The sequence below is a fragment of the Tardiphaga sp. 768_D3_N2_1 genome (assembly GCF_052076105.1).
In the GTDB taxonomy this organism is placed as follows: domain Bacteria; phylum Pseudomonadota; class Alphaproteobacteria; order Rhizobiales; family Xanthobacteraceae; genus Tardiphaga.
This window is the reverse complement of sequence record NZ_CP197245.1, coordinates 3,850,327-3,907,997: the sequence shown is the minus strand read 5'-3', so window position 1 is coordinate 3,907,997 and position 57,671 is coordinate 3,850,327. Positions and strand designations below refer to the sequence as shown.

Annotated in this window: 50 protein-coding genes (2 of these 50 only partly in view); 22 read left to right on the top strand and 28 right to left on the bottom strand. The window is 61.1% G+C overall.

Annotated features, from left to right (window positions below; translation table 11 throughout):
* The 3 genes from AB8A27_RS18380 to AB8A27_RS18370 all read right to left on the bottom strand — a co-directional run.
* Positions 1–268: the 5' portion of a hypothetical protein gene (locus AB8A27_RS18380; protein ID WP_441243141.1), read on the bottom strand. 212 nt of this gene lie to the left of the window's left edge; 268 of the gene's 480 nt are visible here — the first part of the coding sequence; its start codon is at positions 266–268; its stop codon lies beyond the left edge, outside the window.
* A gap of 93 nt (positions 269–361) precedes the next feature.
* Positions 362–733: a DUF883 family protein gene (locus tag AB8A27_RS18375; RefSeq protein ID WP_092144952.1), complete on the bottom strand. Its 372-nt coding sequence runs from the start codon at positions 731–733 to the stop codon at positions 362–364.
* Between the two features lie 75 nt (positions 734–808).
* Positions 809–1,918: an AI-2E family transporter gene (locus AB8A27_RS18370; protein ID WP_441243140.1), complete on the bottom strand. Its 1,110-nt coding sequence runs from the start codon at positions 1,916–1,918 to the stop codon at positions 809–811.
* 237 nt (positions 1,919–2,155) lie between these two features.
* Between AB8A27_RS18370 and AB8A27_RS18365 the strand changes: the two genes are divergently transcribed.
* Both AB8A27_RS18365 and AB8A27_RS18360 read left to right on the top strand, forming a co-directional pair.
* Complete coding sequence (locus AB8A27_RS18365; RefSeq protein WP_441243139.1) at positions 2,156–2,947, top strand: L,D-transpeptidase; 792 nt, start codon at positions 2,156–2,158, stop codon at positions 2,945–2,947.
* A 39-nt stretch (positions 2,948–2,986) separates the two neighbouring features.
* A complete protein-coding gene (locus AB8A27_RS18360) occupies positions 2,987–3,619 on the top strand; it encodes a DUF2865 domain-containing protein (RefSeq protein ID WP_441243138.1) in 633 nt (210 codons plus the stop codon).
* Positions 3,620–3,643: 24 nt separating this feature from the next.
* Here AB8A27_RS18360 and AB8A27_RS18355 read toward each other — a convergent pair whose 3' ends face one another.
* Together AB8A27_RS18355 and AB8A27_RS18350 are read right to left on the bottom strand one after the other, a co-directional pair.
* Positions 3,644–5,737, bottom strand: coding sequence for a methyl-accepting chemotaxis protein (locus AB8A27_RS18355; RefSeq protein WP_441243137.1), 2,094 nt, complete (start codon positions 5,735–5,737; stop codon positions 3,644–3,646).
* 207 nt (positions 5,738–5,944) lie between these two features.
* A complete protein-coding gene (locus tag AB8A27_RS18350; protein WP_441244945.1) occupies positions 5,945–8,038 on the bottom strand; it encodes a methyl-accepting chemotaxis protein in 2,094 nt (697 codons plus the stop codon).
* Between the two features lie 332 nt (positions 8,039–8,370).
* Between AB8A27_RS18350 and AB8A27_RS18345 the strand changes: the two genes are divergently transcribed.
* On the top strand, positions 8,371–8,526 hold the full coding sequence (locus tag AB8A27_RS18345) for a Thivi_2564 family membrane protein (protein WP_441243136.1): 156 nt from the start codon (positions 8,371–8,373) through the stop codon (positions 8,524–8,526).
* A 126-nt stretch (positions 8,527–8,652) separates the two neighbouring features.
* Here AB8A27_RS18345 and AB8A27_RS18340 read toward each other — a convergent pair whose 3' ends face one another.
* From AB8A27_RS18340 to cysP, 4 genes are all read right to left on the bottom strand, one after another.
* On the bottom strand, positions 8,653–10,812 hold the full coding sequence (locus AB8A27_RS18340; protein ID WP_441243135.1) for a malate synthase G: 2,160 nt from the start codon (positions 10,810–10,812) through the stop codon (positions 8,653–8,655).
* A 130-nt stretch (positions 10,813–10,942) separates the two neighbouring features.
* The gene (cysW, locus tag AB8A27_RS18335; protein WP_441243134.1) at positions 10,943–11,830 is read right to left on the bottom strand and encodes a sulfate ABC transporter permease subunit CysW; all 888 of its coding nucleotides are present in this window, start codon (positions 11,828–11,830) and stop codon (positions 10,943–10,945) included.
* Positions 11,830–12,657, bottom strand: coding sequence for a sulfate ABC transporter permease subunit CysT (cysT, locus tag AB8A27_RS18330; protein ID WP_441243133.1), 828 nt, complete (start codon positions 12,655–12,657; stop codon positions 11,830–11,832). Before cysT (AB8A27_RS18330) ends, cysW (AB8A27_RS18335) begins: the two co-directional genes overlap by 1 nt.
* 142 nt (positions 12,658–12,799) lie before the next feature.
* Entirely contained in the window at positions 12,800–13,801 is a 1,002-nt protein-coding gene (gene cysP, locus AB8A27_RS18325) for a thiosulfate ABC transporter substrate-binding protein CysP (protein WP_441243132.1), read from the bottom strand.
* A gap of 302 nt (positions 13,802–14,103) precedes the next feature.
* Between cysP and cysG the strand changes: the two genes are divergently transcribed.
* From cysG to AB8A27_RS18270, 11 genes are all read left to right on the top strand, one after another.
* Positions 14,104–15,540 carry a siroheme synthase CysG gene (gene cysG, locus AB8A27_RS18320; RefSeq protein WP_441243131.1) on the top strand — a complete coding sequence of 479 codons (1,437 nt, stop codon included), beginning with the start codon at positions 14,104–14,106 and terminating at the stop codon, positions 15,538–15,540.
* Positions 15,537–15,851, top strand: a complete 315-nt coding sequence (locus tag AB8A27_RS18315; protein ID WP_068735099.1) for a DUF2849 domain-containing protein — start codon at positions 15,537–15,539, stop codon at positions 15,849–15,851. Before cysG ends, AB8A27_RS18315 begins: the two co-directional genes overlap by 4 nt.
* Before the next feature lie 12 nt (positions 15,852–15,863).
* Positions 15,864–17,519, top strand: a complete 1,656-nt coding sequence (locus tag AB8A27_RS18310; RefSeq protein ID WP_441243130.1) for a nitrite/sulfite reductase — start codon at positions 15,864–15,866, stop codon at positions 17,517–17,519.
* A complete protein-coding gene (locus AB8A27_RS18305) occupies positions 17,506–18,018 on the top strand; it encodes a DUF934 domain-containing protein (protein ID WP_441243129.1) in 513 nt (170 codons plus the stop codon). Before AB8A27_RS18310 ends, AB8A27_RS18305 begins: the two co-directional genes overlap by 14 nt.
* A gap of 208 nt (positions 18,019–18,226) precedes the next feature.
* The gene (locus AB8A27_RS18300; protein ID WP_441243128.1) at positions 18,227–19,216 is read left to right on the top strand and encodes a sulfate ABC transporter substrate-binding protein; all 990 of its coding nucleotides are present in this window, start codon (positions 18,227–18,229) and stop codon (positions 19,214–19,216) included.
* A gap of 66 nt (positions 19,217–19,282) precedes the next feature.
* Positions 19,283–20,119 carry a sulfate ABC transporter permease subunit CysT gene (gene cysT, locus AB8A27_RS18295; RefSeq protein WP_441243127.1) on the top strand — a complete coding sequence of 279 codons (837 nt, stop codon included), beginning with the start codon at positions 19,283–19,285 and terminating at the stop codon, positions 20,117–20,119.
* Positions 20,120–20,125: 6 nt separating this feature from the next.
* Positions 20,126–21,019, top strand: coding sequence for a sulfate ABC transporter permease subunit CysW (gene cysW / locus AB8A27_RS18290; protein ID WP_441243126.1), 894 nt, complete (start codon positions 20,126–20,128; stop codon positions 21,017–21,019).
* Positions 21,009–22,049, top strand: coding sequence for a sulfate ABC transporter ATP-binding protein (locus AB8A27_RS18285; RefSeq protein WP_115030187.1), 1,041 nt, complete (start codon positions 21,009–21,011; stop codon positions 22,047–22,049). The genes cysW (AB8A27_RS18290) and AB8A27_RS18285 overlap by 11 nt, the downstream gene beginning before the upstream one ends.
* An 84-nt stretch (positions 22,050–22,133) precedes the next feature.
* Positions 22,134–22,643, top strand: a complete 510-nt coding sequence (locus AB8A27_RS18280; RefSeq protein ID WP_115030185.1) for a CAP domain-containing protein — start codon at positions 22,134–22,136, stop codon at positions 22,641–22,643.
* Between the two features lie 110 nt (positions 22,644–22,753).
* Entirely contained in the window at positions 22,754–23,950 is a 1,197-nt protein-coding gene (locus AB8A27_RS18275) for a DUF3734 domain-containing protein (RefSeq protein ID WP_441243125.1), read from the top strand.
* Positions 23,950–24,738: a 3-hydroxybutyrate dehydrogenase gene (locus tag AB8A27_RS18270; RefSeq protein WP_441243124.1), complete on the top strand. Its 789-nt coding sequence runs from the start codon at positions 23,950–23,952 to the stop codon at positions 24,736–24,738. The genes AB8A27_RS18275 and AB8A27_RS18270 overlap by 1 nt, the downstream gene beginning before the upstream one ends.
* A 41-nt stretch (positions 24,739–24,779) precedes the next feature.
* Here the strand turns inward: AB8A27_RS18270 and AB8A27_RS18265 are convergent, their stop codons facing one another.
* The gene (locus tag AB8A27_RS18265; RefSeq protein WP_441243123.1) at positions 24,780–26,156 is read right to left on the bottom strand and encodes a flippase; all 1,377 of its coding nucleotides are present in this window, start codon (positions 26,154–26,156) and stop codon (positions 24,780–24,782) included.
* A gap of 114 nt (positions 26,157–26,270) precedes the next feature.
* Positions 26,271–27,098, bottom strand: coding sequence for a protein-disulfide reductase DsbD domain-containing protein (locus AB8A27_RS18260; protein ID WP_441243122.1), 828 nt, complete (start codon positions 27,096–27,098; stop codon positions 26,271–26,273).
* Positions 27,099–27,252: 154 nt separating this feature from the next.
* Here AB8A27_RS18260 and AB8A27_RS18255 point away from each other — a divergent pair, with 154 nt between their 5' ends.
* Entirely contained in the window at positions 27,253–27,891 is a 639-nt protein-coding gene (locus AB8A27_RS18255) for a YqgE/AlgH family protein (protein WP_441243121.1), read from the top strand.
* A gap of 2 nt (positions 27,892–27,893) precedes the next feature.
* Here AB8A27_RS18255 and AB8A27_RS18250 read toward each other — a convergent pair whose 3' ends face one another.
* The 3 genes from AB8A27_RS18250 to AB8A27_RS18240 all read right to left on the bottom strand — a co-directional run bounded on the left by AB8A27_RS18250 (position 27,894) and on the right by AB8A27_RS18240 (position 33,649).
* A complete protein-coding gene (locus tag AB8A27_RS18250) occupies positions 27,894–29,504 on the bottom strand; it encodes a hypothetical protein (protein ID WP_441243120.1) in 1,611 nt (536 codons plus the stop codon).
* Positions 29,505–29,653: 149 nt separating this feature from the next.
* The gene (locus tag AB8A27_RS18245) at positions 29,654–32,530 is read right to left on the bottom strand and encodes an EAL domain-containing protein (protein WP_309948672.1); all 2,877 of its coding nucleotides are present in this window, start codon (positions 32,528–32,530) and stop codon (positions 29,654–29,656) included.
* A 123-nt stretch (positions 32,531–32,653) separates the two neighbouring features.
* A complete protein-coding gene (locus tag AB8A27_RS18240) occupies positions 32,654–33,649 on the bottom strand; it encodes an NAD(P)H-quinone oxidoreductase (protein WP_441243119.1) in 996 nt (331 codons plus the stop codon).
* 108 nt (positions 33,650–33,757) lie between these two features.
* On the opposite strand from AB8A27_RS18240, the gene AB8A27_RS18235 reads away from it, so the two are divergent.
* From AB8A27_RS18235 to AB8A27_RS18220, 4 genes are all read left to right on the top strand, one after another.
* On the top strand, positions 33,758–33,949 hold the full coding sequence (locus AB8A27_RS18235; RefSeq protein ID WP_441243118.1) for a DUF1192 domain-containing protein: 192 nt from the start codon (positions 33,758–33,760) through the stop codon (positions 33,947–33,949).
* Between the two features lie 477 nt (positions 33,950–34,426).
* Positions 34,427–34,939 carry a protease adaptor protein RcdA gene (gene rcdA, locus AB8A27_RS18230; RefSeq protein WP_115030175.1) on the top strand — a complete coding sequence of 171 codons (513 nt, stop codon included), beginning with the start codon at positions 34,427–34,429 and terminating at the stop codon, positions 34,937–34,939.
* Between the two features lie 86 nt (positions 34,940–35,025).
* Positions 35,026–36,111, top strand: a complete 1,086-nt coding sequence (locus AB8A27_RS18225) for an acyltransferase family protein (protein WP_441243117.1) — start codon at positions 35,026–35,028, stop codon at positions 36,109–36,111.
* A gap of 324 nt (positions 36,112–36,435) precedes the next feature.
* Positions 36,436–37,269 (top strand): MipA/OmpV family protein, encoded by an 834-nt coding sequence (locus AB8A27_RS18220; protein WP_441243116.1) that lies wholly within the window; start codon positions 36,436–36,438, stop codon positions 37,267–37,269.
* Between the two features lie 50 nt (positions 37,270–37,319).
* Here the strand turns inward: AB8A27_RS18220 and AB8A27_RS18215 are convergent, their stop codons facing one another.
* Together AB8A27_RS18215 and rpmE are read right to left on the bottom strand one after the other, a co-directional pair.
* Positions 37,320–37,955, bottom strand: a complete 636-nt coding sequence (locus AB8A27_RS18215) for a TetR/AcrR family transcriptional regulator (RefSeq protein ID WP_441243115.1) — start codon at positions 37,953–37,955, stop codon at positions 37,320–37,322.
* A 177-nt stretch (positions 37,956–38,132) separates the two neighbouring features.
* Complete coding sequence (gene rpmE / locus AB8A27_RS18210) at positions 38,133–38,363, bottom strand: 50S ribosomal protein L31 (protein ID WP_115030167.1); 231 nt, start codon at positions 38,361–38,363, stop codon at positions 38,133–38,135.
* A 225-nt stretch (positions 38,364–38,588) separates the two neighbouring features.
* Between rpmE and AB8A27_RS18205 the strand changes: the two genes are divergently transcribed.
* Entirely contained in the window at positions 38,589–40,451 is a 1,863-nt protein-coding gene (locus tag AB8A27_RS18205) for an ABC transporter ATP-binding protein/permease (RefSeq protein ID WP_441243114.1), read from the top strand.
* Between the two features lie 20 nt (positions 40,452–40,471).
* Here AB8A27_RS18205 and AB8A27_RS18200 read toward each other — a convergent pair whose 3' ends face one another.
* The 3 genes from AB8A27_RS18200 to AB8A27_RS18190 are packed head-to-tail and all read right to left on the bottom strand — an operon-like array spanning position 40,472 to position 42,968.
* Positions 40,472–40,918: a GNAT family N-acetyltransferase gene (locus tag AB8A27_RS18200; RefSeq protein WP_441243113.1), complete on the bottom strand. Its 447-nt coding sequence runs from the start codon at positions 40,916–40,918 to the stop codon at positions 40,472–40,474.
* Positions 40,919–40,922: 4 nt separating this feature from the next.
* A complete protein-coding gene (locus tag AB8A27_RS18195; protein WP_092144895.1) occupies positions 40,923–41,954 on the bottom strand; it encodes a peptidoglycan -binding protein in 1,032 nt (343 codons plus the stop codon).
* 3 nt (positions 41,955–41,957) lie between these two features.
* Complete coding sequence (locus tag AB8A27_RS18190; protein ID WP_092144893.1) at positions 41,958–42,968, bottom strand: flagellar motor protein MotA; 1,011 nt, start codon at positions 42,966–42,968, stop codon at positions 41,958–41,960.
* A 659-nt stretch (positions 42,969–43,627) separates the two neighbouring features.
* Here AB8A27_RS18190 and AB8A27_RS18185 point away from each other — a divergent pair.
* Both AB8A27_RS18185 and AB8A27_RS18180 read left to right on the top strand, forming a co-directional pair.
* Positions 43,628–44,842 (top strand): efflux RND transporter periplasmic adaptor subunit, encoded by a 1,215-nt coding sequence (locus tag AB8A27_RS18185; RefSeq protein WP_441243112.1) that lies wholly within the window; start codon positions 43,628–43,630, stop codon positions 44,840–44,842.
* A gap of 10 nt (positions 44,843–44,852) precedes the next feature.
* Complete coding sequence (locus AB8A27_RS18180; RefSeq protein ID WP_441243111.1) at positions 44,853–48,011, top strand: multidrug efflux RND transporter permease subunit; 3,159 nt, start codon at positions 44,853–44,855, stop codon at positions 48,009–48,011.
* Between the two features lie 66 nt (positions 48,012–48,077).
* Here the strand turns inward: AB8A27_RS18180 and AB8A27_RS18175 are convergent, their stop codons facing one another.
* The 9 genes from AB8A27_RS18175 to tkt all read right to left on the bottom strand — a co-directional run.
* Positions 48,078–48,869: an inositol monophosphatase family protein gene (locus AB8A27_RS18175; protein WP_441243110.1), complete on the bottom strand. Its 792-nt coding sequence runs from the start codon at positions 48,867–48,869 to the stop codon at positions 48,078–48,080.
* Between the two features lie 102 nt (positions 48,870–48,971).
* Positions 48,972–50,042: a tetratricopeptide repeat protein gene (locus AB8A27_RS18170; RefSeq protein ID WP_441243109.1), complete on the bottom strand. Its 1,071-nt coding sequence runs from the start codon at positions 50,040–50,042 to the stop codon at positions 48,972–48,974.
* Between the two features lie 7 nt (positions 50,043–50,049).
* Positions 50,050–50,733 carry a thiamine phosphate synthase gene (locus AB8A27_RS18165; RefSeq protein ID WP_441243108.1) on the bottom strand — a complete coding sequence of 228 codons (684 nt, stop codon included), beginning with the start codon at positions 50,731–50,733 and terminating at the stop codon, positions 50,050–50,052.
* 2 nt (positions 50,734–50,735) lie between these two features.
* Positions 50,736–51,761 (bottom strand): class I fructose-bisphosphate aldolase, encoded by a 1,026-nt coding sequence (locus AB8A27_RS18160; protein WP_441243107.1) that lies wholly within the window; start codon positions 51,759–51,761, stop codon positions 50,736–50,738.
* Positions 51,762–51,927: 166 nt separating this feature from the next.
* A complete protein-coding gene (gene fba, locus AB8A27_RS18155) occupies positions 51,928–52,995 on the bottom strand; it encodes a class II fructose-bisphosphate aldolase (RefSeq protein ID WP_441243106.1) in 1,068 nt (355 codons plus the stop codon).
* A 180-nt stretch (positions 52,996–53,175) separates the two neighbouring features.
* Positions 53,176–53,433, bottom strand: a complete 258-nt coding sequence (locus AB8A27_RS18150) for a hypothetical protein (RefSeq protein WP_441243105.1) — start codon at positions 53,431–53,433, stop codon at positions 53,176–53,178.
* A 62-nt stretch (positions 53,434–53,495) separates the two neighbouring features.
* A complete protein-coding gene (locus AB8A27_RS18145; protein WP_441243104.1) occupies positions 53,496–54,689 on the bottom strand; it encodes a phosphoglycerate kinase in 1,194 nt (397 codons plus the stop codon).
* Positions 54,690–54,806: 117 nt separating this feature from the next.
* Positions 54,807–55,817 carry a type I glyceraldehyde-3-phosphate dehydrogenase gene (gene gap, locus AB8A27_RS18140; RefSeq protein ID WP_115030152.1) on the bottom strand — a complete coding sequence of 337 codons (1,011 nt, stop codon included), beginning with the start codon at positions 55,815–55,817 and terminating at the stop codon, positions 54,807–54,809.
* Positions 55,818–55,945: 128 nt separating this feature from the next.
* Positions 55,946–57,671 carry the 3' portion of a transketolase gene (tkt, locus tag AB8A27_RS18135; protein ID WP_441243103.1) on the bottom strand. The gene runs 260 nt beyond the window's last position, so the window shows 1,726 of its 1,986 coding nt (coding positions 261–1,986); the start codon falls outside the window, past its right edge — the gene reads right to left on this strand; the stop codon is at positions 55,946–55,948.

The following is a 57,671-nucleotide window of genomic DNA, read 5'->3' as shown; positions in this document are numbered from 1 at the left end:
CACGTGCCGCAGCTGCTGCGCGCTCGCGGGCCTGCTTCTGCTTGGTCGCATAGACCTGTGCGAAGATCGCCGCGACAACCACAAAGATGCCGGCGATGGTCAGGCAGGCCTCAACGATGCCATAGCGCTGCATCACCGCGATGAAAGCCGCCGCACATAGGAAGCACAGCGCTACAAAGCCGGCAAAACCCGCCAGTGCCATGAGTGAAGTCATGCGCAGGCTGTTGCCTGTGCTATTCTTGAGATCGTCGATAATACCCTTCAGCATGGAAGCCCCCGAACCCGAACTCTAAAATACAAAGAAAACTGACGGTACCTTCGGGCACCGCCAGTTCATCACAACTCAATCCTGCGCATATGCTCAGCGGCGCCAAGCCATCCCGATCAGGATTCCGAGGCCGAGCGCCAGTCCGACGGCGGCCAGCGGCCGCTGGGTAATGCTGTCTTCCAGCGTTTCCTCAAGCGAATAGGCGGCGTCATGCGCAGCATCATAGGCAGCGCTGCCGCGCTCCCGCATATCGGACATCATGTCTTCGGCATCGGCGCGGGCTTGCCTGACGCCGCGGCGGGCCTGTTTGGTGGCCTGGCCGGTAAAGGCATTGAGGGCGTCTGTGATCTGTTCGGTCAGGGCTGCAACATCGTTTTTCACGGCGGCGAGATCCTTCTGAAGGCGGCTGTAGGTTGCTTTGTCGGTCAGTTTCTTGAGTTCATCCAGGCCATCGATATCCGCCATGCGAAGCTCCCCTGATACTGAAAATCCAATGCAGAAACGCCCGGTTAGACCGTAGGTTCCATCAGTAGAGCCGGATTACTCCGGCGGCAACTGCGGCGAATTGATCGGCATCAAGTGCTCTTTCAGGATCAGGCCGACAATCAGGATCGGTGCGGCAAGAAAGCCGCCCATCGGACCCCACAACCAGGTCCAGAAGGCCAGTCCGATGAACACGGCCAGCGCGTTGAGCTGCAATTTTCGTCCGATAATCGCGGGCGTAATGAAATGGCCTTCGAGGAACGTAAGGCCGACGAAGAGCAGCGGCGCGATCATGCCGGCGGCGATCGTCTCCGACGAAATGATGCCGACCGCGACCAGAATGACGAACATGGCGACAGGGCCGATGATCGGGAAGAAGTTGAGCGTGGCTGCTAGCGCACCGAGGCCCGCCGGGTTGGGCATGCCTGTGGCCGCGCAGATTGCGCCGGTGGCAATGCCGACCCCGAAATTGATCATGGTGACCATCAGCAGATATTCGCCAAGGCTGGTCTCTATGGCATTGAGAATGCGCAGCGTCCGCAACCGCCATTCGTGATCGGCGAAGTTCATCACCAGCGCGCGGCGCAGATCTGTCCAGCTTGCGATGAACAGTACCAGCGTGGCGAAGAACAGCAGGAATTCGGTGAAAGTCGGCGACAGGAATTCAACGGTGGGCTGTACCCAGTCGATCTTCGGCAGCTCGAACTTTGTTGTCGCAAGCGTTTCGGTGCTGCCGAACATGCCCTGTATCTGGTGCCAGAGCGCCAGCGGCCGGTCGAAGACATGCAGCTTGTTCTTGAGGAGCGAACCGAGCTCGGGGAGCCGTGTCGTCCATTCCATCAGTGGCGATGAGATGAGACCGACGATAAAGGAAAGGCCCGCGCAGACGGCAGTTACGATCAGAACCGCCGAAACGGATCGTGGAATGCGGTGCTTTTCGAGAAAGCTCGCTGCGGGCGACAGCATGGTGCCAATGATGAAGGCTGTCACGATCGGCAGAAAGAATGCCTTGGCGACATAAAGCACCGCAACCACGGTGATCACCAGCAGCGATACCAGTGTGAAAGCAACCACCTCGGCACGGCGGATCACCGGCGGCTGTTCGATCTTGCTCTCGGGCACCGGCGTGCCTGCAGGCTTTTCGGGGAGAGCGCGGACTTCACTCATGAGCTATCCCGACATGCCGCCATTTATTCGCGCACATCTCGTTCGCGCGTCGGATCGCCAACATGCGATCGGGCTCTACAACACGACCATACCGCAAAAGTTCCGTCGCGATTTCGTGATGGTTCCTTGGTTGACAAATCATTCGGTGGACGATCGCGGGGAGGGAACCGCGAGGCCTCGGCGCAGTTGGTTGCGCGGTCATCACGACGATGACGCGTCGCCAAACGGGGCAGTCACATGTCACAGGCATCATCTGGAAACCGCAAGCTTTCGCTGCGTCTCACAAACGCGTTCTTTGTTGCAGCCGCTCTGATCGCTGCTCCACCGTTCATCTCCAGCGCATCGGCGCAGCTGATGAACTATGCACCGGCTGCGCAAGGTGCATTTCCACCGGGCGACGACGTGATGTCCGCACCGCGGGTGCGGGAGAACATGGATGCCGCTCTCCCCGAGCGCCTGCGTCGCGCCGAGGTCAGCTATATGACCCGCGAAGCGCCGGGCACAGTGATCATCGATACGGGCAATACCCAGCTTTACTATGTGCTCGGCAACAACCGCGCGATTCGCTACGGCGTCGGTGTTGGCCGCGAGGGGTTCACCTGGTCCGGCACGCAGACCGTCTCGCGCAAGGCGGAATGGCCGGATTGGCATCCGCCACAGGAAATGATCGCGCGTCAGCCCTATCTGCCGCGCTTCATGGCTGGCGGTCCCGGCAATCCGCTTGGTGCCCGCGCTATGTATCTCGGCTCCAGCGCCTATCGCATCCACGGCACCAATGATCCGTCAACCATCGGCAAGTTCGTGTCGTCGGGTTGTATCCGCCTGACCAATGAAGATGTGCAGGACCTTTTCAGCCGCGTCAGCGTTGGGACCAAGGTTGTGGTGCTGCCGAAGTCGGTCGCCCCACGCTATGAGGCGCGCACGGCCCCGGTACCGCGCAGCGTCACGTCGATCTCGGTGCGCCCTGCGGGCGCGCAGCCAGCTCCGGGCCGTCAGGCGATGAACCTTTCGGCATCGTCGCTCTACTGAGAGTCGATCATTCCGCCTTGATACCGCGCTGGAGGCTCCATGACCCGATTTTCAGGACAACGGATGGCCCTCGGCGCGGTCACGGCGATTGTTGTGCTCGGTGCTGCCCCGGCGCAGGCACAGGATTTTTTCTCGGCATTGTTCGGCGGGATGGCGCGTGGCCGTGGCCCCGATATCTCGCTGCCTTTTGTCAATGAAGGTCCACCGGTGCAGGAGCAGCGCCCTCGCGCAGCAAGCGGTGGGCGTCAGGCTTTTTGCGTGCGCACGTGCGATGGGCGCTACTTCCCGATATCAGCCACCGACAGTCAGAGCCGCGCAGCGTCGTGCAATAATTTCTGTCCGGCGAGCGATACCAAGGTTGTTTATGGCAGCAGTATCGACACAGCGGTGACAGACGGCGGCAAGCCGTATTCGGAGCTGCCCAATGCATTCAAGTATCGCACCGAGCTCGTGGCCGGTTGCACCTGCAACGGCAAGGACCAGATCGGTCTGGCGCCGGTGAAGCTCGAGAACGACCCGACCTTGCGCAAAGGCGACATTGTCGCTGGTGCCGAGGGATTGATGGTCACGGGCCGCGGCGCTGACAAGCGCGGCGCATTGCTGAACATGTCGCCGGTGTCGCCGTCGCTGCAGGCAAAGTATGAGCGGATGCCGGTGGTGGCGCGGGAATAATCCGCGCCACGTTATCGATCCCGCTCAGGCCGCGCGGATCTTGCCGAGAAAGTCCGTCACCTGAGTTCCGAGCTGGCGCGTCTGCGTCGCCAGCGTCTCTGATGCCACTTTCACGTCCTGGGCGGCTGCACCGGCTGCGTCGGCATCAGCACTGACTCCGCTGATATTGTCCGACACATTGCGGGTGCCATCGGCCGCCTGCTGGGTGCTACGGGTGATTTCCTGCGTCGCTGCGCCCTGTTCTTCGACCGCAGCTGCAATCGCGGTGGCGACTTCATTTACTTCGCCGATAATGCCGCCGATCGACTTGATGGCTTCGATGGCCTCATTGGCGACCTTCTGGATGTCCGCGATCTGTTCGGAAATATCCTCGGTCGCCTTGGCCGTCTGGCTGGCCAGCGACTTCACTTCGGACGCAACGACCGCAAAGCCACGGCCTGCTTCGCCGGCGCGCGCTGCTTCGATGGTGGCATTGAGCGCCAGCAGATTGGTTTGTGAAGCAATGTCGTTGATGAGGCCGACGACTTCGCCGATCCGGTTGGCCGTCTTGGCTAGGCCCTGAACGGTATTGTCGGTCTGCTGTGCCTGGCTGACGGCGCGGCTGGCGATGCCCGCCGCATGCGATGCCTGGCGGCTGATGTCGTTGATCGAGGCACTCAGCTCCTCGGCCGCAGCGGCGACATTCTGCACATTCACTGAGGCTTCGCCCGAGGCGCGCGCAGCATCCTGCACGCGGGCATTGGTTTGGCTGGACACGGCGGCCATGCCGTCGGATGTCGTATTCATCTGATCGGAGGCGCTGTTAAGAGTGCCCAGCGTGTCGCGCATTTGGATCTCGAACATGCCGATATACTGTTCGACGGCCTGCTGGCGCTGGCTGGCATTGGCATTCCGATGGCGTTCCTGCGCCTCGATCTCGGCTTTTTCCATCGCCTGTTTCTTGAAGGTCCCCAATGCGCCGGCCAAGGCGCCGATTTCGTCCTGGCGGTCGCTATAGCCGGCATCGACGCTGAGATCGCCGCCGGCCACTTTCAGCATCGCGTCGCGGATCGTGAGCAGTGGCGTGGTCACACGGCGCGTGATTGTGACTATGGCGCCCACGGCCAGCAGGATCGCGGTACCCAGCAGCACAAGTTGCAAAATCAGCGAGCGTTGCGCGACCGACCATTGCGCGATGCTGTGGTTCTTGGCCTCGTCAAGTGCACGCTCGGCTACGACCACGGCCGTGCTCATCTTGTCCACGGTCAGCGGTGTCCAGGCTGTCGCCGCCATTTCGGGTTTCTCGCCGGTTGCAACGGCCTGAATCAGGCGGTCGCGCAGCGCCAGGTATTGCGGATCGAAATAGGATGCCTTCGCTGCTGCAAGGGCTGTGATGAGACCTTGCGGCAGTTCAGTCCCCGACGATGCGATGTCCAGCGCATTCCATCCAGTTTCGATGCCGCCTGTCAGCTTCACATAGCTTCGCTGCAGTTCCGGCGAGATCTTGTTGACCGCGAGTGCGTTGGACACAATGACGGAGGCATCGCCCGATGTGTTGCGCATCAGCCAGGCCATCTGCTTGATCGACAGCAACTGATCGATCACCGGATCGTTGTGGATTACGGCGGCCGTGAGAGCGGAGGATACTTTTTCAAGCATGGCCAGAACGGAATCGACATTGTCCTGGAATTCCTTGGCGAGGCCTGCGCGGCGCGAGGCCTTCGGCTTGCTCATCTGGTCCCAGGATTCGGTCTGCAACGCGATCAATGCCTGCATCAGCCGGTTAAACTCAGGCACGAGCGTCGCCTTGCCGGGGAAGTCGGCGGTGACCAGCAATTCTCCTGCTGCTTTCATTGCCGGCATTTCGGCGCCGCGGATACGGCGCAGATAGGCCTCGGTATCGGGCTGGATCACGACATCGGCGTTCAATGTGCGGAACGTCGTGGACCGGTCAGTGCGCAGATTGTGCATTGCCTTGAACACATGGCCGGATGCCTCGGCGATGGTCGACATGCGCCCGGCGACGTTGAGGCGCCCATATGATTCCCACGCACTGAGAATGAGGAATGTGACGACACAGACCGCCATGATGGCGATCACGGACTTGAGCAATGCGGAAACCGTCAATCGATGAAGCACAATGAATCTCCCAAAAATATTTCCGGTATCTAAGGCTGCAATTGGTAAATATTCACGTTCACGCCCGTCTTGATAAACTCGTTTCTGATGATGCTACTTGAGGTGGCCGATTTTCGTGCCCGGCGACGCTGCAACGAAAAAGCCCCGACGATGCCGGGGCTTTTTGATATTTGTCAGCGCTCGATGCCGTGACTGATGAGGCCCTGCCTAGGCTGCCCGGATCTTGCCGAGGAAGTCCGTCACCTGTGTGCCAAGCTGGCGCGTCTGCGTGGCCAGCGTTTCCGAGGCTACCTTCACATTCTGCGCGGCTGCGCCCGCTGCGTCCGCATCGGCGCTGACGCCGGCGATATTGTCCGACACATTGCGGGTGCCATCGGCAGCCTGCTGCGTACTCCGGGTGATCTCTTGTGTCGCGGCACCCTGTTCTTCGACGGCCGCGGCGATGGCAGTTGCCACTTCATTGACCTCGCCGATGATGCCGCCGATCGACTTGATGGCCTCGATGGCCTCATTGGCGACCTTCTGGATATCTGCGATCTGCTCGGAAATATCGTCGGTCGCCTTGGCGGTCTGGCTGGCCAGCGACTTCACTTCCGATGCGACGACCGCAAAGCCACGTCCGGCCTCGCCGGCGCGCGCGGCTTCGATAGTGGCGTTGAGCGCCAGCAGGTTCGTCTGCGAGGCGATATCGTTGATCAACCCGACCACCTCGCCGATCCGGTTGGCCGTCTTGGCGAGGCCTTGGACGGTGCCATCGGTTTCCTGCGCCTGATTGACGGCGCGACTGGCGATTCCCGCGGCATGCGATGCCTGGCGGCTGATGTCGTTGATCGAGGCACTCAGCTCTTCCGCCGCGGCAGCAACGTTCTGCACATTCACTGAGGCTTCGCCGGAGGCGCGCGCAGCATCCTGCACGCGGGCATTGGTCTGATTGGACACGACTGCCATGCCATCCGATGTGGTGTTCATCTGATCGGACGCGTTGCCGAGCGCGTTGAGCGCATCGCGCATCTGGACCTCGAAGGTCCCGATATGCTGCTCGATGGCCTGCTGCCGCTGGGTCGCGTCGGCGTTGCGGTTGCGCTCCTGCTGTTCGATCTGTGCTTTCTCCTTGGCCTGTTGCTTGAAGGTCTCCAGAGCGCCGGCGAGCGCGCCGATTTCGTCCTTCCGTTCGGAATAGCCGGCATCGACGGCGAGATCGCCTGCGGCGACTTTCAGCATCGCATCGCGAATGGTGTGCAGCGGAGTGATGACGCGGCGGGTGACGGCAATCATGCTGCCGAATGCTACGCCGAGCGCGGCAGCGAGCAGTGCCAATTGCAGAATCAACGCGTGCTGCGCGGCAGTCCACTGCGTCAAGGTGTGGCTTTTTGCTTCATTTAGCGCTCGTTCAGCAACTGTAACCGCGCTGCCCATGCGATCAACGGTGATTGGGGTCCATTCACTTGCGGTGATTTCGGGCTTTTCGCCGTTCACCAGTGCATTCATGACGCGGTCACGAAGAGCCATATATTGCGGGTCGAAATAAGCCACCTTCGCGGCAGCTATGGTTGCAGCCAGGCCGGCCGGAAGCTGCATTCCAGACGCGGACAATTCCAGCGCATTCCAGGCGGCGTCGATGCCGCCAACAAACTTGGTGTAGGCGAGCTTATTTTCCGGTGTGGCGCGCCCGGCGGCAAGGCCGTTCGCGACGAGGAGGGATCCTTCGCCGGCGGTGTTGCGCAGCAGCCAGGCCGCTTGTTTGATCGACAGTAGTTGATCGATCATGGGATCGTTGTGGTTCACCGCGGCGGCGAGCTGGGCCGACACTTTCTCCAGTGTTTCAAGCAGCGCCTGCGTGGTCTCCATGTACTCCTTGCCGAGGGCTGCGCGGCGCGACGCCTTCGGCTTGCTCATCGCGTCCCAGGATTCGGTTTGCAGAGCGGTCAGCTTGTTGATCAGCTGGACCAGCGTCGGGTGCAGCGTCTTTTGATCGGCGAATTCGATGGTGGCAATGAGATCAGCCGCTGCTCGCATCGCTGGCATCTCGGAATCGCGAATGGAGCGTAGATATTTTTCCCCGTCGGGCTGAATGACTGTCTCGTTGTTGAGGTTCCGGTTCGTCGACGCACGGTCGGTGCGCAAATTATGCATCGCCTTGAAGGCATTCGCAGAGGCGTCCGCAATCACCGAGATACGGCTGGCTGAACGTAACCGCCCGTACGAATCCCAGGCTGTCGTTGCCAGAACGGCGACCACGCAAAGCGCCATGACTACGATGACAGATTGAAGCAATGCGGAAACGGTCAATCGATTGAACATCATGAATCCCCCAAATTGTTTGATTTAGTAAGGCTTCAAATGGTAAATATTTCCGATTGCACGCGTATTCTGAGACGGGCTTGAAGCACAGCTACCTTAGGTAGTTTGTGCGTAAGCATTCTTGGGCGCAGCTGCCTCGTCCGACGAGGTAAATACTTACTGCCTTGAGAGCACGGAACTCTTCCGAAATGCATCTCTTGGTACCGGCTCCGACGGGTTCTTTTGTTCCGATCCGGGAACCCAATGCTCCCGCCCACGTTGGATCACTGTTGAACAGCCGCGGCGATGACCGGGGCTGCTATTCGTTTCCATTGAGTCTGGGGGATACGCATATGCTCGTCGGCGCTCTCATTACCTTTCTCGTCGTCATTCTCATTCTGTACTTGATCAATCTGTTGCCGATCGACAACCGCGCGAAGCAGATCTGCCGCGTTGTCGTGATCATTCTCGGTGTGATCTCGCTGCTGAAATACATCGCGATTTTCTAGCGAGTTGAACTAACAAAAAAGCCCCGGCGGTTTGCCAGGGCTTTTACTTGCGTCGATGCGATCGACACTCTGTCATTCGTCATGGCCGGGCTTGCCTCCGCCATGACGACACGGACAGAGAGTGTATCAAGCCAGCGCCTTCGCCTCGCGACGGCGCGCGGTGAGGATGTACTCAGTATAGCCGTTCGGCTGCGTGCGTCCCTCGAAGATCAGGTCGCAGGCGGCCTTGAAGGCGACGCCATCGAATGAGGGCGCCATGTTCTGGTACAGCGCGTCGCCCTTGTTCTGTCCGTCCACCACGACAGCCATGCGCTTCAGGGATTCCATCACCTGATCCTTGGTGATGACGCCCTGATGCAGCCAGTTGGCGAGATGCTGCGCGGAGATGCGCAGTGTGGCGCGATCTTCCATCAGGCCAACGCCGTGAATGTCCGGTACCTTGGAACAGCCGACGCCCTGGTCGATCCAGCGCACGACATAGCCGAGGATGCCCTGGCAGTTGTTGTCGATCTCCTGCTTCACATCGTCCGGCGCCCAGTTCGACTGCGACACCGGAATTGTGAGGATGTCGGTGAGCTTGCCGCGCGGGCCGCCCTTGGCGAGATCCTTTTGGCGTGTGGCGACGTCGATCTGATGATAGTGCAAAGCGTGCAGCGTCGCCGCGGTCGGCGAAGGCACCCATGCGGTGGTCGCACCGGCCTGTGGATGGCCGAGCTTCTGCGTGAGCATGTCCGCCATCTTGTCGGGAGCCGCCCACATGCCCTTGCCGATCTGGGCATGGCCGGGCAGGCCATCGATCAGGCCGACGTCGACGTTCCACTCTTCATAGGCCTTGATCCACGGCGTCGCCTTCATGTCGTTCTTGCGGATCATCGGACCCGCTTCCATCGACGTGTGGATTTCATCGCCGGTGCGGTCGAGGAAGCCCGTGTTGATGAACATGATGCGCTTCGACGCATTCTGGATGCAGGCCTTGAGGTTCACCGTGGTGCGGCGCTCCTCATCCATGATGCCGACTTTTATGGTGTTCTCGGGTAGCGACAGCAGTTTTTCGACGCGTGCGAAGATCTCGCAGGTCAGCGCTACTTCGTCCGGGCCGTGCATCTTCGGCTTCACGATATAGACCGAGCCGGTGCGGCTGTTGCGGATCGGGCCCTTGCTCTTGAGATCGTGGATCGCGATCAGGCCGGCAACGGCAGCATCGAGCAGGCCTTCCGGAATTTCCTCGCCGGCGCTGTCGAGCACCGCGTCCGTGAACATGTGATGGCCGACATTGCGCATCAGCATCAGGCTGCGGCCATGCAGGGTCAGGTTCTTGCCGTCGATGGTCTTGTAGACACGGTCTTCATTGAGCGCGCGCTTCAGCGTCTTGCCGCCCTTTTCGAAATCGGCAGAGAGTGTGCCGTTCATCAAACCCAGCGTATTGCGATAGACCAGCACCTTGTCGTCGGCGTCGACCGTGGCGACGCTGTCTTCCATGTCGAGAATAGTCGAGACGGCCGACTCCATGATCATGTCGGCAACGCCAGCGGAGTCGTCCTTGCCAATGGTATTGGTCCGATCGATCTTTACTTCGATATGCAGGCCGTTATTGACCAGCAGGATCGAGCTTGGTGCCGCGAGCTCGCCGAGATAGCCGGCGAGCTGAGCTTCGTTCTTCAGCGCGGTGAGGTTGCCGCTCTTGAGTTTGGCCGAGAGCTGTCCAGCGACGATGCTGTAGGCAGTGACGTCGGTGTGGCTGCCGGTGGCGAGCGGTGCGGCCTGATCGAGGAAGGCTTTGGCCTTGGCGATGACTTTGTCGCCGCGTGCTTTATTGTAGCCTTTGCCACCTTCAGACGGATCGTGCGGGATGGCATCGGTGCCGTAGAAAGCATCATAGAGGCTGCCCCAGCGCGCATTTGCGGCGTTCAGCGCGTAGCGCGCATTGGTCAGCGGCACCACAAGCTGCGGGCCGCAGATCTCGCCAATCTCGATATCGACATTGGCGGTCTCGACCTGCTTGGTCGCGGGCTCCGGGAGGAGATAGCCGATCTCCTTGAGGAATGCCGTATAGGCATTCATGTCGAAGGCGCCCTTGTTGGCGAGATGCCAGGCATCGATCTTGGCCTGCAGCGTGTCGCGCACCTTGAGCAGTTCGCGGTTCTTCGGGCCGAGGTCCTTGATGAGACCGGCGACGCCGGCCCAGAACGCATCCGGCGCAATGCCGGTCCCGGGGGCGGCTTCCTTGGCGATGAAGTCGAACAGGACGGGGGCGATCTGCAGTCCGTGGGCGTCGATGCGTTTCATGGTGTCTTTCTCGCGAGAAGCGGCAATTCTGCTCTAATTTCAGGGAGTATAAGCATAAACGGCGCCAAACCGCGGCGCCCATGGGACCTTTTAACGCCAAGGCTACCCGGTGAGAAGTCCCCTAAAAGGATCAGTGGCCGGGCGGCCGGGCCGGAGCCTGTGCGTGTTCGGGCGAGATCCGCTCTAGCACCACCTTGATCACGATGGTGAGCAGTGCCACGGCCGTCAGCACCGTTGCCGCGGCAAAGGCGCCGGCGACATTGTAGTCCTGATACAGAAGTTCGATCTGCAGCGGCAGCGTCGTGGTCTGGCCGCGGATATTGCCGGATACGACGGAGACCGCGCCGAATTCGCCCATTACGCGGGCATTGCACAGGATCGCGCCATAGAGCACGGCCCAGCGCACATTCGGCAGCGTGACGCGCAGGAATGTCGCGAAGCCCGACGCGCCGAGCGTGACGGCGGCTTCCTCCTCGTCGGTGCCCTGCACCTGCATGAGCGGGATCAGTTCACGTGCGACGAAGGGCGCGGTGACAAACATGCTTGCCAGCACGATCGCCGGCAGTGCGAACATCACCTTGATGCCCATGGCTTCGATTAGCGGGCCGAACAGGCCCTGCGAGCCGTAGACGAAGATATAGGCAACGCCGGCGACGATCGGCGAGATGGAGTAGGGCAGTTCTATCAGCGAGATGAGCAGCGTGCGGCCGGGGAAGGTGAATTTGGTCACCGTCCACGCCGCGGCGAGGCCGAATACGATATTGATCGGCACAGCGATCATCGCGGTGACGACAGTCAGAAAGATCGCATGCTGCGTGCCGGGCTCGGTGAGGCTATTGAAAAACGTGCCGATGCCTTGCGACAGCGCTGAACTGAAGATTAGCGCCAGCGGCGCGATCAGGAACAGCAATGTGAGGATCGCGACGATGCCAAGTACCACGCGTCGTGTCACCGGGCCGGCACCGACGGGAGTCACCATCCATTCGGTATGGGCGCGTTCACTCGTCGGATGCGACATCACGCATCTCCCCGGCCAAGATAGCGCAAGTTCCAGGCCTGCACCGCATTGGTGATGATCAGCATCGCAAACGCCATCGCCAGCATCACCACGGCAATCGCAGCGGCGGCCTGGTAGTTGTATTCCTCGAGCCGAATATAGGTCAGCAAGGCAACGATCTCGGTCTTCATCGGCTGGTTGCCAGCGATGAAGATTACGGCGCCGAATTCGCCGAGGCTGCGCGCGAAGGACAGCGAGCAGCCGGCAAGGAAGGCCGGGAAGATTGCCGGAAAGATCACGCGCCAGAGGATCTGCAGGTCGTTGGCGCCGAGCGAGCGGCCGGCTTCCTCCACATCGGAGCCGAGATCTTCGATCACCGGCTGCACTGTGCGCACTACGAAGGGAATGCTGGTAAAGGCCATCGCAATGGCGATGCCGAGCGGTGCGTAAGCAACCTGGATGCCAAGCGCATCGAGCGGTGCGCCAAACCAGCCTTTCTTGGAAAACAGCGCCGTCAGTGCGAGACCGGCCACCGCGGTCGGCAGCGCAAAGGGCACGTCGACCAGCGCATCGAGAATACGCTTGCCGGGAAATTCGTAGCGCGCCAGCACCCAGGCCAGCAGTAGTCCATAGATGGCGTTGAATGCGGTGGCCGCGAGCGCCATCGTCACGGTGACACGGATGGCCGACAGCGTGCGCGGCGAAGACAGGATGGTCCACAATTGCGCGAGGCCGACATCGGACGCCTTCAGGATCAGCGCACACAGCGGCAGCAGCACGATCGCTCCGAGATAAAAGAGCGTAATGCCGAGCGAGAGCCCGAAACCTGGAATGACGCTACGTCGCAAGGGAAGGTCCGTGTATGAAGCCGTTGGGGCCTCTCTTAGACGATTTGCGCGGAAAAGGAATGCGGGGAGGTCGTCTAATGCAGGCGCTCGTCCTTTCCGCACGTCATGGCCGGGTCAAGCCGGCCATGACGGAGTTTGTGGTTCACTTCCCGCCGAACAGCGTGTCCAGCTTCGTGCCGGGATTGAGATGTTCGGCATTCAGTTTGTCCCAGCCGCCGAATTCGTCCTCGACGCGGTACAGTTTCACTTCCGGGAATTTGTCCTTGTACTTCGCCATCACGGTCTTGTCGGTAACGCGATTATAGCCCTTGGCTTCGATGTCCTGGCCTTCCGGCGAATAAAGGAATTCAAGATAGGCGGTCGCGAGTGTCTTCGTGCCGTGTTTGTCGGCATATTTGTCGACGACGGTCACCGGGAATTCGGCGAGCACGCTGGTTGGTGGCACCACCACTTCATACTTGTCCTTGCCGGCGAGGTCGCGGATCGACGAGGTCTCGGCCTCGAAGGTGATCAGTACATCGCCGGTGCCGCGCTCGACGAAGGTCGTGGTGGCGGCGCGACCGCCGGTGTCGAACACCGGCACATTGGCGAACAGCTTCTTGATGAAGTCATCAGCCTTGTCTGCACCATACTTGTTCTTCGCGAAGGCATAGGCGGCCAGATAGGTGTAGCGCGCATTGCCTGAGGTCTTCGGGTTCGGGAAGATCACTTGCACGCCCGGCTTCACCAGATCGTCCCAGTCCTTGATACCCTTTGGATTGCCGGCGCGTACCAGGAAGGCCGGTAGCGAGTAGTAAGGCGAGGAATTATTCGGGAGCTGCTTGGCCCAATCGGCTGGAATGAGCTTGCCGCGATCATACAGCACCTGCACGTCAGTGACCTGGTTGAAGGTCACCACATCCGCCTCGAGGCCTTCGAGGATCGAACGCGCCTGGCGCGACGAGCCGTTATGCGACTGGTTGATGGTGATGTCCTGGCCAGTCTTGGCCTTCCACTGCTTGAGGAAGGCGGTGTTGATCTCGGCATAGAGCTCCCGGGAGATATCATAGGAGACATTGAGCAGCGTGGTTGGGGTCTGCGCCTGGGCGGGGGCAGTCGCGAAAATGCCGAGCCCGGCGGCGAGAGCGATAATGAAACGGTTCACGTGAAGTCCCCTGTGAGTGAGAGCGATCGGATGGCCGGGAGCGGCGGCTGCGGCGTTTTGCCCGGCAAACGGTCCGGAATTTGCTGCGTAACGGAGGGCGGGCGCAGGTGCGGTTTCACGCAACTCCTGCATCGGCCGACCGTTATTGAGAAGAAGCATCTACGACGCTTGGTGTTTGAGGGTAAAAATTCTATAGTTAGAACGCCTCGAAGAAGATAAAATCTTCTCTTTGCGCCTCGTTATCGAGACATATATAGAATATAATTCCAGTCAACCCCGGATTTAGGGGCAGCGGAGTATGTATGCGGTTTCTGCCTGTCTTCCTCGATTTGCAGACCGGGCCGATCGTTGTTGTCGGCCAGGGCGAACTCGTGCGCGCCAAGCTGAGGCTGCTGCTGGCAGCCGGTGCGCGGATTCGCTGGTACGCGACGGACGGCAATCGTGACACGGCCGGGCTGGATGCCGAGGGCGTGGCGCACATCGAGCATGTCGAGGGCGATCCGGTGACCGCTGATCTCTCGGGGGTCATCGCCGTGCTCTGCGCCGGCGCCGGTGAACTCGGCCACGCGGTGGCTGCGCGCGCCAAAGCGAGCGGCGTGCCCGTCAATGTAATGGATGAGCTCGCGCACTCCACTTTCATCTTTCCGGCCATCGTCGATCGCGGCGATGTAGTCGTCGCCGTCGGAACCGGCGGCGCGTCGCCGGTGGTGGCACGGCGTGTGCGCGAAAAGATCGAGGCGATGCTGCCGGCGCGGATCGGCGATCTCGCAGGCTTCATCGGGCGCTGGCGTCAGCCGATCAATGCAAAGATTTCCGAGGCGCCGCTGCGCCGTCGGTTCTGGGAGCGCATCGTCGATGGTCCGATCGGGACCAAGGTGCTCGCCGGGCAAATTCAGGAAGCTGAGCAGGCCCTCACTGCAATTCCCGATCCATCTGCTTTCGCGGGGGCGACAGCCGAAGGCACGGCCAAAGGCCATGTCACGCTCGTCGGCGCCGGTCCCGGCGATCCCGATCTACTTACCATCAAGGCACTGCGCGCGCTGCAGGACGCCGATGTTGTTTTCTATGACGAGCTGGTCTCGCCAGAGATCCTTGATCGCATCCGTCGCGATGCGTCACGCGTTCCGGTCGGCCGTCGCATCGGCAAGCCCGGGATTGGTCAAAGCGCCACCAATACATTGCTGGTGGAGGCCGCGCGGGCCGGTCAGCGCGCCGTGCGCCTCAAGGGAGGCGATCCCTTCATCTTCGGCCGCGGCGGCGAGGAGATCGAATTTCTCCGCGATGCCGGCGTGTCCTACTCGGTCATTCCCGGCATTACCGCGGGCCTCGGCGCCGCCGCGATGTTTGAAACGCCGCTCACCTATCGTGGCGAGGCGCTGCGCATCACTTTCCTCACCGCGCATAAGGAAAAGGATGCCGACAAGGTCGACTGGTCCGTCCTCACCGACGTGAAGATGACCGTTGTCGTCTATATGGGGATGACGGCCGCCCCCGCGATCCGTACGGGGCTTCTCGCTGCTGGCCGATCGCCGCAAACACCTGTTGGCGTATTTGCGCGCGTCACACGACCCGACGCGCAGGCGGCTGTCGGCGTTCTCGAAGACCTTCCGGCGTTGGTCGACCAGATCGAGGGCGGTCCGGCGGTTCTCATCATTGGCGATGTCGTGGCGCATTCCGCGCCGTGGCGCGCCGCTCAGATCAACAAGCTCGTTTCAGATTTATTGGTGGCTGCCGAATGACCTCTCCGCTGCAACAGAAAATCAAGATCACCGGCCCGTCGGTGGTGACTGCCAACCGCACATGGGACGGCGTGGTGATTTATCGCGATGCCCATAAAGGCTGGACCACTGATCTCGCACAGGCTGCCATCGTGCGCACTGCCGATGATGCGCGTGCGCTGCTTGCTGAATCCACAGCTGACGACGTTGGCGCCATTGGTCCCTATATCGCGCCGGTCGCCGTGAACGACAACGGCACCGTCGAGCCGGGCAATCTCCGTGAACAGATTCGCCGCAAGGGCGTCACCATTGACCTTCCGGCTTCGGCTTAAGGCACCTGAATTATGTATGCTTATGATGAAATCGATCGCACGCTGATCAACGAGCGTGTCTCGGAATTCCGCGATCAAGTAAAACGCCGCCTTGCGGGTGAACTCACCGAAGATGAGTTCAAGATGCTGCGGTTGATGAACGGCGTCTATCTTCAGCTTCACGCCTATATGTTCCGCGTCGCTATTCCCTATGGCACGCTGTCATCGCCGCAACTGCGCAAGATGGCGCATGTGGCGCGACGCTATGACCGCGGCTATGGCCACTTCACCACGCGGCAGAACATCCAGTTCAATTGGATCAAGCTCGCCGATCTGCCGGATGCACTGGAAGATCTTGCTTCGGTCGGCATCCACGCGATGCAGACCTCGGGCAATTGCACGCGCAATGTCACCACCGACCAATGGGCAGGTGTCGCGCCGGGCGAGGTCGAGGATCCACGCATCTGGGCGGAATTGCTGCGGCAGTATTCGACCATGCATCCGGAATTCTCGTTCCTGCCACGCAAATTCAAGATTGCGATCACTGCGTCGGCCCACGATCGCGCGGCGATCAAGGTGCATGACATTGGCCTGCGAATTCACAAGAACGAGGCCGGCGAGACTGGCTTCGAGGTGTTGGTCGGCGGTGGCCTTGGTCGTACGCCATTCATCGGCAAGGTGATCAAGCCGTTCGTGCGCGGCCGCGACATTCTGAGCTACGTCGAGTCCATCCTGCGCGTCTATAATCAGTATGGCCGCCGCGACAATATCTACAAGGCGCGCATTAAGATCCTGGTTCATGAGCTGGGCATCGAGAAATTCGCCGCCGAGGTCGAAGATGAATGGCTGGCGACGCGTGACAGCGCGTTGACGCTGGACAGCGAGGTGGTCGAGGATATCCGCTCGCGCTTCAGCTATCCGAACTATCAGAAGCTCTCCGATACGCCGGACGAGTTAACGGCCGCGTCGGCCGATCCGCATTTTGCGCGCTGGCTCAAGAACTCGGTCGCTCCGCATCAGCGGACCGGTTACGCCATCGTGACATTGTCGTTGAAGCCGGTGGGCGGCCCACCCGGCGATGCCACGGCCGACCAGATGGATGCGGTCGCCGATCTTGCCGACAAATACTCGTTCGGCGAAATCCGCGTGGGCCATGAGCAAAATCTGGCGCTCCCGAGTGTGGCCAAGCGCGATCTGCCCGCACTGTGGCGGCAACTGGACAAGCTCGGTCTCGCAACGCCGAACGTCAATCTGGTCACCGACATCATCGCGTGCCCTGGCCTCGACTACTGCTCGCTGGCCAATACGCGATCGATCCCGATCGCGCAGGAATTGACGCGGCGTTTCGCCAATAACGATCTCGCGGAGCTGATCGGTCGGCTGCATATCAACATCTCCGGCTGTATCAATGCCTGTGGCCATCACCATGTCGGCCATATCGGGATTCTCGGCGTCGAGAAGAATGGCGAGGAATTCTTCCAGATCACAATCGGCGGCCGTGCCGACGAACATGCCGTGGTCGGCACCCTGATCGGACCGGCAGTGCCTTTTGCCGAGGTTGCTGACGTCATTGAGGATATCGTCGAAGCCTATCTGGCACTGCGTGCCCGGCCGGATGAATTGTTTGTCCAGACTGTCGAACGCCTCGGCGTCGAGCCGTTCAAGGAGCGCGTTTATGCCACTCGTTAAACAAGGCAAGATCATTGCCGACGGCTATATTCAAGTGGCCGACGATGCGGAGATTCCGGTCGACGGGGCGGTGTTGATTCCGGCCGCGCGTTTTCTCGCCGCCCCGGAGGCGCTGCTGAAGCGCAGTGGCCCGACCGGCGTGATCTGGCCGAACAACCGCGATCCGGAAGAGCTGGTGCCCTATCTCGACAAGCTCGCGGTGGTTGCGCTGGTTTTCCCGTCGTTCCGTGACGGCCGTGCCTACAGCCAGGCGCGTCTGTTGCGCGAGCGCTACAAATACAAGAGCGAATTACGAGCAACCGGCCAGGTGTTGCGCGACCAGTTCGTCATCATGCTGCGCGCCGGTTTCGATTCGTTCGAGGTGAAGAAGGATGCCGATGCAGAAGCCTTTGCAGCCACGGTGAAGCGCTACACGGTGTTCTATCAGCCCACCGGCGATGGCCGCGTTACGGCGCTGCATCAGCGCATGCAATTGCGCCACGCGGAGAGCACGCGCTAATTCGCCGCATGCTAACGGCTTTTGCAGCGTTGGTTGATGACAAATGACCAGCGCGCGATACGGTATCCGTGCAAAGGCGTATTCATAGCACATTGCTGCCGTCATGCCGCCAACATTGGAATCTGGTTTCGTTGACTTAGCGGTACATCTTCAAGATTTTGCGCCCCACCTCATGACGATCGTGTTGTGAGGTTGGATGGAGATCAAAATGGTCCGTCGTATTCTTCCCGTCATCGCGGGTCTCTTGATTGCAGGATCGGCGCACGCGGCAGACATTTCGCTGCTCAACGTGTCATATGACCCGACACGTGAGCTCTATGTCGAGTTCAACAAATCGTTCGCTGCTGCGTACCAGAAAGAAACTGGCAAGAGCGTCGAGATCAAGCAGTCGCATGGCGGCTCTGGGGCGCAGGCGCGCTCCGTGATCGATGGTCTGCAAGCCGATGTGGTCACCCTCGCGCTCGCCTATGACATCGATGCAATCGCCAGTAAGGGCTTGCTGGCGAAGGACTGGCAGAAGCGCCTGGCGCAGAATTCGTCGCCCTATACGTCGACCATCGTATTCCTGGTGCGCAAGGGCAACCCCAAGGCCATCAAGGACTGGGACGATCTGATCAAGGGCGGCGTCAGCGTCATCACGCCGAATCCGAAAACTTCTGGCGGCGCGCGCTGGAACTATCTCGGCGCCTGGGGCTATGCTCTGAAGAAATATGGATCGCAGGACAAGGCAAAGGAATTTGTCGGTAACATCTTCAAGAACGTTCCGGTTCTCGATACCGGCGCGCGTGGCTCGACCATCACCTTCGTCCAGCGTGGCGTCGGCGATGTCTTGCTGGCCTGGGAAAACGAGGCATATCTAGCAATCCAGGAGTTCGGCAAGGACAAGTTCGAGATCGTGGCGCCGTCGCTTTCAATTCTCGCCGAACCGCCGGTCGCTATCGTTGATACTGTCGCCGACAAGAAGGGTACCAAAGCCGCTGCCGAGGCCTATCTGAAATACTGGTACACCAAGGAAGGTCAGGAGATCGCCGCGCGCAATTTCTACCGTCCGCGTGACGCCGATATTGCCAAGAAGTACGAAGCTTCCTTCGCCAAGGTCGATCTGTTTACGATCGACGACGTGTTCGGAGGTTGGACTAAGGCGCAGAGCGAACACTTCTCCGACGGCGGCGTGTTCGACAAGATCTACAAGAACTGATCGTTCGCAGCGAAACAGCCAGACCGGTACGCCGGTCTGGGGCTTTTACCAAAGCAAGGGGACATTGTGAGCGCGGCACCTAAACGAAGTTCGTTGCCGGGGTTCGGTCTGAGCATGGGCCTGACCCTGACATGGCTGTCGCTTTTGATTTTGATCCCGCTGGCGGGGTTGTTCGTCAAGACAGCGGATCTCAGTCTCTCGCAATTCCTCGATACCGTCACCAGCAACCGCACATTACACGCGCTCAGAATTTCGTTCGGATTGGCCTTCGCGGCTGCGCTGGTCAATCTGGTCGCTGGCCTGATTATCGTCTGGGCCCTGGTGCGGTACCGATTTCCCGGTCGCCGGCTGTTTGATGCCATTGTCGATATCCCGTTCGCCCTGCCCACTGCAGTGGCAGGCATCGCGCTGACGACATTGTTCGCGCAAAACGGATGGCTCGGCGCGCCGCTGGCGTCACTCGGCATCAAAGTGGCGTTCACGCCGCTCGGAATTTTCCTGGCGATGGTTTTTATTGGCATTCCCTTCGTGGTGCGGACTGTGCAGCCGGTGCTGATCGACCTCGATGTCGAGATCGAAGAGGCTGCTGCCTGTCTCGGTGCCTCTCGCTGGCAGACCATCACCCGCGTCATCATTCCCAGCCTCACGCCGGCCATTCTCACCGGCTTCGCGCTGGCGTTTGCTCGCGCCGTTGGCGAATATGGCTCCGTGATCTTCATCGCCGGCAACCTTCCAAATGTGTCGGAGATTGCGCCGCTCTTGATCGTCATCCGGCTGTCGGAATTTCGCTATGCCGATGCGACAGCGATCGCGGTGGTCATGCTGGTCTTTTCATTCCTGATCATCTTCCTGCTCAATCGGCTGCAGCGCTGGGCGCAGACCCGCGCGCTGGCAGTGAGTTGACCTGACATGACCATTACAATTATCAATTCGCCAGTCACCGTGGAGCGCGCCGAGTCCGTGGCACGACAGGACCTGCATACCGAGCCATGGCTCGTGCGCGGCATCATTATTGGTGTCGCAGTGATGTTCCTGACAGTGTTCGTGGTCTTGCCGCTGATCTTGGTATTCTCGGAGGCATTGTCCAAGGGCGTCGGGTTCTATTTGGCGGCCTTGGCAGATTCCGAGGCGCTCTCGGCAATCTGGCTGACGCTGATCACAGCGGTGATCTCGGTCAGCCTCAATCTGGTATTCGGCGTTGCCGCCGCCTGGGCGGTGGCCAAATTCGAATTCAGGGGCAAGACCTTGTTGGTCACCCTGATCGATCTGCCGTTCTCGGTCAGCCCCGTTATCTCCGGTCTGGTATTCGTGCTGCTGTTTGGTGCGCAGGGTTTCTTTGGGCCATGGCTGATGTCGCACGGCATCAACATTCTGTTTGCCGTGCCGGCGATCGTGCTGGCGACCACCTTCGTCACCTTTCCGTTCGTCGCCCGGGAGCTGATACCGCTCATGCAGGAGCAGGGATCGCAGGAGGAAGAGGCTGCGATCTCGCTGGGGGCGAGTGGCTGGCGTACCTTTATTGTGGTGACGCTCCCCAACATCAAATGGGGTCTGCTCTACGGCGTACTGTTGTGTAATGCGCGGGCAATGGGTGAGTTTGGCGCGGTTTCGGTGGTGTCGGGTCACATTCGCGGCGAGACCAACACTATGCCGCTGCTGGTGGAAATCCTGTATAACGAATATCAACTGGTGGCGTCGTTCGCGATCGCGTCATTGCTGGCTCTGCTGGCGCTCTTGACGCTGATCGCAAAGACCATCCTCGAAGGCCAGATCGAAGAAGGACAACTGCCCCGTGACGATTGAAGTTCGCAATATCGTAAAGCAGTACGGTGCCTTCAAGGCGCTGGATAATGTCGACCTTCGGGTTGCGGATGGTGAATTGCTCGCGCTGCTCGGACCGTCCGGTTCCGGCAAGACCTCGTTGCTGCGCATCATCGCCGGGCTCGACTGGCCGGATGCCGGCGAGGTCTCGTTCGACGGCGAGAACGCATTGGCGCGCGGCGCCGGCGAGCGCCACGTCGGTTTCGTATTCCAGCACTATGCGTTGTTCCGCCATATGAGCGTGTTCGAGAATGTGGCCTTCGGCCTGCGCGTGCAGCCGCGCGCCGTGCGCAAGAGCGAAGCGCAGATCCGCGCGCGGGTGAAGGAGCTTCTCGATCTCGTGCAGCTCGACTGGCTCGCCAATCGTTATCCCAGCCAGCTCTCGGGCGGCCAGCGGCAGCGTATTGCGCTGGCGCGCGCGCTCGCCATCGAGCCGCGCATTCTGCTGCTCGACGAGCCGTTCGGTGCGCTCGATGCTAAGGTACGCAAGGAGTTGCGGCAGTGGCTGCGTACGTTGCACGAGGAAATCCACGTCACCTCGATCTTCGTCACGCATGACCAGGAGGAGGCGCTCGAAGTCGCCAATCGCGTTGTGGTGATGGACAAGGGCAAGATCGAACAGATCGGCACGCCTGGCGACGTTTACGATAATCCGGCGACGGCTTTCGTGCACTCGTTCATAGGTGAATCGATTGTGCTCCCGGTCGATGTAAGTGGCGGCCAGGTCAAGCTCGGCCATCGCCCGCTTAACATCGACGCGGGTGGTGCCGTCGGTCCCTCGAAACTGTTTGTTCGTCGTCACGACATGCAGATCGGTCCGGTCGGCGAGGGAGCCCTCGAAGGCACTGTGCGTCGCGTCCGCACCTTCGGCCCGATCCAGCGCGCCGACATCGCGCTCTCTGGTGATGATACGCTGGTGGAGATCGATGCCCCGCGCGACCGCCCGCTCACCACGGGTGATGCAATCAGTCTGCAGCCACGGCGCTACCGGATCTTTGCCGGCCAGGAATGACTGGCGCTTTCTAAAAATCCCGTCCGTTCACCTTTCAGCCACGGTTGGTGTGCAACAACGGCCCCTTGATTTGGGGGATTGCCGATGAAGCGGGTGGCTCTGGCCAGTCTGGGATTTCTGTTGCTGGCAGGGTGTGCGGGGACCGTCGATACTCTGCCGGACCAGCCCACTATGTATCTCAGCATGGCCAATGGCGGCGCCAAGCTCGATCCGGTGGCTGCAGCCTCGATGATCTCGCTGTACCGGCAGAATAACGGCCTCGGCCCGGTAGTGGTCGATCCCGCACTGATGGCGCTGGCAGAAGATCAGTCCACTGCCATGGCCAAACGGAACAAGCTCGATCACGATGTCAAGGCGCCGTTGGCCAAGCGCCTGAATGCAGGCGGCTATCCGGCGACCTTGGCGGTTGAGAACGTCTCGGCCGGCTATCATACTATGGCCGAGGCCTTTTCTGGCTGGCGAGACTCGCCGCCGCATCGCGCCAATATGCTGAAGTCCGGTGTCACAAAACTGGGCATTGCGGCGATTTATGCTCCCAACACCAAATACAAGGTGTTCTGGACCATGATCCTGGCTTCGACGGATTCCAAATGAGCCTTCCCAGATAGCCGAAGCGTGATGGTGCTCTGCACCATCCGTGATTGACGCCGCGGCAAGGGAGCGCCACGGTAAGGTTCCCGTCGCCGACAGGATCGAGTGGTCCCATGGATATGTCCGATCAGCCTCAATCCAGCGCTGCCAGCAGACCCGCCGAAGCCAAGCGGGTGCTGGTGCTGCAAGGGGGCGGCGCGCTTGGCTCCTATCAGGCCGGCGCCTATGAGGCGCTGTGTCATCACGATTTCGAGCCGGAATGGGTGGCTGGCATCTCCATCGGTGCCATCAACGCGGCGATCATCGCCGGCAATGAGCGCGACAAGCGGATCGGCAAGCTCAAGGAATTCTGGGAGATGGCGGCATCGCCGGTCCCCTGGAGCCCGATGCTGACGGATGACCGCGCGCGTTCTTACTTTTATGAGGCGGGTGCCGCTGTCATTGCTACATTCGGCGTGCCAGGTTTTTTTGTGCCGCGGATTCCGCCCGCGCCACTGTGGCCGCCCGGCAGTCCGCAGTCTCAGAGCTATTACGACACCGCGCCGCTGAAGGCGACGCTGGAACGGTTGGTTGACTTTGATCGTCTCAACGACTGCAAGACCCGGCTAAGCGTTGGCGCCGTGAGCGTGACCACCGGCAACTTCACTTATTTTGACAACACGCTCTTCAAGAAAGATCGCAAAAGGATCGAGCCCGAACACATCATGGCCTCCGGCGCGTTGCCGCCGGGCTTTCCGTCGATCGTGATCGATGGCGAGCATTTCTGGGATGGCGGCATCGCCTCAAACACGCCGCTGGATTTCGTGCTGGATGACGTCACCAGCGATCTGCTGATCTTCCAGGTCGATCTGTTCAGTGCGCGCGGGCCATTGCCGCAATCGATCCTGGAAGCACAGGAACGCGAAAAGGACATTCGCTATTCCAGCCGCACCCGCATGAATACCGACAAGAACAAGAAGATCCACAACATCCGCAAGGCACTGCGTGATCTGATTGGCAAATTGCCGGCAGAACTGAAGCAGGATCCCGGAGTGGCGCTGTTATCAGAAGCTGCGAAGGAAAATACCGTCACGGTGGTGCATCTGATCTATACGAGCAAGAATTACGAGTCGTCGTCGAAGGATTACAACTTCTCGCGCATCGGCATGGTCGAACACTGGAACGCAGGCGAGCGCGACGTATTCCTTTCGATGCGCCACAAGGACTGGTTCGAGCGGCCGCAATCCGATGAATCGATGGTGACCCATGCGCTTACCGCCGACGACTACAATGACATTCCGCAGCATTTGACGTCCAACAGGAGTAAGTAATGGCTAATCTCACAGGCAAGACCGCTGTCGTCACCGGGTCGACCAGCGGCATCGGCCTCGCTTATGCGCGCGCTTTCGCAAGCGCAGGCGCCAATATCGTGATCAACGGCATGGGCGCGCCAGCCGATATCGAGAAAGAGCGCGCAGCGATCGAGAGCGATTTCAAGGTGAAGGCGATCCATTCGCCGGCCGACATGACCAAGCCGGCGGAGATTGCCGACATGATCGCGCTCGGCGAGAAGACCTATGGATCGGTCGACATTCTCGTCAATAATGCGGGCATCCAGTTTGTCTCGCCGATCGAGGAGTTCCCGATCGAGAAGTGGGATGCGATCATCGCCATCAATCTTTCCTCGGCCTTCCATGGTATCCGCGCCGTCGTGCCCGGCATGAAGAAGCGCGGCTGGGGCCGTATCATCAACACCGCCTCGGCGCATTCGCTGGTCGCCTCGCCATTCAAGTCGGCCTATGTCTCCGCCAAGCACGGCATCGCCGGCCTGACCAAGACGGTGGCACTGGAAGTCGCCACCCACAAAATCACCTGCAATTGCATTTCGCCCGGCTATGTCTGGACGCCGCTGGTTGAAAAACAGATTCCCGACACGATGAAGGCGCGGGGACTGACGAAAGAGCAGGTCATCAACGACGTTCTGCTCGAAGCGCAGCCGACCAAGGAATTCGTGACGTCCGAACAAGTCGCAGCGCTGGCGCTGTTCCTGTGCGGCGACGATGCCGCACAGATCACGGGCACCAACCTGTCGATCGACGGTGGCTGGACGGCTGAATAAATTTTCTTCCTGACCTCCTCCTGCCTTGCAGGGGGAGGTTGTCAGGCGCTTTGTTTCCCGAAGGCGAGCACGTGTAGCCCGAGGCGCTGGCGAACGATCCAGAACAACAAGATCGTCTCGAATGTCAGCGCGATCGACGTCGCCGTTGCCGCGCCATGACCGCCGAATTTCGGTACCAACACGAGACACAGCACCAGGTTCATGACGAAGGCCGACGCATAGGCCACGGCGCAAATGTGCTGGTGGCCGAGCATGTTGAGCAGCCGCTCCACCGGGCCGATAGCAGCCCGCACCACAAGGCCGATGGCTGCGATGAACATGATGTCGTAACCGCTGGTGAATTGCGGACCGAACAACCACAGCAGCGGCTTGCCCAAAGCGAGCAGGATCAGCGTCGCTGCGAGCGATGGCCAGAACGTCCACTTGATCGCGTGGGTGACGTAAGCGGCAAGTCGATCCTTGTCACCGGCCGCGTGATATTCGGTGAAGCGATGTGCGGTGGTCGCCGACATTGCGTAATGAATGAACGACACCAGCGCCAGGGTCTTCACCACAGCGAAATACACACCGACCTCGTCGGATGAGACGAATTGCTGCAGCACCAGCACGTCGGTGTAGGACAGCAGAAGATAGAAGCTCTCGACCAGCAGGATCGGCAACGACACGGCGAGCCAGCCGCGATAGTCATAAGCTTTCGGGCCGGCTTCGATATGCGCCGCGAGCCGGCGGTTGAGCACGATCATCTGGCCGATCATCGCGACCCAAACGGCGGCGACGCTGGCGAGCATTGCGATGGATGCACCAAGCTTGAAGCCCAGTGCGAAGGCGCCGGCGGTGAAGCCGATGATGAGCGCCTGGCGGATGATGAATTGTGGCATCAGGCCGAGGCGCATCCAGTCATGCGAGCGCGCGATGCCATCCTGCGTGTTGGCAACGACGAAGGCCGGCAGCGTCAGACAGCCGAGATAGAGCGGCACCACCGTGTCGGCGTCGATCCAGGGCGAGATGAGTTTGACGAGGCCGGCAAGCAGCAGCGAGACCATTACCGAGACGATGCCGGTCATCCAGCGACTGCCGGAGAGAAAGCCGCGCAACCGCGCGTGGTCACCGCTGGCGCGATATTCCGGGATGATCTTCTGGGCTGACGCGGCGATGCCGAAATCCATCATCGAGCCGAACAGCAGCACCCAGGTCCAGACATAGACATAGATGCCGTAATCCGACGTGCCCATCCAGCGTGCCAGCAGGATCTGCGAGAAGTAAGCGAGGCCGGCGGAAATGACGCGAATGAGGAAGATGGTGCCGGCGAGGCGGCGTGTCAGTGAGGCCTCGCCTGAGCCGGTGAACAGCGCACGCAGCCTGGCCTTGAGGCCGGCGGGCGCGCTTGCGGGTGCGGCTTCTGCGTCCATCACGGCCACGACAATGTCCTCAGCCGCAGGCATGCGGCAGTGGTCTGGCGTAGCAAGCAGTCGTTAACATCCGGTTGGACGGAGATGTGCAGGTTGCGTGCAACAGGTCACGCGCCAGCGGTATCAGGGCAGGTTGACGTTGAATTCATACGCCCGGTCGCTGCCGACCAGCGTCAGTTTCAGGGCTGCGCCGTCGGTCGTGGCGCCGGGCGGCACGCCGTCGAGTTCGAAGCTGAAGCGCTTCACGCCTGGCGGGCTTTTAGCGTCCAGTTTGGGGATCGGCAGCGCCCATTCCGGCGTCGGCCCTTCGACGAACAGGTTGGGTTCGCTGCCTTCCGGAGCAACGACGTCGACGAACACATTCTTGCCCTCGCGCTTGATGTCGCGGACCGTCAGCGGATTGGCGTCGCCCATGGTGGCCGGCTTAGGCACGGTATCGAGCGCTGCGGTCAGCGCACCGTCTTCAGTGCTGGCCACGCTGGTGAAAGCCAGCTCGGCATTGGCGTCGACCGGAATGCAGAGCTTGTCGCAGACCGCGTAATTGATCGCCGCACGGAGAATCACAGGCTTGCCGGGGTCCTTGGCGATCACCCGCATTGGCAGCACCACCTGTTTCACATAGCCCAGCGACAGGCCGCCGGCCCCATCCTCGAATTTTTTTGGCGCCGGCCACAGGATGGTGACGGTATCCAGGTTCTCCGATTTGGAGAAATCGAAGCGTGGCGGCACCCCGGAATCGCCGGGGTTCCGCCAATAAGTGTGCCAACCGGGTTGCAGCTGGATCGCGATACCCCCCAGCATCACCGGCCCGCTACGCGAGCCTGCCACAAGCCTGATCTGCGAATGACTGTCTATCTGCCAAGGTGAGGTGTCCTCTGCCTGTGCGCTGCAGGTGAGGAGCAGGCCCGCGGCGCAGACAGCGACAATGTGGTAGGGAACAGATGCGGTCATCGGGCGTCCTTACAGGGTAGGCCTGTCATAAAGCCAAACCTGTCTTAAGCTATTGAACTGCTTGTGATCCGGTTTTCGTATGCGTTGCGGAAGGCTGATTGACAGAACCCAGACCCAATATCAGGATAAGCAAGGAAATGAGAGCGGTTTGCTGATGGAACCCACTCGCAAGCGCCCCCGGAAAAGCCGCGCGAAATCCAGCGTTGGCGACACTGGCAACTACCTCGACGGGCAGTTGCTGATCGCCATGCCTGTGATGGAAGACGAGCGCTTCGCCCGTTCGGTGATTTACGTCTGTGCGCATTCGTCGGAAGGTGCCATGGGCATCATTGTTAATCGGCCTGCTGGAAGCATCGATTTTCCCGAATTGCTGGTGCAACTGGACATCATCGAGAAGTCCGACGGCATCAAGCTCCCGGAAAGCGCCGAAAGCATGAAAGTGCTGAAGGGGGGCCCGGTCGAGACCGGACGCGGCTTCGTGCTGCATTCCAGCGACTTCTTCATCAAGGATGCGACGTTGCCGATCGACGATGGCGTCTGCCTCACGGCGACCGTGGATATCCTGCGCGCCATCGCCAATGGTGGTGGACCCAAGCATGCGATTCTCGCGCTCGGCTATGCCGGCTGGGCGCCGGGCCAGCTGGAAGACGAAATCCAGGGCAACGGCTGGCTGCATTGTGCGGCTGATGAGGATCTCATCTTCGGCAGTGATATCGAGGAGAAGTATCTTCGCGCGCTGCAGAAGATCGGGATCGCCCCCGGGATGTTGTCGGCCGAGGCCGGGCACGCCTGACGTCAGGAGCCGGTGGAGCGCAACGGACACGCCACGTTAGTGGAGCCCAGTTGGGCACCTTCGATCTCCACGCAGGGCTGTGATGCATCGATCATCAGGTCATAGGCAGCCAGTGCTTCTGCAGGGAACGGCCGGCCTTTGATGTGCATCTCCCACACGCCGCCGGGCAACGGCTCCTTCAAACCCGCTCGAATGCGATTATCGTATTTGCCGGCAGGCAGGATCGGCAAAGCGAGATCGGCAATCGTATAAAAGCGGGATCCAGCAGGCAGGAGCGGTGCGACGAAAGCCAGCGGCTTGTCGAGCAACAGATAGGTCGCGGGCTGTGAAAGCCGCGATGAAATCATTGGCGCATATGGATTTGACCATGGTCGTCGCCACCAGTCGGTTGGCTGCGACCATGCAGCGGTGATCGCTGCAATGATGAAGATCGAGCGGCTTGCGTGCTGGCCGACAGGATGGATGGGGGCGGTCGAGCGGAATGCCGTGACGATGCGTACCAGCAACAGCACGATCAGTGGCCCGGTCAGCAATTCCAGTGCGACGGCATAGCGCTGGATCGAGAACAAAATCAGCCAGACCGCATAAGACGTGACAAAGAAGATCAGGAGCTGCGAGTCGCGCCGCGAAAAAATAGCGCGCGCATGCCTCATTTGAGCAATGAAGGCGATCGGAAGCAGCACGCATAGCATCGCAAAGCGTGCGTCGCGAAACGGCAGTTCTGAGCTGCGGAAATTTCCGACGAGCCAATAAAACGGATAGGCTAGGCCATCCAGAATTCCGTTCGGAATGAACTGGCGGTCGAGCAGCGTAATCTCTCGCATCTCCGGCGAGGGAAACAGACTATTCAGCAACGGAAAGAACGGATTGCCGAATTCACGCCACAGCATCAGGCTCCAGACGCCGCCCGTCATGATCGTGCCGATCGCGCCGCCGATGGCGAGGCAGGTCACGGCCACCAGAGGGCGTGCGGCAGCAAGTGCGGCGCCCGCCAAGCCAATTGCGAAGACGATGTTGGTGAGTTTGAAGCCGAGCGCGAGGCCGACCAAAAGTCCTGCGACGATGTAACGTATCGGTCGCGGCTCATCGGTAGCCAGCATCAGTGCCAGCCCGGCGATAATCGGGATCGCAGTGAGAATGTCGGAAAAACTGGTGCCGACTTCCGACAGCGTCATCGGCCCCAGCGCAGCCAGCAGCAACGCAGCGACAACCGTCATCACATTGGCTGCGTGCCCGAGCACGATCCGGGACAGCCAGTAGATAAGCACGAGGTTGAGGCCATGCACCGCGCCCATGGTCATCCCGGCAATAGCCGGGGGCAGCGCGTGACGGAGATAGTACCAAGGGAAGTAGATAATCGGGTTGAAGTGGGTCTGGAAGCCCGGTGGGATTACATCGTGATCGTAACGGCCATTGAGCAACGCCCAGACGTTGTATTCGTGATAATTCTGCCAATCCCAATTGGCATCCTCGCCGGCCCATCCGGCGTAGACTGCGCCGATCGCCATCGCGCCCGCCACGACCAAAAACGGCCGAAGCCGGTCATGGGGATGCGGGGCCGCAGCCGCGGCGTCCGCCAGAAATGGGAGTTCATGGGTGGAAATTGACGTCACGATGAGCGATGCAACCACAGATGAATATGGTGCTTGCCTATCGAGTTAATCTTGCCGAATTGCTAAATGCGACTCGCACACTCTTTCCTTGCAGACGGCAAGAGGTCGCAGGTGCGCAAGTATGGTTTACGAGCGGTATCCGGCTCGTGTCAGCTCGCCGCTTCCAATCGCTCTTCCGTCAGCATGCGCATCGCGGCATCCGCATCCATCGGCTCGCCAAAGGCGAAGCCCTGCGCGTATTCGCAGCCGAGCTGATACATTTCCACCGCATCCGAGTCCGTCTCGACGCCCTCTGCCACGACATCCATGCCAAGGTCGTGCGCCATCGCGATGATGGATTTGAGGATCACCGGGCGGGTGCCGCGCGAGGTGGTGCGGACGAAAGACTGATCGATCTTCAGCGTGTCGAACGGGAAACGCTGCAGATAAGATAGCGACGAGTGGCCGGTGCCGAAGTCGTCGAGCGAAAGGCCCGTACCGAGTTCGCGAATCCGGTGCAGCATCTGCGCTGCATGTTCCGGATTTTCCATCACCAGCGATTCCGTGAGTTCGAGCTTCAGCGTGCCACGAGCGACTGACGAGCGAGACAGCACGGTGCGGATGTCATGCAGGAGGTCGTGGCGCAGCAGCTGCCGCGAGGACACGTTGACGCTGGCGAAGATCGGTTCACGCGAGCGCATCGCGCGCTGCCAGATCGCGAGTTGTCGTGCGGTCTGATCCATCACGAACATGCCAAGATCGATGATCAGGCCGATCTCCTCGGCGATTGCGATGAATTCCGACGGCGACATGCGACCGAGCTTGGGATGATCCCAGCGCGCCAGCGCTTCGAAACCGGCGATGGAGCGATCTTCCAGCCGGACGATGGGCTGGTACAGGATGGTGATTTCCTGGCGCTCGATGGCGCGACGCAACTCAGATTCGAGCGTCAGGCGGTCTGTCTTGCGGGCGCGCATCGCCGGTTTGTAGACATCGATACGGTCGCCGCCGATCCGTTTCGAATGATACATCGCGAGCTCGGCGTCCTTGATGAGCTCGTCAGTCAGGGGCACAGCGGGATCGCTCAGCGCCAGGCCGATCGATGCCGTGAGGAAGATCTCGCGGTCGTTGAAGGCGATCGGGGCGCGGATGGTCTTGCGGATGGTTTCGGCGAAAGCAGTGATCTTGGCTGCGTCCTGCTCCGACATCAGGATCAGGCCGAACTGGTCGCCGGCGAGGCGGGCCAGCGTATCCTGCGGTTTCAGGATGCGGGTGAGGCGGCGGGCCAGCGTCAGAAGGATCGAGTCGCCGACGGCGATGCCGACGGAATCGTTGACCTGTTTGAAGCGGTCGAGATCGATCACCATGATGGTCGGGCGCATCGTCGGCACGGTCTTGGAGAAATTCGCCACTGCGTTCAGGCGATCGATGAACAGCTTACGGTTCGGCAGGCCGGTCAGGTTGTCATGCACGCTGTCGTGGAGCATGCGCTCTTCAGCGTTCTTGATCTCGGTCACGTCGGTGAGGGTGCCGACCACGCGCGAGACTTCACCGTCGGAGCCGACCACCGGGCGCGCCTTAAGCGCGAACCACATGAAGTGGCCGTCGGGCGTGCGCAGGCGGAAGTCCTGCACCAGGCGGCCACGGCGCTGGTCGAGCACGCTGTCGAGGGCAGCGCGGAAGCGGTCCTGATCGAGCGGATGCAGTACTTCGAGCCAGCTTGCAGCAGGGCCCTCCAGCGTGCCGCGCTTGAGGCCGAGCAGCGCTTCGGTCTCGGGCGAGGTGAATACCTTGTCGGCGGAGACGTCCCAGTCCCAGATCAGGTCGCCGGAGCCGGTCAGCGCCAGCGCGCGGCGCTCGACGTCCGAGACGATGCCATTGGTGGCGCCACCGCCTGCGAAAGCATGCTGCATGACCGTGAAGCCGATCAGCATCACGATCAGCACGAGGCCGCCGAGCAGCGCCGGGCCGACGATGTCATTGGTGACACTGCCGGCGACAGTCATACCCGCGGCGACGACCCATACGACGAGCAGGAACCAGGTCGGGATCAACAACACCGCGCGATCGAAGCCGTGGGTGGAGAGATAGACGATCAGGGCAAAGCCGGCGAAGGCAATCAGCACCAGTGAGATGCGCGCGATGCCTGAGGCGACAGCAGGATCGAACAGCGCCAGACCGACGAGAGAGCCGAGAAAGGCGAGCCAACCCAGCGTGATGTGCGAGTAGCGTACATGCCATCGACTGAGATTGAGATAGGCAAACAGGAACACCAGCAGCGTCGCCGCCAGGATCGCTTCACCCGAGGCGCGCCAGACGCGCTCGGCGCCCTGGGACATGTCGAGCACCTTGCCCCAGAAGCCGAAGTCGACACCGATATAGACGAGCACAGCCCAGGCCAGCGCCGCGGCAGCCGGGAACATGATGCTGCCCTTCACCACGAACAGGATCGTCAGCACCAATGCCAGCAGGCCGGAGATGCCGATGACGATGCCCTGATACAGCGTGAAGGAGTTGACCTTGTCCTTGTAGGCTTCCGGCTCCCACAGATAGAGCTGCGGCAGCTTGTTGGTGCGCAGTTCGGCGACGAAGGTGATGACAGCGCCGGGATCGAGAGTGACGCGGAAGATATCTGCGGTGGCGCTATCCTGACGTTCGGGACGATCCCCGGTCGACGGCGTGATCGTCGCAATGCGCGACAGGCCAAGATCGGGCCAGAGCAGGCCGGACGACACGATGCGATAATGCGGCGCGACGATCAGGCGATCGAGCTGATCGTCGGTGTTGTTGGCGAGCGCGAACACCACCCAGTTCTGGCCGGCTTCGCGGCCACGCACTTCGATGCGGCGAACGATGCCGTCGGTGCCGGGTGCGGTGGAGACCTGGATGCGGTCGGTGTCGCTGTGCTGATATTCGAGAATGCCGGTGAGATCGATTGCGGGCGCATCACCGCGGACGCTGACAGCGTCAACAGCCTGTGCCGGTGCTGCGGCAACAACAATCATCAGGCCGAGCGCGAGCGGCGCGAGCCACCTGATCAAACGCAATGTCATTCTCCGCGATCAACAAAACATCGACCCTGCGTCACGCAGAAGCAGGGCCATTTCCCGACGCGCGATAAATGACATGAAAGCGAGATAAATCAAAGGGTTTCCGGCTGTTCTCCAGCCCTAAACGACCAACACAATTTTGCCAATATGTGCGCTGGTTTCCATGCGTTTATGCGCGTCTGCAGCCTTTTCCAGCGGGAAAGTGCTGTCCATCAGGGGCTTAACCTTGCCGGCCTTGAGCAGTGGCAGGACATTGGCCTCGATCGCCCGGACCATGGCGGCCTTGTCGGCATTGGTGCGGGGCCGCAAAGTCGAGCCGGTATAGTGCAGCCGCTTCACCATGATCTTGGCGGCGTTGATTGTGGCTTTCGGCCCATTCAGCACCGCAATCTGCACGATGCGGCCATCGACAGCGGCGGCGTCGAAATTCTTCTCCACATAGTCCGCGCCCACCATGTCGAGGATCAGCTCGACGCCGGTCTTGGTGATCTCCTTGACGCGTTCGACGAAATCCTCGGTCTTGTAGTTGATGGCGTGATCGGCTCCGAGCTTGAGGCAGGCATCGACCTTGTCCTGCGAGCCGACCGTAACGATCACCTTGGAACCGAGCGCCTTGGCGAGCTGGATCGCCATGGTGCCGATGCCGGAGGAGCCGCCATGGATCAGCACGGTTTCGCCGGGCTGCAGTCCGCCGCGCTCAAACACATTGTGCCAGACGGTCATCAGGGTTTCGGCGGTGGCGCCGGCTTCCGTCATCGAGAAGCCTTCGGGGACGGTCATCGCCTGCGCGTCTTGCGCGATGCAATATTGCGCGTAGCCACCGCCGGCGACCAGCGACATCACCTTGTCACCGAGCTTGTGTTTGGTGGCGCCCTCGCCGAGAGCGACGACTTCACCGGAAATTTCGAGGCCGGGCAGGTCGCTGGCGCCGGGCGGCGGCGGATAGCTGCCGGAACGCTGCGCCACGTCGGGCCGATTAACGCCGGCGGCGGCGACCTTGACCAGAATTTCGCCGGGACCTGGTTTCGGAACCGGACGTGTTTCGGGAATCAACACCTCGGGGCCGCCCGGTTTGCTGATACCAACAACGGTCATTTGCGCGGGCAGCTTTTCCATGATTTGTCCTTGCGGCGTGCGGGATGTCGACTGGCGATCTGATTAAACAGCCGGATCAGTGCTGGCAACATCCGGTGCATATTTGAACTTGAGACGGGGAGGGCCCCAATGGCGATCGACGACGACGACAAGTCGAAGAAGAAGGTCAGCCACGAGATCGGGCAGGATCTTTCCCTGCTATCGGTGGAAGAACTCGCAGACCGGATCGCGCTGCTCAATGGCGAGATCACGCGGCTGCAATCGAGCATGACCTTGAAGCGTGCGACGCGCGACGCGGCGGATCGATTCTTCAAGTCGTGAAGTCGGTGTCGTCAGCCTGAACGTACCGGGGTACCCGGTCGAGCCGGGTGACGACAGCAGGTGAAGTTCGTGTGCGGCCTTCATTCAATTCAATCATACTCCCGCGAGCGTCCCAATCCGGGACACATCGCGATACTTCACATGGCAAACGGATCGTGAAGAAAGCCCGCGCATTTACGCGCAATTAAGCTTTCTCGCATATTACTCAAATTGTCCTTGTTTGGACACCGAGTGGCTCCTGTCCACTCTGTTTGACGCCTCCCTGTTATCAACTTTAAAGCCGCCGGAAACGGCGGCTCTTTTTTGGTACGTCTGTCCCCATTCGGGGCGTCCGCGATCGTTCAATCGCGTTGGAAACCATAAATACTTCTTTAATTTTACGCCGCTGGACTCTCACGCACGCACGCGTAATGATTTGTTCATCATAAGCCCGCCGCTCAGAGCTGGCTGCGAAACCATTTGCGTGAGGCGTTAACTATGTCGGATCGTTTGCACAGCGAACCCGCTCTCGTTCAGTTCAGCGAGCGGCTGACCAATTCTGCTGCCTTCGGCGCCTTGTTTCGCGAGGGGATGGATCTGGTCGAAGAGACCGCGTCCTATCTTGACGGCGTCGGTCGTACCGAGGCGAAGGCTCTGGATCGCTCCGTAAGCCTGACCTACGCCACCGAGAGCATGCGCCTCACCACGCGCCTGATGCAGCTGGCCTCGTGGCTGCTGCTGCACCGAGCGGTGAAGGAAGGCGAAATGACGCTGACCCAGGCCAATCGCGAAAAGACCAAGGTGAAGCTCAGTGCCGCCGATCCGAGCCCGGAAGAAATGCTGCTCAAATTGCCCGAGCAGCTGCAGATCCTGATCGCGCGTTCGATGGTGCTGCAGACCAAGGTTCGTCGCCTCGACGTCTCGATCCACGCTGCAACCACCACGCATGCCCCGATCGGCAATCCACTGGTGCCGCAGCTCAATCGCCTGAAGGCCGCGTTCGAGCGCTGATCGCGCGTCCCCCGCATTCTTAAACGCTGTTCCTCGCTCGCGGCTCATGCGCTAAACATGAACCGGCTGAAGCGGGGGCATTTGCGATGGCAGACGATATCAGGGCGTTGACCGGAGTGCGCGGCGTCGCCGCCGCTGTCATCGTCGTGTATCATTTCGGTGACGTGCAGCTCGCAACCGGCGGTACCGGTTCGTTTTTCCGTATCCCCTACGGCTATCTGCTGGTCGATCTGTTCTTCATGCTGTCTGGCTATGTGATGGCGCTGACCTATCGCGACGCGTTCCTGCATCTTACCGGCAAGGCGTTCGCGCATTTCATGCTGAAGCGGGTCGCGCGGCTGTACCCGGCCTATTTCATTATTGGCCTGTTCTATGTTGCCAAGATCGCGGCTGGCCTCTCCGGCGAGAAGCTGGAGATGTTTTCGGCATGGGACTGGACCGGCAACCTGCTGATGATGACTGGCTGGGGGCTCTATATTTTTCCGATCATCGGTGTGGCCTGGGCGGCGAGCGCCGAGATGGGCTCTTATCTGCTGCTGCCGATCCTGATGGCCGCTACCCAGCGTTGGAGCAAATGGATCGCGGGGCTTGCGGTGATCGCGGCGCTGCTCGGCATCTATGCCGTGAGCGTCAGCGGCCGCGGGTCGGGCGGGCCGCTCGACGTCGTCAACGGCAATTCGCTCTATCCGCTGCTGCGCGCGGTGGGAGGCTTCACGCTGGGCCTTGCGATCTTTCGCTTTGGGGATGTGGTCGATCGCCTGTCAGCGGGCGTGCAGGACGTTCTTGTGGTCGCACTGCCCCTCGCCATCATCGCGGTCGGTCTCGCAGATGCCAGCGATCGCTTGATGTATCTGCTGTACATCCCGCTGGTCGGGGTGCTCTCGCGTGACGGCCGGATGGCGCAACTTTTGTTCGGCAACGCGCTGGTCTATCGGCTCGGTATCATCTCGTATTCGATCTACCTGATCCATCCGCTATTCGTGAGCTTTGCGATCAGGACCTGGCGGCATTTCGGCCAGACCGAGATTGTCTATATCGCTGCGTCACTGGTCTGTTTCGCCATCATCTGGGCGTTGGCGGAAGTGAGCTATCGCTTCATCGAGATGCCGGGGCGCAACTGGATCACGCAGCGGTTCATCCCGCGGAGAAGCGACGCGCCGGTGAAGGCGTAGGCATCGGCGCTATCAAGTCGGTAATGCGGCGCGATGCCGCAGACGGCTGCAATCCATTCCTTCAGATATCACTGTCATGCTGTCCCGAAATGTGAGTGATGGCATCCTGCGGGTAACGCCATTTCTCGCAAAGTACTGCGGGCATAGGGTTTATTGGCGGTGATCCATTCCTCCGGCGTTTGGCCAATGCGAGTTTTGAGAACAGATAGCACCCGCTATCTTCTCATTGCTGCGGTGACTCCCTGTCGCACCGGGACAGTCGCAGCGATGTGGCATTGAAGCGCGGCCACACCGAAACTCCGCGCCGGTCCAAGTAGGAATCTGATGTCTTTGTCTCCTCGTTTGTTCGGTATCATCGGTGTGCTGGCATGTCCCGCGGTTGCAGTGGCGGCAGATCCGGTGGTGATGTTGCCGTCGGTGCCGTTCGTGCCCTCGGCCTCCGGTGGCTGGACCGTGACCGTCGGGATCGGCGGCGAGATGCAACCATCCTATGAAGGCGCCGGGAGTTCCGAACTTGCGCCAAAGCCGATCATCTCGATCCGACGAGCGGGGACGCCGGCGCGCTTCAAGAGCATGCGGGACAATGCGAGTTTCGCCCTGATCGATGTTGGCGGTTTTCGTGCCGGTCCGGTTGGCAGCTATAAAGCGGCGCGCAAGGCCGCCGACCACAGCGAACTGCGGGGCCTGCGCGACGTCGATTTCGCCGTCGAACTCGGTGGTTTTGCCGAATATTACGCCTTCGACTGGCTGCGCCTGCGCTCCGAACTGCGCCGCGGTCTCGGTGGCCACGAGGGTATCGTCGCGGATTTTTCGGCTGATGTGATCGTGCCGCTCAACGAGCGGATGACCTTTGCTGCCGGCCCGCGCTACCGGGTGACGGATGCGAAATACGCGGAGACTTACTTCAGCGTCAGCAATATCGAGGCGCTTGCGTCAGGTTTGCCAGTTTACGACGCCAAGGGCGGTTCGAGTTCAGTCGGTGCGGGCGCGCAGCTGCGTTACAAGCTCGATCCGCAATGGGAAGTGCGCGGCTATGTCGAATATGACAAGCTGCTCGGCAGCATCGCCGACAGTCCGCTGGTGAAATTCCGTGGGTCGACCAATCAGGTCACTTACGGCCTTGGCGTCGCTTATTCGTTCGATGTCGGCGTGCGATAGCTCGTGCGATAGCACAGCGTGGCCAATACGGCGCACGCTAGCTCGTGCCTCTAGCGCTCGCCGATCAGATAGTACGACAACATCGTATCCAGCTCCTGTTCCAGCTCGCCGCTGGCGAAGGCCTCCGGACGGAAAGCGATCGCTGCATCGAGCGCCGAACCGACCATCCTTGGAATGAAGAAACTTCCCGCCTCGCGATTGAAGCCGGGGCGCAATTCGTCGGCGTGGCGGTCGAACATGCCGCGTAAGAACCCTTGCCGCTGCGGGAAGCGGTCGAATTGCCATTGAACCGGGGGGTGAACAGGGGGGCGGCCGGAAGCGGTCTCCATCAAGACTCTCAGCAGCGGTAGCACGCGTGCATGCTGGCTGATCGCGGTGTTCAGACCGGAGCGGACGAACCCGCGCAGATCCAGCCCTTCGAAGCCTGAAATGGTCTGCCAGATATTTTCGGACATTTGGGCTTCTGTCCGGCCATGGAGGGCCCCGAACAGCGCGTCCCGGTTTGGAAAGTACTGATAGAGCGATCCGATGCTGACTCCGGCGCGCTCCGCAATCCGGTTAGTGGTGGCCCGGTCGTATCCCTCGTCGACAAGTACGAGGGCAGCGGCGTCCAGAATGATTCCCACGGTCGCAACGGAGCGCGCCTGACGCGGCTTCTTGCGGTGGTGTCCGGTCTTGGTCGGCATGGTCTCGTTGCGCCCCCGCGCAAGGTAATATGGCGCACCTTATTGGGAGGGCAACGGAGGCGGTTTTAAGGTACCGTCGTGGCAATGGTCGTCCAGCAACAAAAAAACGCCCCTGCAAGCTGCAGAGGCGTTTTGAAAGGCAGTCGGACCAGCCCGAAAGGGCCAACCCTGAAAGGATTAGTCTTCCTTCTTGAGGAAGCCCGAGAACTTCTTCTGGAAGCGCGACACGCGGCCGCCGCGGTCGAGCAGCTGGGTGGTGCCGCCGGTCCAGGCCGGGTGCGACTTCGGATCGATGTCGAGGTTCAGCTTATCGCCTTCCTTGCCCCAGGTGGAACGGGTCTGATACTCCGTACCATCGGTCATAACGACCGTAATGTTATGATAATCCGGGTGAATTTCGGCTTTCATGACGGTTCCTTCGGCGCGCCGGCGCCTGAATCTCTGTGATTTCGATGGCGGATTTGGCCGCTCTATATCGCAGGAACGTGCAGGAGACAAGGACTGCCGTGACGGATCATGGCCCTTTGGGGCATTGCCCCCGGGCAATTTGCCCTGCCGGGAATTGACCTAGGTCATTTGCCTCGGGGCCCGCTCCGGCCTATCTCAGGGCAACGCCAAGAACGGTTATAAATCATGAGTGCAGTCGAACGGCTTGAGACCCCCCGCGCGGCCAAGCCGCCGCTTCCGCAGCCCGATCCGGTGGTGGCGGAGCCATCGCTGGCAGACGCTGTCGCGGAGTCTCCGGTACGACCCGGCCGAGCCAAATTGCGCCCGCTTTTGGCACTGGCGCCCTATGTGGCGCGATATCGCGGTCGGGCCCTGCTGGCGCTGGTGTCATTGACCATTGCGGCCGTGACGACGCTGGTCGTGCCGATTGCGGCCCGCCGTATGATCGACTTCGGCTTCAGCCCCGAAGGCATCGCGATGATCAACAACTATTTCAGCGTGATGATCGCTGTCGTGGTCGTGCTCGCGCTGGCCAGCGCGGCCCGTTACTACCTCGTCATGACCATCGGCGAGCGCATCGTCGCCGACCTGCGGCGCGACGTGTTCAAGCATCTCACCGCTCTGTCGCCAGCCTTCTTCGATACGTCGCGCTCGGGCGAACTGGTGTCGCGGCTCACGGCCGATACCACACAGATCAAGTCGGCGGTCGGCGCGTCCGTATCCATCGCGTTGCGCAACCTCGTGCTGTTTCTCGGCGCGGCAGCCATGATGGTGGTTTCCAGCCCCAAGCTCTCCGGCTTCGTGCTCGCGGCGATCCCGCTGATCGTGATCCCGCTGGTGGCCTTCGGGCGCTGGGTGCGGCGCCTGTCGCGCAACGCGCAGGATACGCTGGCGGAAGCCTCGGCCTATGCCGGCGAACTCGTTGGCTCGATCCGTACCGTGCAGGCCTATACTAACGAGCAGTTGGCGAACGCGCGCTTCGGCAAGGAAGTCGAGCAGGCCTATGACGCCGCGCGCGGCTCCACGCGCGCCCGCGCCGTGCTGACTGCGGTTATCATCTTCATCGTGTTCTCAAGCGTCGTGGGCATTTTGTGGGTCGGCTCACATGATGTGCTGACCGGCGCGCTGACGCCGGGCCGGCTCGGCCAGTTCGTGCTCTATGCGGCCTTTGCCGCGTCCAGCCTCGGCCAGCTCAGCGAAGTGTGGGGCGAGATCTCGGCAGCGTCGGGCGCGGCCGAGCGCCTGTTCGAAATCCTCAACGTCAAATCCGCCGTGGTTGCCCCGGCAGCGCCCCGCGCCTTACCGCAGCCCGCACGCGGCGACGTCGTGTTCGACAATGTCTCCTTTGCCTATCCGACCCGACCGGACATCCTGTCGGCAGCTGGCGTGTCGCTGTCGGTGAAGGCGGGCGAGAAGGTTGCCATCGTTGGCCCGTCCGGCGCCGGCAAGAGCACGCTGTTTCATCTGCTGCTGCGCTTTTACGATCCCAAGAGCGGCGCCATCTCGGTCGATGGCGTACCGATCCGCGATGCCGATCCGCGCGAGCTGCGCAAACGTATCGCATTGGTGCCGCAGGACTCCGTGGTGTTCGCAGCAACCGCCCGCGAGAACATCCGCTTCGGTCGTCCCGATGCCACGGACGCCGAAGTCGAGCACGCGGCGTCATTGGCCCATGCGACCGAATTCATCCGCCGCCTGCCGGGCGGATTCGAAGCGCAACTCGGTGAGCGCGGCGTGACGCTCTCGGGCGGCCAGCGTCAGCGCATTGCGATTGCCCGCGCCATCCTGCGCGACGCACCTTTGCTGCTGCTCGATGAAGCGACATCTGCGCTGGATGCCGAATCCGAAACACTGGTGCAGACTGCGCTGGAAGAGCTGATGAAGCACCGGACCACGCTGGTGATCGCCCATCGCCTCGCCACCGTGCTGTCCTGCGATCGGATCCTCGTCATGGAGCACGGCCGCGTCGTCGAGCAGGGCACCCACGCCTCGCTGGTTGCCGCTAACGGGCTTTATGCAAGGCTGGCAAGATTGCAGTTCAACCTGTGACGCCGGTGCAGCCGCGACGTTCAAGGCTTCCATTCCATCAGGTCGACTGCTCGGCCTGACGTGTTCACTTCATCGCCCGTTTTGACGAAGCCGTTGCGTATATAGAATTTGATAGCGCGGGCATTGTCGGCGTTGACCTTGAGCGTTACGCCTCCGGGGGAGAGACGTTTGGCGTCATCGACCAGCAGGCGAGCAACATCCGATCCCCATTTCGCCGGGCTTACTACCAACTGATCGAGATAACCCTTGCGGTCGATGGTGACGAAACCCACCATCGCACTGTTTTGCTCGGCGACTACGATCTGCGCCACTGGTACCAGCTCGTCGCGCCACCGCGTGCGCCACCACTCGACGCGGGCGTCGAAATTGATCGAGGGATAGGCTTGCCGCCACGTTTCCAGCCACAGTGCGATGGAGGTGTCTTCATCACTCTCGCGATAGGGCCGCAGCTGGAATGTCTCAGGCATGCCCTCAGCGCTCGGTAAGCTTGAGTTCGATGCGACGGTTGCGCTTGTAGGCTTCCTCGGTCTGCGCCGTATCCAGCGGCTGATTTTCGGCGAAGCCTGCGGCGACGAGGCGCTGCGCGGGGACGCCGAGCGAGATCAGATATTGCACCACCGAAATCGCACGTGCCGACGACAGTTCCCAGTTCGACTTGAACAGCGGGCTGTTGAGGATGGGTCGCGAGTCGGTATGGCCGTCGACACGCATCACCCAAGCGATCTCGGCGGGAATCTGCTTGTCGAGTTCGATCAGCGCACTGGCGACCTTGTCGAGTTCGGCGCGGCCTTCCGGCAACAGTAGCGCCTGGCCGGCGTCGAAGAAGACTTCTGACTGGAATACGAAGCGGTCGCCAACGATACGGATATCGGGGCGGTTGCCGAGGATGGCGCGCAGGCGCCCGAAGAATTCCGAACGATAGCGCGACAGTTCCTGAACGCGCTGCGCCAATGCGACATTGAGGCGTGTACCGAGGTCGGCAATGCGCCCTTGCGATTCCTTATCGCGCTTCTCGGAGGCCTCCAGAGCCTCCTCGAGGGCCGCGAGCTGACGGCGTAGCGCGGAGATCTGCTGGTTCAGTATCTCGACCTGCGCCAGCGCGCGGGCCGTGATCTGTTTCTCGGAATCGAGGGCCTTGGTCAGTTCGTTGTTGCGGCCCTGCGCATCAGAGCCGGCACCGGCGAGGCCGTCATAAAGTCCCTTGACCCGGTCGCGCTCGGATTCTGCGGCGGCGAGGCCGGCGCGCATCTGCGATAGCTGTTCGTCGAGATTGAGCTTGCCGAGCTTCTCCAGCGACAGCAGGTCGTTCAGCTGAGCCAGTTTTGCGGTGAGCTGCTCTAGCGCCTTGTCCTTGCCAGTGACTTCCTGCGACAGATAGAATTGCACGACGAGGAAGATCGACAGCAAGAAGACGATCGCGAGCACCAGCGTCGACAGCGCATCGACGAAGCCCGGCCAGTAGTTGAATTCGGAAGAGCCGCGGCGATTGCGTGCCAATGCCATGGATCAGTTCTTCTCAGGTTGGCGAGCGATGTGTTCCAGCAGCTTCTTGATCTCGCGGCTCTGTTCGCCCTGACCGTCGGCCCATTCGCGGATCATCTCCTGCTCGGTGCGCATATGCGCGACGAGACTCTGGATTGCATCGGCGAGATTGGCCATGGCGGTCGTGGTGCCACGGTTGTTGTTGCCGTCCTCGATGGAGCGGCGCAGACGCTCGATGGCATCCTGCAGTTCTGGCGAGGTTCCCGAGGTTGCAACAGGTGCCGTCTCGCCGGAATATTCCTTCACGGTAGAAGCGAGCCAGTCTTCCAGGTCCGTATAGAACCGGTTCTGCGCCTGGCTGGATTGCAGGTCGAGGAAGCCGAGGATCAGCGAGCCCGCGAGGCCGAACAGCGATGACGAAAACGAGATCCCCATGCCGGCGAGCGGCGCGGCGAGGCCCTCCTTCAACGTATCGAACAATGAACCCGCATCACCGCCGACCTTGAGGCCGTCGATCACCTTGCCGACGGAACCTACGGTCTCGATCAGACCCCAGAAGGTGCCGAGCAGGCCGAGGAACACCAGCAAGCCGGTCATATAGCGCGAGATGTCGCGGGCCTCGTCGAGGCGTGTCGCGATCGAATCGAGCAGATGCCGCATGGTCTGCTGCGAGATGGTCATGCGGCCGGTGCGCTCGCCGCCGAGGATCGCAGCCATCGGCGCCAGCAGGGTCGGGCGTCGGTCCAGCGCGAGGCCGGGATCGGAAATCCGAAAGCTGTTGACCCACGAGACTTCCGGATAGAGCCGGATCACCTGCCGGAACGACAGGATGGTGCCGATCGCCAACACCGCGCCGATCAGCGCGTTGAGCCCGGGATTGGCAAAGAAGGCCAGAACGATCTGCTTGTAGAGCACGGTCATGATCAGACCGCAGAGCACCAGAAACACCAGCATTCGGACCAGAAAGATCCGGGGCGATGACAGCTTGGTCAGTTCGATCTCCATCGCGGAGCGGGACGAGGGGCCTGGCGCCATGTGCGGATCATCTGCATGCGAGAAAAGGTTCGACGCGCAATATGGCACAGCCCCGCGACAAAAAAAGATCGGATACTGCCGGAATCACCCGAGAATCAACGATGTCACCGGGAACTTCCAGTTGAAACCCGGCTTGCATGCATGCGACCATGCCTGGCGCCGAATGGCCGTTTTCTTCATGCATATCTTCGTGCACCGTACGGCGACTGTCTGTTCGACGGCGCCGACAAGAAAGACTGGATCGCGCAGCACTTTTTCACCGGTGACGTGATGCCCAGCCATCATCTCATCCGGCAATGTGCAGACATCTTCGCTGTGGAGAAAGAGTGGCCCTAGTTCTTTCCTGCGACCGCAGGCTTGTTTGACTACGTGAATGGTAGCGAGCGGGGCGTTCGTTACTAACGAATGACTGCCGTTAACCAAACGTGTGCGGGTTCCGCCCGATTCACGTTCACGTGAGCCTCGAAAGCCTTTGCGAGTTCAATACGATAGGCCGTGTGGCAATGCGCCGCCTCGATATGTATTGCGCCGCAGCACCGCGGTTTTTATTCTACGCTATCAAAGAAGTTCGATAAATCCGGCTACGCGCATGAAGACCACAGAGGTTCAGCGTATCCGTTGATGCATATTCGAATGTGCAACTTGGGATAATAAATTAAATGACGATGTTGAACGCACGCTCTGCAGGATTCGTGCTTCTGCTGGCGGGACTCGCACCCGTGCTCGCAGGATGCAACGAACCGAAGGACGCGGTGGCGTCTGCTCCGACGCAGGTGAGCGAGCCTGAAGTCAGCATCATTTCTGTCACGCAACAGCGACGTGCGCTGGTTCGCGAACTGCCCGGGCGTATTGCGCCGACGCGAGTCGCCGACGTGCGCTCGCGTGTGTCGGGCATCATCATCGAGCGTGCGTTTCATCAGGGCACCGAGGTGAAGGCGGGCGACACGCTGTATCGCATTGATCCGAAGCCGTTCGAGGTGGAATTGCAGTCCGCAAAGGCGTCGCTGCACAAGGCGGAAGCTGCCTATGACCTCGCGTCGATGCAGGCTAAGCGCGTGTCGGGTCTTGCACAGCAGAAAGCGGTCTCCGAAGCGGAAGCTGAGAAGGCTGTTGGTGCGCAGCGTCAGGCTGAAGCTGAGATCGCATCAAAGAAAGCCGACGTCGCCCGTGCGCGTCTCAATCTGGACTACGCAACCATCCGTGCGCCGATCGATGGCATTGTCGGAGCCGCTCTGGTGACCGAAGGCGCGCTGCTCGCACAGAACGACAACACAAATCTGGCCACCATTCAGCAGCTCGATCCGATTTATGCTGATTTCACGCAGTCGGTGTCCGAACTGAACAACCTGCGCCGCTCCTTCGAGACCGGCGATCTCGAGCGTATCGCACCCGGTACTGCCAAGGTGCGGCTCATGCTGGATGACGGCACGCTCTACTCGCTGCCGGGCAAGCTGCTGTTTTCCGAAGCCAAGGTGGACACTTTCACCGGGCAGGTGACGCTGCGCGGTGAATTCCCGAACCCGAAGCGTGAACTATTACCGGGCATGTATGTCCGCGTGCAGATTGAGCAGGGCATCGACACCGACGCTATTGCGGTTCCGCAGCAGGCAGTCCAGCGCAATGGCGGTGGCGGCGCCGAAGTTTTCGTCGTCAAGGATGACGGTCACGTTGCGGTCCAGATGGTACGAACTGGTGCCGTGCAGGACGGTCAGTGGTTCGTGACTGAAGGCCTGAAGGGCGGCGAACGCGTCGTGGTCGAGGGCTTCCAGAAATTCGCTGCCGGCGACAAGGTGAAGCCAGTGGCGTGGACTGACACGAATGCCACTGCGGGCCTTCCGCCCGAGGGGCAGAAAACCACTCAAGCTCGTCCCTGAGTAAATCGACATGGCTAGTTTTTTCATCGACAGGCCGATTTTTGCCTGGGTCGTTGCGCTTTTCATTTGTCTTTTCGGCGCCATCGCGATTCCGCAGCTGCCTATTGCGCAGTATCCGATCATCGCGCCGCCATCGATTTCGATCTCGACCAGCTATCCTGGTGCGTCGCCGGAGAACCTCTACAACAGCGTTACGCGGCTGATTGAGGAGGAGCTCAACGGAGCTGCGGGCATCCTGAACTTCGAGTCGACGAGTGACTCGCTGGGCGCCGTCGAGATCATCGCGAACTTCCAGCCCGGCACCGATACCAGCCAGGCGTCGGTCGAAGTGCAGAACCGCCTGAAGCGCGTGGAAGCGCGTTTGCCGCGTGCCGTGATTCAACAGGGTATCCTGGTCGAGGAAGCCTCGGCCGCGGTGCTGAACATCATCACGCTGCGCTCCACTGATAACAGCCTCGATGAAGTCGGTCTCGGCGACTTCATGATCCGCAATATCCTTGGCGAAATTCGTCGTATCCCCGGCGTCGGCCGTGCCTCGCTGTATTCTACCGAGCGCTCGCTGCGCGTCTGGGTCGATCCCGCCAAGCTGGTCGGCTACAACCTGACCTCCGACGACGTCAACAAGGCCATCACCGCGCAGAACGCCCAGGTCGCCTCCGGCAGCGTCGGTGCCGAGCCGTCGACCGCGACCACCAAGACGTCGTCGCTGGTGCTCGTCAAAGGCCAGCTCTCCACGCCGGAAGAATTCGGCGCCATTGTGCTACGAGCCAATTCCGATGGCTCGACCGTGCGGTTGCGCGATGTCGCCCGTATCGAGATTGGCGGCCTCAGCTATCAGTTCACCACGCGCCTGAACGGTCAGCCGACGGCTGGCCTGTCGGTGCTGATGTCCCCAAAGGGCAACGCGCTGGCGACGGCGTCCGCGATTGAAGCCAAGATGAAGGAGCTGTCGAACTTCTTCCCGGCCAACATCGCCTATGACATTCCGTATAATGTCACGCCGGTGGTCGAGGCATCGATCATGAAGGTGGTGATGACGCTGATCGAGGCGGTCGTCCTCGTCTTCATCGTGATGTTCATCTTCCTGCAGAACTTCCGCTACACGCTGATCCCGACCATCGTCGTGCCCATCGCGCTGCTCGGCACCTGCACGATGCTGTTGCTGGCCGGTTATTCGATCAACATGCTGACCATGTTCGGCATGGTGCTGGCCGTCGGCATCCTGGTCGACGACGCCATCGTCGTGGTCGAGAACGTCGAGCGCATCATGAGCGAGGAGGGCCTTCCGCCGAAGGAAGCCACCAAGAAGGCGATGGGTCAGATCTCCGGCGCCATCATCGGTGTTACGCTGGTAATGATCGGCGTGTTCGTGCCGATGGCGTTCTTCCCGGGGTCGGTCGGCATCATCTACCGCCAGTTCTCAGTCACCATGGTCGCCTCGATCGCGTTCTCAGCGTTGCTGGCGCTATCGCTCACGCCGGCGCTTTGCGCGACCTTCCTGAAGCCCATCAAGGAAGGACACGGCCATGCCAAGAGGGGTGTGTTCGGCTGGTTCAATCGCAAGCTCGATGCCACCCGCGACGGTTATTCGAAGGCGGTAGGCTGGTCGATCCAGCGCACCGGACGCTTGCTGATCGTCTATGTCGCGCTGCTGGTCGGACTGACATGGGGCTTCATGCGGATGCCGGGCGGCTTTCTGCCGATCGACGATCAGGGCTTCATCACCACCGACGTGCAGACGCCGTCGGACTCCTCGTTCGCTCGCACCGAGGGCGCCATTGAGAAGGTCGAGGAATATTTGAAGAAGCGCTCCGGCATCGAGAGCGTCGTGTTTCTCACCGGCTTCAGCTTTCTCGGTCAGGGAATGAACACCGCCCAGGCCTTCATCACCTTGAAGGACTGGTCGGAGCGTCCGCCGAAGGACTCCGCAGCGGCACTCGTTGATGATATCAACAAGAGCCTGTCATCGATCCGCGACGCCAAGATTTCCGCACTGCAGCCGCCGCCGATCGATAACCTTGGCAACTCGTCAGGCTTCAGCTTCCGCCTGCAGGATCGCGGCCAGAAGGGCTTCGTCGCGCTCAATGCCGCATCCGACAAGCTGATTGCGGACGCCAATGCCAGCCCGGTGCTGCAGAAGGTGTTCGTCGAAGGCCTTCCTCCGGCGCCATTGGTCAACCTGATGATCGATCGCGAAAAGGCCGGCGCCTTCGGCGTCACCTTCGAGGACATCAACAGCACGATCTCGACCAATCTCGGCTCGAACTACATCAACGACTTCCCGAACCGCGGCCGCATGCAGCGCGTCGTGGTGCAGTCCGAGGCCGCCAACCGGATGAACGCCAGCGACATCCTGAACTACAATGTCAAGAACAGCCGCGGGCAGCTGGTGCCGTTCTCGTCCTTTGCCACCGTGGAATGGGCGAAGGGGCCGACGCAGATCGCCGGCTTCAATTTCTATCCGGCGGTGCGTATCTCCGGCGAAGCACGGCCCGGCTTTACCTCGGGCGACGCCATCAAGGAGATGGAGCGTCTGGCTGGCCTGTTGCCGCGCGGTTTCGGCTTCGAGTGGACCGGCCAGTCGCTGCAGGAGAAACTGTCCGGCTCGCAGGCGCCGTTCCTGCTCGCGCTGTCAGCGCTGGTGGTGTTCCTCGTGCTCGCAGCGCTTTATGAGAGCTGGACGATCCCGGTGGCCGTGCTGATGACGGTGCCGCTTGGCATCGTCGGCGCTGTACTGGCAGCGACCCTGCGCGGCCTGCCGAACGACGTGTACTTCACGGTAGGTCTGATTACGATCATCGGCCTTGCGGCCAAGAATGCGATTCTGATTATCGAATTCGCCAAGGACCTGCGCGCGCAGGGCAAGTCGCTGGTGGATGCGACGATGGAAGCCTGCTTCCTGCGCTTTCGCCCGATTGTGATGACGGGGTTGGCCTTTATCTGCGGCGTGTTGCCGATGGTTGTTGCATCGGGCGCCGGCGGTGCCAGCCAGCAGGCGCTTGGTACGTCGGTGACCGGTGGCATGATCGCGGTGGTGATCCTGGCGCTGCTGATGGTGCCGGTATTCTTTGTATCGGTGCAGCGGCTGTTTTCGCCGGACAAGGCACCGAAGACGGAAGAGGCAAAGCAGGGCGAGCCGACCGCATCGCCGTCCGTGTCGCACAGCTAAGGCAATCAAACAAAAAGCCCGGATGGCGTAACGCCATCCGGGCTTTTTCTATTCGAGCGATCAATCTTATTTCGTCAGCGGCCGCAGAATCTTCGTCAGCGCGCCGTGGACGAACTCGTTGCCGGCAACGACGTTGCCGGTCGTCAGCACATCGCCCCCATTGATGTCGCCGACGGTGCCGCCGGCTTCCTTGATCAGGATCAAGCCGGCAGCGACGTCCCAGGGCTGCAGATTGCGCTCCCAATAGCCATCGAGCCGACCGGCTGCGACGAAGGCCAGATCGAGCGAAGCCGCCCCAAAGCGGCGGAGACCAGCGACCTTCGGCTGCAACGCGGCCATTTCGTTGCGTGACAATTCGAAGTCGCCGCGGCCGATATGCGGCAGGCCGCAGGCGATGACGCATTCGTTGAGCTGCTTGCGGCCGGCAACGCGCAGGCGGGTGTCGTTGAGGAACGCGCCCGAGCCCTTTTCCGCCATGTAGAGTTCGTCATTGGCCGGATTGTAGATCAGGCCGGCAATCACCTGACCTTCGCGCGCCAGACCGATCGAGACTGCGAATTGCGGGATGCCGTGCAGGAAGTTGGTGGTGCCATCGAGCGGATCGACGATCCAGGTATGGCTCTTGTCAGTCCCGTCGCGGCTGCCGCCTTCCTCGCCGAGGAAGCCATAGCCCGGGCGGGCCTTGTTGAGGTCCGTATAGAGCATCTCCTCGGCCCGCTTGTCGGCGAGGCTGACGAAATTGGCGGGGCCCTTCATCGAGACCTGCAGGTTCTCGATCTCGCCGAGGTCGCGCTTCAGGCTGCGACCGGCGCGGCGCGCGGCTTTCACCATCACGTTCATAAGGGCTGAATTGATCATGCGTTCGTCTCACGACGACCTGACGGCAGGTCTGATTGGGGGTTGCTGAGGCGATGGGTGCCCTGCGGGCGGCATCCCGTCAAGGCAAGATCGCTAATGGGCTCATTTCTGGGTCGTGCCCAGCCACTTCTTGGCGGCTTCCTGGGCCTTGGTCTTTTCCTCAGGACTGGCCTGGGCCAGAAGCTCGTCGAGCATCAGGTCGCCTTTCCCGGCGGTTTTGGCGACGATGTGCCATTTCAGGCCTTCCAGGCGGTCGTCTGTATTGGTGCGGAGCGCCAGCACCCGGGCGAGGCGGTTCTGGGCTATCGGGCTGTTCTGCTTGGAGGCCTTGCGGAGCAGGGCGATGGCCGCAGCCTCGTTTTTGGGGGTTCCCGTGCCGTTATAGAGCGCAATGGCATATTCCACCTCGGCGTCGACATTGTCGGCTAGCGATGCTGCCTGAAGCAGGCGGACCGCCTTGTCGATGCTTTTCTCGACCCCGGTACCCTCCTTGTAGAAAGTCGCCAGCGCGTATTGCGCTTCGGGGTTACCGGCGTCGGCCGCGACGCGGAGCAATTCGGCCGACCGCTTGACGTCCTGCGGCAGCGTCTGTCCGTCGAGATAGAGCAGCGCCAGATTGTAGGCGGCCTTCGGATTGCCGAGCTTGGCGGAGGACGCCAGCAGTTTCACGGCCTCGTCGCGTTTGCCGACATTGCCGCGATCCGACAGCCGCAACATCGCCAGCGCGAACATGGCCTCGCGGTCGCCGCGTTCCGACGCGCGCTGGTACCATTCAGCGGCCTTTGCGTAGTCGCGTTTGACGCCCAGTGCATTGGCGTAGAGTTCGCCGAGCATGGTCATCGCCTTCGGGTCGTTGTTCTCCTGCGCACGCTTGCTGGCGAGTTCAAAGGCGGTCTTGTATTGGCCGCGCTGATAGGCGCCGTAGACCAGATCGGCATTGGGGTCGGTTGGTGCAGCTTCTGCAGGCTGCGCGGGTTTCTCGGCGGGTGGCGTAGGAGCTTTCTTCGCTGCTGTCGGCGCTTTCGCCGGTGCCGGCGTCTTCTTTGGCGCTGCCTTGCTGGCAGCCGGTGGCGGCGTCTGCACCCCCGGCGGTGTCAGCGAAATCTGCGCGGTCGCACTGGCTGCCCAGGTGAGGCAGCCGGCAATTACAGTGAGGGAACGCAGAACTTTCATTCCGGCGTTATTCCTGTTCGACCTTGGTCAGTCCCGCGACGAGCGTCGCGTATCCCTGCTGGATCGCCTTCTCGGCGTCTACCAGGGCTGCCGCAGCGCCGCGTGCGTCGTTCCAGATGACGTCGCCGACCAGCACGAAATCAGCGCCGGCAGCAGCGAACTCCCTGGCCTCATCGAGCGTCGCGGCATAGCCAACGCAAGGCGGCTCGAACAATTCGGCCCACCACTGCAGACGTTCAGTGATCGCTTCGGTCGATGGGCGCTGGCCCTTGGTGTCGGGTTCGCCGAACAACACGTAGTCGGCACCGGCTTCGCCGGCAGCCATCGCGTTATGGCGTGTCGACAGTCCGCCGCAGCCGGCAATGCGATCGGGCTTCAGCGAGGGCAGTGCGTCCTGCAAGGGAGCGAGACCGGGCAGATGCGCACCATCGGCGCCGCCGCGTGCGACGAGCTCGACATTGCCTTCGACCAGCATCGCTGCGCCGCTGGTCTGGATGACAGGCGCCAGCGCCTTGATGCGCGTGATCATGGTGCGCTGGTCGGTCGTTACCAGCCGCACCAGGACGGCAGCGACATCTGCTTTCTCAAGAAGAGCAGGCAGGCTCGCGACCAGCGATGACGGATCGTCCACAACAGGCGTCGCGAGATAGAGACGCGGCATCGGCGGCGGCGGGACGGGTTTGGAAGCCAAGACTATAGCGCCTTCTGTTCTTGATCAGTCGTCCACTCGCCCTTGCTGGCGAGCGAATTCATGTGTGCTCGATGGGTAAAGGCCCGCTGACCGGCAGGCACATTATTGGCTTTGCCGGACCATGCTTTTTGCGGCGCTGCCTGAAGCGCGCGGCCATAGGAGAATGTCAGTGGCCAGGGCAGGCCGCCAATCCTGTTCATGGCGTCGAGATGCGCGGTTGCGTCCTCATCCGACTGGCCGCCAGAGAGGAATGCGACGCCGGGCACGGAGGCAGGCACGCAGTTCTTCAGCATGCGCACGGTCTTCTCGGCCACTTCGGCCACACCCGCCTGTGTCTTCGACTTCTTGCCCGAGACAGCCATGTTCGGCTTCAGGATCATGCCTTCCAGTGCGACCCGCTGGACCCGCAATTCCTGGAACGTCTTGTTGAGCACGCGCTGCGTCACCTCGACGCAGCGGTCGATATCGTGATCGCCGTCCATCAGCACTTCGGGCTCGACGATAGGGACGATCTGCGCGGCCTGGCATAGCGCGGCATAGCGGGCGAGCGCGTGCGCGTTGACGGAGATTGCGGTCATCGAGGGAATACCGGCACCGATATCGATCACCGCACGCCACTTCGCGAAACGCGCGCCACGTGCGTAATATTTGGCAAGACGCTCGGCGAGCTTGTCGAGGCCTGCTGTCACCAGTTCACCGGGACAGTTAGGCAACGCCTGCGTGCCTTCGTCGACCTTGATGCCGGGAATAGCGCCGGCTTCCTCGATCAGCCGCACCAGTGGCGTGCCATCCTTGGCGTTCTGCCAGATGGTCTCGTCGTAGAGGATCACGCCGGAAATGTAGCTGCTCATGGCCTCGCGCGAGCGAAACAGCATTTCACGATAATCACGGCGATTGTCCTCGGTCGACTCGACGCTGATCGCATCGAAGCGCTTCTTGATCGTGCCTGACGATTCATCCGCGGCAAGCAAGCCCTTGCCTGGCGCAACCATGGCGCGGGCGATTTTGTTGAGTTCGGCGAGATTCATGGGCATGTCCTGAGCGGGCTAGTCCTGCAGGCCAATCTAGACCGTTCTCGGGCAAAATCCGAGCATCTGGCCGGCCAAAGGGCTCGTTCGCGTCCGATTCCGGCAAAAATTCAGCCTGCCATATGCTGTATGGCAGGCGGAATGGCAGTCAATTGGCAGTTTGGGCTCAGGCGATCTTCGCGTTCAGCTCGCCCGATGCATAGCGCTTGGCCATTTCGGCCGTGGTCAGCACCTTCTTGATCTTGCCGGCCTGGCCGGCGGTATTGAATTCCTGCAGGCGCTGCTTGCAGAGCTTCACCATCGCTTCCATCGCCGGCTTCAGATATTTGCGCGGATCGAATTCGCTGGGGTGCTCCGACAGAATCTTGCGGATCTGGCCGGTCATGGCCATGCGGTTGTCGGTGTCGATGTTGATCTTGCGGACGCCATGCTTGATACCGCGCTGGATCTCCGACACCGGCACGCCCCAGGTCGGCTTCATCTGGCCGCCGAACTTGTTGATGATGTCCTGCAGATCCTGCGGCACCGAGGACGAGCCGTGCATCACCAGATGCGTGTTCGGCAGCTTGCGGTGGATTTCCTCGATCACGTTCATGGCGAGAATGTCGCCGTCCGGCTTGCGGGTGAACTTGTAGGCGCCATGCGAGGTGCCCATGGCGATCGCCAGCGCGTCGACCTGGGTTTCCTTGACGAACTTCACGGCCTCGTCGGGATTGGTCAGCAACTGGTCATGCGACAGCTTGCCCTCGGCGCCGTGGCCGTCTTCGGCTTCGCCCATGCCGCTCTCCAGCGAGCCGAGCACGCCGAGTTCGCCTTCCACCGAGATGCCGCCGAGATGCGCCATGTCGGTCACAGTCTTGGTCACGCCGACATTGTAGTCCCAATCACCGGGGGTCTTGCCGTCGGCCTTCAGCGAACCATCCATCATCACCGAGGTGAAGCCGGCCTGGATCGCGGTCATGCAGGTTGCAGCTTCGTTGCCGTGGTCGAGATGCACGCAGACGGGAATGTGCGGATAGATTTCGGTGACCGCGTCCATCATGTGCTTGAGCATGATGTCGTTGGCGTAGGAGCGGGCGCCGCGAGATGCCTGGATGATCACTGGCGCATCGACGGAGTTGGCCGCGTCCATGATGGCCAGGGCCTGCTCCATATTGTTGATGTTGAAGGCCGGCACTCCGTAATCGTGTTCTGCCGCGTGATCGAGCAGTTGACGCAACGTAATACGGGCCATGCAGGAAGCTCCTTGTAAAATGGGGACGGGCGCGGATGCTGCGCCAGCAGATTATCGCTCTTAGCGCGAGGAGACGGTGAATCCAAGACGCCTTAGGTCGCGCATACAGCCAACGTTAATCGCCACGGAGGCTCAGCGTTCCAGCTAATGGAATTCCCAACGCCTTAGTATTTCCGAACGTCAATGCTCGCGGGCGTCTAGCAAAGCGATCTGCTGCTCTACGGCTGCAAGTCGCTCTTCGAAATCACCGGCTGCTGAACGCATCATGACCAGCATCGCAGCGCCATCGCGGCGTTGTTTGCGAACCAAGGTCTCGACGCGCTCCAGACGGCTATCGATTTGCTCGAAACGTTTATCGGCCGCCCCGCGAAACGCAGCAACATCACCCTGAATTTTCTTCAGGATCTCGAACATTGCTGTTTGCACGTTCTCGCTCATGAGAAGAACATATCATAAACATCGTGACGCGCGCAAGTCCTGCGGGCAAAGATGTACCGCTGCTACTTCTTCAACACTTCCACGCCCGGCAGCGGCTTGCCTTCCATCCATTCGAGGAAAGCGCCACCCGCGGTCGAGATGTAGGTGAAGTTATCGGCGACGCCGGCGTGATTGAGCGCAGCCACCGTGTCGCCGCCGCCTGCCACTGAAATCAGCTTCTTTGCCTTGGTGCGCGCCGCAGCGTGTTTGGCGCTGGCAACCGTGCCGCGGTCGAACGGAGTCATTTCAAATGCGCCGACCGGGCCATTCCAGACCAGCGTGGCTGCATCGTCGATGGCTGCGTTGATGCGCTCGATCGACTGCGGACCGATGTCGAGGATCATTCCCTCATCCGGGATCGCATCGAGGCCGTAGGCGTGAGACGGTGTGTTGGCGGCGAAGTGGAATGCGACGATGGCGTCCACCGGCAGGATGATCGCGCAGCCGGAAGCTTCGGCCTTGTCGATGATCCGCAGCGCCGTAGCGGCGAGATCTTTCTCGCACAGCGATTTGCCGACCTTGACGCCCTGGGCATGCAGGAAGGTATTGGCCATGCCGCCGCCGATCACGAGCGCATCGACCTTGGTGACGAGGTTTTCGAGCAGATCGATCTTCGACGATACCTTGGCGCCGCCGACGATGGCGATTACGGGCTTGGTCGGTGCGTCCAGTGCCTTGCCGAGTGCGTCCAACTCGGCCTGCATGGTGCGGCCGGCATAGGCGGGCAATTTGTGGCCGAGACCCTCGGTGGAGGCGTGGGCGCGATGCGCAGCCGAGAATGCATCGTTGACCCAGATATCGCCGAGCTTGGCGAGTTCGGCGACGAAAGCCGGATCGTTCTTCTCTTCAGCAGAATGGAAGCGGGTGTTCTCAAGGCAGAGAATGTCGCCGTCCTTCATGGCGCCAACGGCCTTGGCAGCGACGTCGCCGACGCAGTCGTCGGCAAAGGCGACCGGCTTCTTGATCACATCGGCAAGTGACGCCGCAACCGGCTTCAGTGAGTTCTTGTCATCGCGGCCCTTGGGGCGGCCGAAATGCGCGAGCAGGATGACCTTGCCGCCCTTGTCGGAAATTTCGGTGATGGTCGGCGCGATACGTTCGAGACGCGTTGCGTCGGTCACCTTGCCACCATCCATGGGCACGTTGAGATCGACGCGCACGAGAACGCGTTTGCCCTTCACATCGACGTTGTCGAGGGTGCGGAAAGAATTGGTCATGATGTTGTGTCCCAAACGCAGGTCAGCGCACAGCGGCGCGCCGCGAAGCGGGGACCGCTACATTCGTAGGCTCCCGGACGCGGTGCCTTGCGCTGCGTCCGGGATAACGCTCTTGCCTTAGAGCAACTTGCCCATCGCAACGGCGGTGTCCGCCATGCGGTTGGAGAAGCCCCACTCGTTGTCGTACCAGGAGAGCACGCGCACCAGCGTGCCGTTCTGCACCTTGGTCTGGTCGAAGGCGAAGGTCGACGAATGCGGGTCGTGGTTGAAATCGATCGATACGTTCGGATGGCTGGTGGTGCCGAGCACGCCCTTCAGCTCGCCGGCAGCAGCCTTCTTAATGGCTTCGTTGATCTCTTCCTTGGTGGTGCTCTTCTTGGCAATGATCTTGAGATCGACCACCGAGACGTTCGGGGTCGGCACGCGGATCGAAACGCCGTCGAGCTTGCCGGCCAGTTCGGGCATTACGAGGCCGATGGCCTTCGCGGCGCCGGTCGAGGTCGGGATCATCGACATCGCAGCGGCGCGGCCGCGATAGAGATCGCTGTGCAGCGTGTCCAGCGTCGGCTGGTCGCCGGTGTAAGCGTGGATCGTGGTCATGAAGCCGGTCTCGATACCGACGGCCTCGTTCAGCACCTTGGCGACGGGCGCCAGGCAGTTGGTGGTGCAGGAACCATTGGAAACGACCAGATGCTCCTTCGTGAGGGTCTTGTGGTTGACGCCGTAGACGATCGTCGCGTCAGCACCATCGGACGGAGCCGAGACCAGCACGCGCTTGGCGCCAGCGGTCAGATGCGCGGAGGCCTTCGCCTTGGCGCTGAAGATGCCAGTGCATTCGAGCGCGATATCGACGCCGAGATCCTTCCACGGCAGCGTGTTGGGATCGCGCACCGCCGTGACCTTGATCTTGTTGCCGTTGCCAAGCTGGATGCTGTCGCCGTCGACGGTGACTTCACCGGGGAAGCGGCCATGCACGCTGTCAAAGCGCAGCAGATGCGCATTGGTTTCAACCGGGCCGAGATCGTTGATGGCGACGACTTCGATGTCGGTGCGCTTGGACTCGTAGATCGCCCGCAGGACGTTGCGGCCGATGCGGCCAAAACCGTTGATCGAAACCCGGACTGCCATTCAACTTCTCCCTTTTATTAGGCTCAAACCTCGCGTGAGGGCCTTCATATAGTGACGTGTGACGGGCGTTTCATGCCCTGAATGGAACGCTGGTGCAATGTGTCAAATTTACCAGCGTTCCGATAGAGTTAAGCCGCCTTGTGCTTGCTGGTTGCAGCCTCGACCACGGCCTCGGCCGTGATGCCGAACAGTTTGTAAAGCTCCTTGGCCGGCGCGCTCGAGCCGAAGCCCTTCATGCCGATGAAGGTGCCATCGTGTCCGATCACGGCATCCCAGCCGAAACGGACCGCGGCTTCGACGGCAATCTTGATCGGCGCGTCGCCGATGATGGCCTTCTGGCGCTCCTCAGGCTGCTCCAGCAACAATTCAAGCGAGGGGACCGATACGACCCGCGTCGCGATGCCCTTGTCGGCCAGTTGCTTCTGCGCTGCGACTGCGATCTCGACTTCCGAACCCGAAGCGAAGATCGACACAGCGGCCTTGCCCTTGGCTGCGATCAACTCATAGCCACCGGTGGCGCAGAGATTGTCGTCATGATGCGTGGTGCGCACCGGCGTCAGGTTCTGGCGCGACAGGGCCAGCATGGTCGGGCCGTTGGTCTTCGCCATGGCGAGCTGCCAGCATTCGGCGGTCTCGACCGTATCGGCAGGGCGGAATACACGCATGTTCGGCATCGCGCGCATCGCGGCCAGATGTTCCACCGGCTGATGGGTCGGGCCGTCTTCGCCGAGGCCGATCGAGTCGTGGGTCATGATATAGATGACAGGGATCTGCGCCAGCGCCGAGATGCGCATCGCCGGACGCGCATAGTCGGTGAAGCACATGAAGGTCGCGCCGGCCGGGATGAAGCCGCCATGCAGTGCGATGCCGTTCATGGCCGCGGCCATGCCCATCTCGCGGATGCCGTAGTGAATGTAGCGGCCCTTGAAATCGCCGGGCTTCACCTCAATGGCGTGCTTGGTGCGGGTGTTGTTCGACGGCGTGAGATCCGCGGAGCCGATCACCATTTCCGGCACGACCTGCACCAGCGCTTCGAGCGCGAATTCGCTTGCCTTGCGGGTCGCGACGGTCTGCGGCTCGGCGACCAGCTTCTTCTTCAACGTCTGGATCGCATCTGCGATTGCGATCGGCCGAACGTGATCGTTGCGACGGGTGAATTCGCTGCGCTTGTCTTCCGGCAGGGCCTCGAAGCGCTTGGTCCAGTCAGCATGGGCGGACGCGCCCTGCTTGCCGACATTGCGCCAGGCCTGCAGGATGTCATCCGGCACTTCAAACGGTCCGTAGTTCCAGTCCAGCGCCTTCTTGGCGCCTGCGAGCTCTTCGGCGCCCAGCGGCTCGCCATGAGCCTTCGAGGTGCCGGCGCGCGTTGGTGCGCCAAAGCCGATCTTGGTCTTGCAGGCGATCATCGATGGGCGGTCGGACGACTGCGCTTGCTTGATCGCAGCGGCGATGGCGGCCTGATCGTGGCCATCGACATGCACCGCGTTCCAGCCATGGGCCTTGAAGCGTGCGACCTGATCGACGCTGTCGGCAAGCGACAGCGGACCGTCGATGGAGATGCCATTGTCGTCGTAGAGGAAGATCAGCTTCGACAGCTTGAGATGACCGGCCATGGCCAGCGCTTCATGGCTGACACCTTCCATCAGGTCACCATCGGAGCACAGCACGTAAGTGTAGTGATCAACGATATCGCCGTATTCGGCAGCCAGCATGCGCTCGGCAAGTGCGAAGCCAACGGAGGTGGCGACGCCCTGACCGAGCGGGCCTGTGGTGGTTTCGACACCCGAGGTGTGGAAATTCTCCGGATGACCCGGAGTTTTGGAATGCAGCTGGCGGAAGTTCTTCAGCTGGTCG

Coding starts and splice junctions, on each gene's coding strand:
- cysW (WP_441243126.1), top strand. CDS start 20,126: ATGACCATTACAATTATCAATTCGCCAGTCACCGTGGAGCGCGCCGAG.
- AB8A27_RS18240 (WP_441243119.1), bottom strand. CDS start 33,649: ATGGAAAAGCTGCCCGCGCAAATGACCGTTGTTGGTATCAGCAAACCG.
- AB8A27_RS18185 (WP_441243112.1), top strand. CDS start 43,628: ATGACGATGTTGAACGCACGCTCTGCAGGATTCGTGCTTCTGCTGGCG.
- AB8A27_RS18180 (WP_441243111.1), top strand. CDS start 44,853: ATGGCTAGTTTTTTCATCGACAGGCCGATTTTTGCCTGGGTCGTTGCG.
- cysG (WP_441243131.1), top strand. CDS start 14,104: ATGCGGTTTCTGCCTGTCTTCCTCGATTTGCAGACCGGGCCGATCGTT.
- AB8A27_RS18215 (WP_441243115.1), bottom strand. CDS start 37,955: ATGCCGACCAAGACCGGACACCACCGCAAGAAGCCGCGTCAGGCGCGC.
- AB8A27_RS18195 (WP_092144895.1), bottom strand. CDS start 41,954: ATGGCATTGGCACGCAATCGCCGCGGCTCTTCCGAATTCAACTACTGG.
- AB8A27_RS18310 (WP_441243130.1), top strand. CDS start 15,864: ATGTATGCTTATGATGAAATCGATCGCACGCTGATCAACGAGCGTGTC.
- AB8A27_RS18345 (WP_441243136.1), top strand. CDS start 8,371: ATGCTCGTCGGCGCTCTCATTACCTTTCTCGTCGTCATTCTCATTCTG.
- gap (WP_115030152.1), bottom strand. CDS start 55,817: ATGGCAGTCCGGGTTTCGATCAACGGTTTTGGCCGCATCGGCCGCAAC.
- AB8A27_RS18280 (WP_115030185.1), top strand. CDS start 22,134: ATGAAGCGGGTGGCTCTGGCCAGTCTGGGATTTCTGTTGCTGGCAGGG.
- AB8A27_RS18260 (WP_441243122.1), bottom strand. CDS start 27,098: ATGACCGCATCTGTTCCCTACCACATTGTCGCTGTCTGCGCCGCGGGC.
- AB8A27_RS18145 (WP_441243104.1), bottom strand. CDS start 54,689: ATGACCAATTCTTTCCGCACCCTCGACAACGTCGATGTGAAGGGCAAA.
- AB8A27_RS18270 (WP_441243124.1), top strand. CDS start 23,950: ATGGCTAATCTCACAGGCAAGACCGCTGTCGTCACCGGGTCGACCAGC.
- AB8A27_RS18235 (WP_441243118.1), top strand. CDS start 33,758: ATGGCGATCGACGACGACGACAAGTCGAAGAAGAAGGTCAGCCACGAG.
- AB8A27_RS18305 (WP_441243129.1), top strand. CDS start 17,506: ATGCCACTCGTTAAACAAGGCAAGATCATTGCCGACGGCTATATTCAA.
- fba (WP_441243106.1), bottom strand. CDS start 52,995: ATGGCCCGTATTACGTTGCGTCAACTGCTCGATCACGCGGCAGAACAC.
- AB8A27_RS18205 (WP_441243114.1), top strand. CDS start 38,589: ATGAGTGCAGTCGAACGGCTTGAGACCCCCCGCGCGGCCAAGCCGCCG.
- AB8A27_RS18375 (WP_092144952.1), bottom strand. CDS start 733: ATGGCGGATATCGATGGCCTGGATGAACTCAAGAAACTGACCGACAAA.
- AB8A27_RS18220 (WP_441243116.1), top strand. CDS start 36,436: ATGTCTTTGTCTCCTCGTTTGTTCGGTATCATCGGTGTGCTGGCATGT.
- AB8A27_RS18170 (WP_441243109.1), bottom strand. CDS start 50,042: ATGAAAGTTCTGCGTTCCCTCACTGTAATTGCCGGCTGCCTCACCTGG.
- AB8A27_RS18150 (WP_441243105.1), bottom strand. CDS start 53,433: ATGAGCGAGAACGTGCAAACAGCAATGTTCGAGATCCTGAAGAAAATT.
- AB8A27_RS18315 (WP_068735099.1), top strand. CDS start 15,537: ATGACCTCTCCGCTGCAACAGAAAATCAAGATCACCGGCCCGTCGGTG.
- AB8A27_RS18255 (WP_441243121.1), top strand. CDS start 27,253: ATGGAACCCACTCGCAAGCGCCCCCGGAAAAGCCGCGCGAAATCCAGC.
- AB8A27_RS18370 (WP_441243140.1), bottom strand. CDS start 1,918: ATGAGTGAAGTCCGCGCTCTCCCCGAAAAGCCTGCAGGCACGCCGGTG.
- cysW (WP_441243134.1), bottom strand. CDS start 11,830: ATGTCGCATCCGACGAGTGAACGCGCCCATACCGAATGGATGGTGACT.
- AB8A27_RS18200 (WP_441243113.1), bottom strand. CDS start 40,918: ATGCCTGAGACATTCCAGCTGCGGCCCTATCGCGAGAGTGATGAAGAC.
- AB8A27_RS18190 (WP_092144893.1), bottom strand. CDS start 42,968: ATGGCGCCAGGCCCCTCGTCCCGCTCCGCGATGGAGATCGAACTGACC.
- AB8A27_RS18160 (WP_441243107.1), bottom strand. CDS start 51,761: ATGAATCTCGCCGAACTCAACAAAATCGCCCGCGCCATGGTTGCGCCA.
- AB8A27_RS18350 (WP_441244945.1), bottom strand. CDS start 8,038: ATGTTCAATCGATTGACCGTTTCCGCATTGCTTCAATCTGTCATCGTA.
- AB8A27_RS18365 (WP_441243139.1), top strand. CDS start 2,156: ATGTCACAGGCATCATCTGGAAACCGCAAGCTTTCGCTGCGTCTCACA.
- rcdA (WP_115030175.1), top strand. CDS start 34,427: ATGTCGGATCGTTTGCACAGCGAACCCGCTCTCGTTCAGTTCAGCGAG.
- AB8A27_RS18300 (WP_441243128.1), top strand. CDS start 18,227: ATGGTCCGTCGTATTCTTCCCGTCATCGCGGGTCTCTTGATTGCAGGA.
- AB8A27_RS18340 (WP_441243135.1), bottom strand. CDS start 10,812: ATGAAACGCATCGACGCCCACGGACTGCAGATCGCCCCCGTCCTGTTC.
- AB8A27_RS18360 (WP_441243138.1), top strand. CDS start 2,987: ATGACCCGATTTTCAGGACAACGGATGGCCCTCGGCGCGGTCACGGCG.
- AB8A27_RS18175 (WP_441243110.1), bottom strand. CDS start 48,869: ATGATCAATTCAGCCCTTATGAACGTGATGGTGAAAGCCGCGCGCCGC.
- AB8A27_RS18225 (WP_441243117.1), top strand. CDS start 35,026: ATGGCAGACGATATCAGGGCGTTGACCGGAGTGCGCGGCGTCGCCGCC.
- rpmE (WP_115030167.1), bottom strand. CDS start 38,363: ATGAAAGCCGAAATTCACCCGGATTATCATAACATTACGGTCGTTATG.
- AB8A27_RS18275 (WP_441243125.1), top strand. CDS start 22,754: ATGGATATGTCCGATCAGCCTCAATCCAGCGCTGCCAGCAGACCCGCC.